A 53,940-nucleotide genomic window follows, 5' to 3' on the forward strand; every position below is an offset into this window, starting at 1 on the left:
TCCCCATCTCGTCCAGCATCGGCTTGTAAGTGCGGTTGATCGCCATCGAGGTGGCGTAGAGCGTGAAGCAGAGCTGATTGTCCAAAGGGAGTGGCACGACGCGTTCCTTGTTTGCCGACGTAGGAATTCAATACCACGAAAAATGATATCGCGATACATATTTCTATGGACAAGGCTTTAGGGTTGCGCTAGCGATATAAATGTCGCGATATTGTTTATCGTGAAAAACAATTAAAGGAGATTGAGATGGCCTCGCAGACGAAATCCGGTTCCGGCAGCGGCACGATCACCACCAAGGACGGCACGCAGATTTTCTACAAGGACTGGGGAACCGGTCAGCCCGTCGTCTTCCATCATGGCTGGCCGTTGAGCAGCGACGACTGGGACGCACAGATGCTGTTCTTCCTGGCACAAGGCTACCGCGTCATCGCCCATGACCGGCGTGGCCATGGCCGCTCGGGGCAGACGGACACCGGCAACGAGATGGACACCTACGCCGCCGATGTCGCTGAACTCGCCGCGCATCTCGGCCTCAAGAACGCTATCCATGTCGGCCATTCGACCGGAGGCGGCGAGGTGGCGCGCTATGTCGCGAAGTACGGCTCAGGTGGCCGCGTCGCCAAGGCGGTGCTGATCGGCGCGGTGCCGCCGATCATGCTCAAGACGGCGGCCAATCCCGGCGGCTTGCCGATCGAGGTCTTTGACGGTTTCCGCTCCGGCGTCGCAGCCAACCGCGCCCAGCTTTACCGGGATGTCCCGGCCGGCCCGTTCTATGGCTTCAACCGTCCGGACGCGGCAGTGTCGGAGGGCGTCATCGACAATTGGTGGCGCCAGGGCATGATGGGCGGCACCAAGGCGCATTACGATTGCATCAAGGCTTTCTCGGAAACCGACTTCACAGAGGATCTGAAGGCGATCGACGTGCCGGTGCTTGTCATGCATGGCGATGACGACCAGATCGTCCCGATCGCCGACTCAGCGCTGCTGTCGATCAAACTGCTCAAGAAGGGCGAGCTCAAGGTCTACAAGGGTTTCCCGCACGGCATGGCGACAACCCACGCCGATGTCATCAACGCCGACCTGCTGGCCTTCTTCAAGGCCTGAGTTCTCTAAGAAAAAAGGGGCACCCGCCATTTGGCGGGTGCCTTTCCGTATCCGTTCGGGGGCAGCCGAAGCTAGGCTGCTGCCAGCGCCTTCCGGGCTTCCTTCATGTTGGGCAGGAACACCGTCAGCAGGCCCAGGAACGGCAGATACGAGCAGATCTGGAAGACGAAATCGATGCCTTTCATGTCGGCGACGACGCCGAGCACGGCCGCCGCGATGCCGCCCATGCCGAAGGCGAAGCCGAAGAAGATGCCGGCGATCATGCCGACGCGGCCCGGCACCAGTTCCTGGGCGAAGACGACAATGTTGGAGAAGGCCGACGACAGGATGAGGCCGATCAGCACGGTGAGCACCATCGTCCATTCCAGATTGGCGTAGGGCAGCGCCAGCGTGAAGGGCAGCACGCCGACGATCGAGAACCAGATCATCGCCTTCTGTCCGTAGCGATCGCCGAACGGGCCGCCGAGCAGGATGCCCAGCGCCGAGGCGCCGAGGAACAGGAACAGCATCACCTGGCTCATCTGCACCGACACCCCGAACTTATGGATCGAGTAGAAGGTGTAGTAGCTTGCAAGGCTGGCGATGTAGGCGTTCTTGCTCAGCACCAGCAGCGTCAGCACGATCAATGCCCACATCACCTTGCGGCGCGGGAAGGGCGAGACGAAGCTTGCCGCCTTGCGGGTGCCTTGCGCGGCGCGCAGGCGGCTGTACCAGCCGCCGACCTGCCACAAAACGACGATGCCGATCAGCGAGCCGACGGCGAACCAGGCGATGCTGGTCTGGCCGAACGGCACGACGATGAAGGCGGCCAGCAGCGGCCCCATCGACTGGCCGAAATTGCCGCCGACCTGGAACAGCGACTGCGCCAGGCCAAACCGGCCGCCCGAAGCGAAACGCGCGATGCGCGAGGATTCGGGATGAAAGATCGCCGAGCCGATGCCGATCAACGAGGCGCCAATCAGCAGCAGATAATAATGCCCGGCATAGGCCAGCACGACCAGGCCGATCAGCGACGAGGCCATGCCGTAGGGCAGGGAATAGGGCATCGGCCGCTTGTCGGTGATCATGCCGATCACCGGCTGCAGCAAGGATGCCGTCACCTGGAAGGTGAAGGTCAGCAGGCCGATCTGCCAGAAATCGAGGCCGTAATTCTGTTTCAGAAGCGGATAAATGGCCGATAGCAGCGACTGCATGATGTCGTTGATGCAATGGCAGAAGCTCACCGCCAGGATGACGGTGAAGGCCGTCGCCTGGGCTGAGGCGTGACTGGCGGTCGCTGGTGACGCGACGCTGGCGGCTGTCGTATCGGTCAAGGCAGGCTCCGTGGTCTTTTTGGCGGGCACGCCCGCGGGCAATCTGGCGGACGCTCCCGCGGCCGCCTCAGGGACGGTTGCCTTATAAGCCGCTTGCCGCGCGATTTCTTTCGTGGTTTGGTCCAATAGTTTCGCAAGTGGGCCATACAAGATGCCGCATGGCAGGGAAATCTTCCGCGCCGGCAATGCCGATCTCGGGCAGTTGCACCAGAGCCGCTGGCAATGGCTGGAGGAGGTCGCCGGGCCGGCGGTGGCGTTGCCGACCGAATATCCCGACGGCTACCACGTGCCGCAACACCGCCACAGGCGCAGCCAGTTGCTGCACGCGCTGGTCGGCGTCGTCCTGGTGACGACGCGGCATGGGCGCTGGATGGTGCCGCCAGACCACGCGATGTGGATTCCGGCCGGCATCGAGCATTCCGTCGAGATGCTGGGCGATGTCTCGATGCGCTCGGTCTATGTCATGCCGGGCGCGATCCCGGGGCTGCCGGAGGGCTTGCGTGTCGTCGGCGTCACCGCGTTGATGCACAGCCTGATCGTGGAATCGGAGAAGCTGCCGCAAGGCGGCGAGTTGGAAGGACGCGGCGGGTTGATCATGAAGCTATTGCTGCATGAGATTCCGACCTTGCCGGAACGGCCGCTCGGCCTGCCATTCCCGTCCGATGCGAGGCTGGCGGCGCTGTGCCGCCGCTTCGTCGCCGCACCGTCGCCGCATGCGACGATCGACGAATGGGCTGACGCCGCCGGCATGAGCCGGCGCTCCTTCACGCGCGCCTTCCAGCGCCAGACCGGCCTGTCGCTGTCGACATGGCGCCAGCAGGCCTGCCTGTTCGCGGCGCTGCCGCGGCTCGCCGATGGCGAGCCGATCACCCGGGTGGCGCTCGATCTCGGCTATGACAGCGTGCCGGCCTTCATCACCATGTTCAAGCGCATGCTGGGCTCGTCGCCGCGCGGCTATATGCGCGGCGCGCGAGACAACAGCGAAGGCATGCGGCGAGCCCCGCCTCGCCTTGAGGCCCCGGCGCCATAGTAAGCAATGCCGGAGCGCATTAACGCCTAGTCCATCTGAACGCCGCTCGCCTTGACGATCGGCTCCCATTTGGCGAGTTCAGCCTTCACATGCGTTGCCAGCTCTTCCGGAGTGGAGGCTACGATCGAGGCGCTGAATTGGCCCATGCGCGCAATCACATCGGGGTCCTGCAGCGCCTTGGCTGCTGCCTTATGGAGAACCTCGATCACGTCCGCGGGGGTGCCCGCGGGCGCGAACAGGGCGTTCCAGCTGTAGGTTTCATAGCCAGGAATGGTTTCGGCAATTGCCGGGACGTCGGGGAAGGAGGGAACGCGCTCCTTGGTGGTGACGCCCAGGGCTCGCAGCGTCCCGCCCTTGATATGCCCCGATGAAGACGGCAGGTTGTCGAACATCATCGGCACCTGGTTGGCGATGACATCGTTCAGGGCCGGCCCGGCGCCCTTATAGGGTATGTGCTGCATGCTCACGCCGGCCATCGTCTTGAAAAGCTCGCCCGAGAGATGCAGCGGGGTGCCGTTACCCGATGAGGCGTAGGCGTATTTGTCCGGGTCCTTCTTCAACAGGTCGATCAGTTCCTTGACGTTCTGGGCAGGAAATTGAGGGTTCACGACCAGGACGTTCGGCACCAGCACAAGCAGCGATATCGGAGCAAAATCCTTCTCCGCATCGTAGGGCTTGGTCTTGAGGATGAGCGGGTTGAGCGCGTGTGTCGCAACCGTGCCCATCAGAATCGTGTAGCCGTCAGGATCGGCCCGGGCGACCTGGGCCGCGCCGATGCTGCCGCCGGCCCCGCCGACATTCTCGACGACAATCTGCTGCCCGAGGTTTTCGGACATCTTGTTGGCGACGAGGCGGGCGACCAGGTCCGTGGAGCCGCCCGCGGAAAAGGGAACAACCATCGTGATGGTCCGGTCCGGAAAATCGGCCGCCCAAGCCATTGGCGCCGAAAAGAGGGCCGCGACAGAAACGGCAAGCCCAAGCAAAGTCCTTCGCCGGATTGGCATATGCTACTCCTCCATTGTCTACGGGGGCAGTATGCCACGGCAGGCGCGTCAGGAGAAATTTCTGCTCGCGGGGCGGCGCAGACAAGGGGCCGACAATAGGAGGCGTCCGCTCTACCTGGCCGACGTTTCGTCGATCGCGGGGGGTTAGTCGAACAGGCTCGACACCGATTCCTCGGTCGCCGTGCGCGAGATCGCCTCGCCCATCAGGTCGGCGATCGAGATGACGCGGATATTGGGGGCGTCGAGCACGCCTTGCGTCGGCTGGATGGAATCGGTGATCACCAACTCCTGCAGCTTCGAGCCGCTGATGCGGGCGACAGCGCCGCCCGACAGCACGCCATGGGTGATATAGGCCGTGACGCTGGTGGCGCCGTTGGCCAGGAGTGCATCGGCGGCATTGCACAGCGTGCCGCCGGAATCGACGATGTCGTCGATCAGTAGGCAATCCTTGCCGGCGACCGCGCCGATGATGTTCATGACTTCCGATTCGCCCGGGCGCTCACGGCGCTTGTCGACGATGGCGAGCTGCGCGTCGAAGCGCTTGGCCAGCGCACGTGCCCGCACGACGCCGCCAATGTCGGGCGACACCACCACGACATTGCCGAGCTGCTTGTATTTCGCCTTCACGTCGCGGGCCATCACCGGCACGGAAAACAGGTTGTCGGTCGGGATGTCGAAGAAGCCCTGGATCTGGCCGGCATGCAGGTCGAGCGTCAGAACGCGGTCGACACCGGCGCGGGTGATCATGTTGGCGACCAGCTTGGCCGAGATCGGCGTGCGGCCCGACGCCCGGCGGTCCTGCCTGGCATAGCCGAAATAAGGAATCACCGCCGTGATGCGCTTGGCCGAGGAGCGCATGAAGGCGTCGATCATGATGAGCAGCTCCATCAAATGATCGTTGGTCGGGAACGAGGTCGACTGCAGGATGAAGACATCCTCGCCGCGCACGTTTTCCTGAATTTCGACGAAGATTTCCTGGTCGGCGAAGCGCCTGACAGTGGCCTTGCCCAGCGGGATGTTGAGATAGCGGGCGACCGCTTCGGCCAGCACCCTGTTGGAATTGCCCGCGAAGAGTTTCATGCACCGTTCCTGGTGGAGGATGGGAAGGCCTGACAGACTCTCCCGGACCTTTTAATCGGGCTTTTAGCGGCCCGCGCTGGTATTGCAAGCGCCGAGATCGGGAATCCGCCGGCTAAGCTGAAGAAAGGTTCGTGCCATCGCCGAGAGGCAACACTCAAGCATGCCCTGCTAGCCAGCCTTGCCACCCAGGAATGCCGCGAACTGGTCGATGGTCTGGTCGGCGATCGACTGCATGGTGGCCGGCGAGACGCCCTTCCAGCTGTCGGCGCCGGCGCCGGCGCCGGAAGGCGCCTTCATCTGGCCGTTGATGCGGTGCAGGCGGTTGCCTGAGGGGTCGTAGACGTCCCAGACATAGATGACGGTGGTGTCCTTGCCCTCCGAAATCGCCGAGAAATAACCCTTCAGCACATGGGTCGCGGTCTGGTCGGCGCTGCCGGCGAGCGTAATGCCACGCTGCCTGGCGCGCGTCTGCAGTTCCGCCGTCAGCGGGGTCGCGGCCTCGACCGAAGCGCCGACGATCGGCGCGATCTGCAGCCGGGTCTTCGACAGGATGGCAGCACTTTGCGCCGAGGTGAGCGGCGTGGTGGTGGTTGCAGCAGCGCTCGTGGTGGCGGCAGGCGCGGTGGGTGACGTCGCGGCAACGGTGGCCGTCGTGCCACCCTGGGCTCCCGGCACGGGCTGCGCCGAGGCGGCCGGCGGGGTGATGGCGGATGGTTCGAGAACGTCCTTTGCGTTGGTGCAGGCAGCCAGAGCCAATGCCACAAGCAATGACACGGTCGTCACATGCGATCGTCTCATTTGCCTTCTAACTCCTTGGCGAAGAACGCCTCCCATTATGGATTCACTGTACGATCAAGTCGAGATCATGGCGGGAAAGCGGCTTCGGCTGGGATTCGGTGGTCAGGTAGGTGCGGCCAAGCGTCATTGCCGTCTCGGTCTCGGAATCCATGATGATCATGTGGGCGAACAGCGTCATGTGTGGCGCGATCGGCTCGGGATTGCCCTGGTAGAACATAGGCATGTCCATCCAGGACGGCGTGAAGCGGGCGCCGACGGAATAGCCGCAGGCGTTCAGCCGGTGCTTGGTCAGGCCGTGCGCCTCCATGGTGCGGGCGTGGGCGTCGAAGACGTCGCCGAACGTATTGGCCGGCGTCATCGCCTTTTCCACCGAGAGAAGGGCGGCACGCGCGGCATCGAACAGCTCCTGATGGCGCTTCGACACCTTGCCGGTCAGCACGGTGCGCATCATCGGCGCGTGATAGTGATGGAAGACACCGGCCCATTCGAGCGTCAGCTGGTCGTTCTTGGTGAGCTTGCGGCGGCCGGCCTTGTAGCGGCACAGCAGCGCATCGACGCCCGAACCGATGATGAATTCGTTGGCCGGATAGTCGCCGCCGCCGGCAAAGACCGCGCCCTGCATGGCGGCCAGGATCAGCGCCTCGTCGCCGCCCTGCTTGATCAGCGGCAGTGCCGCGTCCAGCGCGTCGTCGGAGAGGTTGGCGGCCTTCTCGGCCTTGGCGATCTCGGCCGGGCTCTTGAACAGGCGCAGCCGGCCGACAATGCCGGACGCGTCGGCGATCTGGCCGAAGGTCTGCAACTGCTCGTCCAGCCGGCGGCCATTATAGGCGGTCAGGCCATGGGTGTCGTATTCGACCCCAATGCGGGCGCCAAGCAGGTCGAGGTCGTTGAGCAGATTGCGCAGGTCGACCGCCGGGTTGGCGCCGTTGCGGTCGGTCCACAGCACGATGTTGTCGATGATCGAGGTGTGGCGCGCCTGGCGAAGGTCGGCCGAGCGGGTCAAAAGCACCATCGAGCCGTCGGCCTTCACCACCAGGCATTGGAAGAAGCAGAAGCCGAAGGTGTCGTAGCCGGTCAGCCAGTACATGCTTTCCTGCGCGAATAGCAGGATGGCGTCGAGCTTCTTCTCGGCCATCTCGATCATCAGCCGGTCGCGCCGCGCGTCAAATTCCGATCGTTCAAAATGCAGCGCCATTATTCACTCTCCAAAACGATGGCCGAAACCTGCCGGCCGTAATCGGGTTCCTTGCGGTGCGTGGTGCGCCGGTAGGAGTAGAACAAATCTTCCTCGCCATAGGTGCAGCGCCCGAGGCCCTCGGCGGTCACGCCGGCCCTGATGAGCCGGTCGACCGTGTAGCGGTTGAGGTCGAACATGGCATGGCCTGATGTGGCGGAGGGCGCGAAATAGCCGATGTTCTGCGCGTCGGCCTCGACGAAGCGGGCAACGAATTCCGGCCCGACTTCATAATTGGCGGGGCCGATCGAGGGGCCGAGCACGGCGACGATGTTTTCGCGCCGGGCGCCCAGGCTTTCCATGGCGGCAACGGTGTTCTCCAGCACGCCCGTAAAGGCACCTTTCCAGCCGGCATGCGCCGCGCCGATGATGCGCGCGCCGGAATCGGCAAACAGCACCGGGCCACAGTCGGCGGTCGAGGCGCCGATGGCGATGCCCGGGCGGTCGGTGACGATGGCATCGGCCTTGGGCCGTTCGCCGGCAAAGGGTTCCCTGGCGACGATGACGTCGGGCGAATGGACCTGCCAGGCGGTCAGCAGATGGTTCGCCGGCACGCCCATCCAGGCGGCGACACGGGCGCGATTCTCGGCCACCAGGGCCTTGTCGTCATCCGACCCGGTGCCGATGTTGAGGCCCTGATAGATGCCCGTCGAGACGCCGCCCATCCGGGTGAAATAGCCATGGCGGATGCCTTGTGCCTGCGCCTTGTCCAGCAGCGGCGACCGAACGGGATCCGGTTTGGTCTGATTCAGCATGCGGGCGTTGTTGTCCGTGTGGGCGGTTTCGTCAAGAAAAAGTCCGGAAGCGAGGTGGCCGGCTGTTCTGCCGCTCTTCTACCGGACGGGAGATTGGGAGGGGCAGCGGTGAAAAGTCAATCCGCCGTCGCAAAGGGCCGGATCGGCACACCGCGCGGCAGGACGGCAAGCACCTTGAACAGTTCGCCCATGGCCTGCGGTCCGGCGAGACGCTCGACATCGCCGGTGATCTTGTCGCGGGCCGCCTGGTCGCCGTCGGCGCCAAGCCGGCCGGCGCGCTCGAGAATGCCCATGCCGAGCAGGAAATTGCCTTGCGTCGACAGATGCGCGTCGAGACCATGCGCGCGTACGGTGGCGGCAAGGGCGGCGAAATCGACATGCGAGGTGAGATCGGCCTCGCCGGGATTGGCCAGCACATCTTCGTGATCGTGTCGGCGCAAGGCCTGCAGCGTGTCGCCGACACCCGGCTGGAGATGGCCATAGTCTAGAAACAGCCCAGCGCCGCCGTTTCGGGCGATGCGCCCGGCAATGGCGGCCATCAGGGCAGTGCGAGCCGGTGCCACTTCGACGATCGCGCCTTGCGGCGCTTCAGCGGCGTCGAGGGGCAATAGGGCCGAGTCAATCGAGCCGGCGCCGGCGAAGAAGCGCAGCTCGTCCTCATCGTCGAGGCCGACCATGCGCTCGCGCCAGCCCGTGCCGGCGCGGACGAACTGGCGGACCGGCACGGCGTCGAACAATTCATTGCCGACGATGAGCAGCGGCTGATCGGGCAGGGTGTCGATGGTCTCGTGCCACCGAACCGCGAAAGGCGTCGCGCCCAGCGTCTGCTTCTGGATTTCAGTCAGGCGCGGGCTGGTCTCGATCATGGCGAAGGCGGCGCCATTGGCCAGGACCGGGTCGAGCCGCGACAGGGTGCGCAGCATGTCCTTCATCAGCGTGCCGCGACCCGGGCCGATCTCGGCGGTGGTGACCGGCATCGGCCGGCCAATCGCTGCCCAAACCTGATAAAGCCAGACGGCGACGAGTTCGCCGAACATCTGGCTGATCTCGGGCGCGGTGACGAAGTCGCCGGCGGCGCCGAAGGGCTCGCGTGTCGTGTAGTAGCCGTCCGCGGGGTCGAACAGGCACATCGCCATGTACTCGTTGACGGGAAGGGGGCCGAGTGCCTCGATCAGGTCGACGATGCGGGTCTTCAGCCGCGTCATGTCGCCTGCGGCTGCGCTTGCTTCACCGGCTTGGCTGTCGCCATCGCCCAGATGCCGGCCAGCACCATCGGCGTCGACAGGATCATGCCCATGGTCAGCCAGTTGGTGCCGAGGAGGTAGCCGAGCTGCTGGTCTGGCTGGCGGAAGAATTCGACGAAGATGCGCGACAAGCCATAGCCGCAGATGAAGGCGCCCGCGACGAAGCGGGGCGTCTTCAGCTTGAGGCGCGAATGGGTGAGGACGCGTAGCACGACAAACAGCACCAGGCCTTCGAGCAGGGCCTCGTAGAGCTGGCTAGGATGGCGAGGATCCAGGCCGGCTGGGCAAAGTGCTTGAGCTTGTTGAAGCCGTTCGTTGCAGAAGATGACGCCCCACGGCACGTCTGTTACCCGCCCCCAGAGTTCAGCATTGATGAAGTTGGCGACGCGCACCAGGCCGAGCCCAACCGGCACGCCGGCGGCCACGACATCGAACAGCGACCAGGTGCGGATGCCGCGCTTGATGGAAAACAGCGTCATGGCGAGGATGACGCCGAGCAGGCCGCCATGGAACGACATGCCGCCTTGCCAGACGGCGAAGATGTCGAGCGGATGCGCGATGTAGCGCGCCAGGTCATAGAACAGCACATAGCCGGTGCGGCCGCCGAGCACGACGCCGATGGCCGCCCAGACGATGAAATCGTCGAGGTCCTCCGGCTTCATCGGCAGGATGCCGTCGGGCCAAAGCTTCGGATTGGCGGCGAGCCGCTTGGCATACCACCAGGCAAACAGGATGCCGACGATGTAGCCGACGCCGTACCAGTGCACCGCCAGCGGCCCGATCTGGATGAGGATCGGGTTGATGTTGGGGAAGGGCAACGAGGCCAGCGGCAGCAGGAAATATTCGTTCAACGGGGAGCTCTCGGTTGCGGTCGCATTCGGGCGCGGACCATGCGGCAGGGTTTTGGCAGGGTCAAGGCAAGCCGGCCGCCGTCAGGGGTCGCGACGGATCGCCATTGCGAGCCATCGCGCCATGAGTGGTGAGTTCAACCCTTGGCGGCCACCCACTGCCGCAATGCGTCGTTGATCCTGTCCTGCCAGCCGGGGCCGTCTTCCTGGAAATGGTCGAGCACGGCCCGGTCGATGCGGATCGAGACAAGCTCGCGGACATTCGGGGCGGTCGAGGGTTCGCGAATGGGCGCTGCCGGCTTGTTGACCGGCTTGAATGCCGCTTCGGCGGCTGCGAACGGATTTGTCGGTCGGCGCGGGGGCGTTGCCATTGGGTGACCCTGATTGGAGCGTGCTGCGGCACTGCGTGATGACCGCACAGTAGGCGATTTGGCGTCCTCAAGTACAGCTTGGGGCCATTTGAAAGCTTGGCGCAGGCAAGGCATCGCCATGCGCCATAGCAACGCAGAGGCCGCACCAGCCCTCAACGTTCTTGCATTCGGCGCTCCGCGCCACTACGTCATTTCGAGCAAAGCGAGGATTTGCCATGTCGACCGGACCGAACCGCATTCTCGATGAATTCGCCAAGCTGATGACCGACGCCGCGGGTGCCGCGCAGGGCGTGCGCCGCGAGGTCGAGACCGCCTTCAAGGGCCAGGCGGAGCGCATCCTCAATTCGATGGACGTGGTGCAGCGCGAGGAATTCGAGGTCGCGCGCGAGATGGCCGCCAAGGCCCGGGACGAGAATGCCAGGCTTGCCGCCCGCATCGAAGCGCTCGAGGCGAAGCTCGCCGAACTCGCCGGCGATGCCGCACCAGCGGCGGCGGCGAAGCCCCGCGCAAAAAAATAATCGTTAAACTTTTCCACATAGTCCGATCCTGAAAATCGCTTTGCCGTGAATCGCTTAACGGCATTGCATGAATCTTTGTGACAGCGCCTTTCCACATGCGAATGACGCAGTGCGAAAAATTGGGCTGTTCACGCGACTCCCGATCAATAGACTGAATTTGTTGCATGATTCGGAGCAGGGTCATGCGGCCGGGCGGTGGGGTCCGGTCTGGGGTCTTTGCGTCGAGAAGTCCTGGCCGTCCGAGTTCTAGATCAGATTGTTCGTTGTGTGTGCCCTCCCGCGGAGCGTGTGGCGGCGCTCCTCAGAACGACAGGAAGCATTCCATGGAACTTCTCGAACTCGAATTCTCCCGCGAAATCCATCCGGTGGATGTTATCGAGCAGGTGGCCCACAACAATGACTGGTCCTTCGAACGGGCCGGCGACGATGAAATTTCGATCTCGGTCGCAGGCAGTTGGACCGACTATCACGTCTCCTTCTCCTGGATGGAGGATTTCGAGGCGCTGCACCTGGCCTGCGCCTTCGACATCAAGGTGCCGGAGACCCGCGCGCTGGAAGTGATGCGGCTGTTGTCGCTGATCAACGAACAGATGCTGTTCGGCCATTTCGACCTCTGGGAGCAGGAAGGCGCGATCATGTTCCGCCAGTCGCTGCTTTTGGCCGGTGGCGTCGAGCCGTCGAGCCAGCAGGTCGAGGTGCTTTTGTCCTCTGCGCTGGAAGCCTGTGAATGCTATTTCCAGGCGTTCCAGTTCGTCGTCTGGTCGGGAACCTCGGCCAAGGACGCGCTGGCCGGCGTGCTGTTCGAGACCTACGGCAACGCCTGAGTCGCACTGGATGAGTTCAAGCACCACGCGAAAGCCCGAAATCAGCTTCGCCGATTTCGATCGTGTCGACATCCGTGCCGGCACGATAATCGAAGCAGAGCCGTTCCCCGAGGCGCGCAAGCCGGCATTCAAGCTGAAGATCGATTTCGGGCCTGAGATCGGTATCAAGAAATCATCGGCGCAGATCACCAAATACTATACGCCCGAGACGCTGGTCGGCCGGCAGGTCTTCGCCGTGGTCAATTTTCCGCCGCGTCAGATCGGCCCGTTCATGTCGGAAGTGCTGACGCTCGGCTTTCCCGACGAGGAGGGCGCCGTGGTGCTCGGCGCCATCGAGCGCAAGGTGCCGGACGGCGGGCGGTTGTTCTAGAATTTTACCCCCGCCTGCTCAAAAGAACCTCGCCTGGCGCAGCGCTGTCAGGACGCCCGGCGGGCGCCGTCATGGCGGCACAGCCGACCGGATTGAAGCGCTAGCTGGTGGCCGAAACGCGCCGAGAATGGTTCCGACCGTTGCGGCCGAGAGTACGAGATGGAGGATGTCGAACGGCCAGGCGAGTCCGAAATGCACCAGCATAAGGGTCAGGAAGGAAGGCGACGCCGCATCCGTAGGAATGAGAATCAAGGCTCCGGCCAGGACCAGCCCATACTTGACTATGGCAACTATTGCGAAAACGATGAACATTATGACGAGGAAACGCAGATGATTGCCATCTAGCGCGCGCCAGCACCCGATTGGATCAAACGATCCTGTCCAGAGAAAATCACCGACAAAAAGATATGTCCAGACAAGTACGAAAGCACCCGCCAACAGGTTGAAGACTCCCATCGCCGACACCCAATGCGCCACGTCCTCAGGGTTGAGCGGTAGGTCACGTGTGGCCAGCAGGGCCGCAAGCAGTCTGTGCTCGCCGGCGACGGCAAAGCCGCAAACAAGCTGGATCACTGCGAGAAGCAACGCAGCCAAGAGAATCCGCTGGCCAAGCTCAAAGCGCATGCCCGGGATAGCGTAGCGTTTGACACGTTCAACGCCGCGCCGAACAACGACACGGCCGCGCTCGGGCGCGTTTGCCATGCGGTCCAGAACGAACGCAATGACCATCGCCGAGAACGGCGCCGCCACAATCGCGGAAAGCCAGGTCCTGGAGTCAAAGCCTCGCGATAGAAGCCAGCCAGGCACCTGCCCCGGATTGGCAAAGAGAATAAGAGCAAGCGCCGCCAGACAGAGCGTCGTCAGAAAGCAGGGAAACCAGGCGGCCACGAAGAGTGGCCAGGCATTCGCACGGCAATAGCCGAACACCTTCGCAACGGTCCTGCTGATGCGCAAGACGCGACGCTTCGGCGATACGGCAGGCGACTGGTCCAGCGTTGAAATCGGTGTCAATCCCGCAGCGAACTACAGATGCAGAATAATGCACCGCAAGGAACTGTCGCGCAAGCTCTCGCAAGGAGCGCGCTCACGGGAACTAAAGCTTGCCGGTGCACGATCTTCCAATGCATTCCATCAACTTCACGCGGAAGACTTGTCTAAAAGTATCGGCAAGTTGTCGAAGGTCTGGATTTCCTGAAGGAAACGCATGAGTGGGCGCCATCGAAGAGGTCACACAACTGCCGCCGTCAGGCCGCCAGCTTGCGCGTCCTGCCGAGCGCTTCCTCGACCGTGTCGAGGAACATCTCGGCGCAAGCCTTCCAGCTGTAGCGCAGGGCGCGTTCCCGCGCCTGGCCGCGGTCGACCTCGAGGGCGGCGAGCGCGGCTTCGCGCAAATCGTTGGAGACCGCGCCGCCAAAGCCGTCGCCGACAATGTCGATCGGTCCGGTCACCGGATAGGCGGCGACTGGTGTGCCGCTGGCCAGCGCTTCGATGATGACGTTGCCGAAGGTGTCGGTGCGGCTGGGGAAGACGAAGACATCGGCCGAGGCATAGATCTCCGCCAGTTCGTCATTGGGGCGATGGCCGAGGAAATGCGCGTTGGAGTAGCGGGCCTTCAGCTTGGCGAGCTCCGGTCCCTCGCCGACGATCACCTTGCTGCCGGGCAGGTCGAGGTCGAGGAACGCGGAGAGGTTCTTCTCGATGGCGACGCGGCCGACGCAGAGGAAGACCGGGCCGGGGAGGCCGAGCTCCTTGCGCTTGTCCGGGCGGAAATGGTCGGTGTCGACGCCGCGCGTCCATGGCCTCAGCTTGTTGAAGCCGCGCGCCGAAAGGTCGTCGGCGAGCGACTGGGTGGCGACCAGCGTGCCCTGGCCGGAATTGTGGAAGTCGCGCAGCCAGCGATAGGCCCAGCTTTCCGGCACTGGCAGGCGGGCGCTGAGATATTCGGGAAAGCGCGTATGATAGCTGGTGGTGAACGGCCGGCCGGCATTGCGGCAATAGCGCCGCGCCATGATGCCCAGCGGTCCTTCGGTGACGATGTGGATATGGTCGGCCTTGTAGGCGTCGATCAGGCGCGCGACATGGCCTGGCGTGGTCAGCGCCAGCCTGATGTCGGGGTAGGTCGGCAGGGGCAGCGTGCGAAAGATGTTGGGTGTCAGAAAATCCACCGCGACGTCGAAGGATTTCAGCGTTTCGGTGAGCCGCTCCAGCGTGTGGACGACGCCGTTGACTTGCGGGCGCCAGGCGTCGGTGACCATCAATATGCGCATGGCGGCCCTTTGCTGGAAAGGTCGACGGCAGCCTTGAGACGATGCCGGAACGGCGACCAGCCGGCGGGCCTCGCTTCGCTCCAGCGCACCCGGGCGGGCACGGGATCGAAATGGGGCGGCAAGGCCGAATCAAGTGATGTCGCGCGTTTCATGCGCGCTCTTCACCATGATTTCATGACGGGCGGATGAAGCCCGATGTTTGGCCAGCCTAGGCTGGAACCTTGATCACCGCGCGCAGGCCGCCGAGCGGACTGTCGTCGAGGGTGATGTCGCCGCCATGGCTGCGGGCGATGTCGCGGGCGATCGACAGGCCGAGCCCGGTGCCGCTGGAATCGAGGTTGCGGGCTTCGTCGAGCCGCACGAAGGGTTTGAACACGTCCTCGCGCCTGTCGGCCGGAATGCCGGGACCGTTGTCGTCGACGGTGACCACGAGCGAGCCACGGCCGTGATCGGCGCTGACCTCCACCGTCTTGGCATAGCGGAAGGCATTGCCGATGACGTTGGACAACAGCCGCGCGAAGGCGTTCGGCCGCACATGCACGGTCGGATCACCGGAAAGCGTCGTCGACAGCTTGCATTTGCGCAAGGCGGCCTCGTCGCTGAGCTTCTGGAAATAGGCTTCGAGATCGAAACGTCCCGGATCCTCCGAGGCTTCGCCGCGGGCAAAGGCGAGATAGCCTTCCAGCATCGACTGCATGTCGTCGATGTCCTGGTTGAGCGCCGCCTTGGTCTCGGCCTTGCCGCCGGCCAGCGCCAGCTGCAGCTTGAAGCGGGTGAGGATGGTCCTGAGATCATGGCTGACGCCGGTAAGCATGGCGGTGCGCTGGTCGATCTGGCGCTCGATGCGCTCGCGCATCTGGATGAAGGCAAAGCCGGCGCGGCGCACCTCCTCGGCGCCGCGCGGGCGAAAATCGCGCGGCATCGGCCGGCCCTTGCCGAAGCTTTCGGCGGCCTCGGCAAGCGTCAGGATCGGCCGGATCTGATTGCGCAGGAAGGGGATGGCGATCATCAGCAGCACCAGCGAGGTGCCGACCATCCAGATCAGGAAGATGTGGGTGTTGGAGGCATAGGCCTGGCTGCGGCGCACGAAGACGCGCAGCACCTTGTTCTCGAGCTGGACGCGCACCTCGACGATGTTGGAATTGCCGACCGTGTCGATCCAGAACGGCCGGTTTATCTGGCGGGTGATCTCGGCCGAGAGAACGTCGTCGAGGATCGAGAAGAACGGTTTCGGACCGGGCGGCGGCAAGGGATCCGGCGGCAGCAGATCGACCTTCAGCTGCATGCGGTCCTGGGCGATGCGGATGACGTTGGCGTAGTCGGCGTCGTGCGGGTAGGTCTCGATCAGGTCGATGATGGCGGCGATGTCGCGCACGGTCGCCTGCGACAGGCGCTGGGTCACCGTTGCCCAATGGCGCTCCATGAAGACGAAGGCGACCACCGATTGCAGAAGGATCATCGGCGCGATGACGATGATCAGCGAGCGCGCGTAAAGGCGCTTGGGCATGTAAAGCGAAATCAGGCGCCAGAACCGGTTCCAGATGCGCGGCACCGCCTTGAGCGTTCGCGTGGCGCGTGCGCTCAAGCCGTCAGGTCCCGGCCCTTCCAGTTGCGTCGTTGCCATTGGCTCTTTTCATTTCGTCCGCGGCACTAGATCAGAACGACGTTTGGTTCAATCGCCATCCTGATCTAACTCTTTGTTAAAGCATGGTCTTTTCCGAAAACCGGTTCCCGCTTTTCGGGATCATGCTCCAGAGCCGCGTCCGGCATTCTATTCCACGCTGAGCCGATACCCAATACCGCGCACGGTCTGCAGCCAGACAGGATTGGACGGATCGCGCTCGATCTTGCGGCGCAGCCGGTTGATCTGCACGTCGATGGTGCGCTCGCCGACCTCCGAATCGTCGCCGACCAGTTCGTGGCGCGGGATGGTCTCGCCGGCCCGCGCGGCAAAGATCGCCAGGATCTCCTGCTCGCGATCGGTCAGCTTCAGCGCCTCGCCGCCGCGCTTCAGTTCGCGCCTGGCGATCTGGAACGTGTAGGGACCGAAGACCAGCTGTTCGACCTTGGGCGTGGTCGCGGGGCCGCCGCGGCGCAGGATGTTGTTGATGCGCAGGATCAGCTCACGCGGATCGAAGGGTTTTGGCAGATAGTCGTCGGCGCCGGCCTCGAGCCCTAGGATGCGGCTGTCGGTTTCCGAAAGCGCGGTCAGCATCAGGATCGGCACGTTCTTTTCGGCGCGCAGCGATTTGGTGAGATCGACGCCGCTTTCGCCGGGCATCATGACATCGAGCACAAGCAGGTCGAAGTCGAGTCCGGCGAGCTTGCGCCTGGCCTCGCCGGCATTGCCGGCGACGGTGACGCGAAAGCCGTTTTCGGTCAGATACTGTTTGAGAAGATTGCGGATGCGGGTGTCGTCGTCGACCACAAGCAGATGCGGCGCGTCGTCGTCCGGTGCGGCCGCCTGATCGACCCTCTCAGTGCTCTCCATGGCTTTTTCCTGACATTTTTGCGGACCCAACGTCGATCTGAGCTCTCAGTTCCGGATTGACCATCGCTTCGAGGAAGCGTTCCACCAAGGCCCGTTCGGTGGCGCCGGAATCTTCCAATGCAGCACGGATGCGGCGTGACTGTGGCCGCGCCAGGGCGAGCGCCAGCGCGCGGCCCTTGGCGGTGGGATAGAGTTCGCGCTGGCGGCGGTCGCGCGGACCTTGCAATTGCACGACATGGTCGGTGTCGATCAGCTGCTTCAGCACGCGCGCCAGGCTCTGTTTGGTGATCTTCAACACGTCGAGCAGTTCGGCGACCGTCAGCCCCGGCCGGCGGTTGACGAAATGCAGCACCCTATGGTGGGCGCGGCCGAAGCCATAGTCGGCCAGGATCTGGTCGGGATCGGAGGTGAAGTCGCGATAGGCAAAGAAGAACAGTTCGATGATGGCGAAGTCTATGCCGTCCTCGACTGACATCGCGGTCCTGATCGGCTTTCCGGCGGCTGGGCTTCGATCCGTCATCATTTCTCCATGGGAACGGGAGATTATGTCAGTACTATTGACGTAATTTCCCCGCAATGGTAATTTTTGACAAGCTTTTGGGCGGATTGCGAACGAAAAGGCAAGGCAGGCCGGTTTTTCCGGAACTTCCTGAGTTTGCCAGAGCGCGATTATCCGCCTACGCTTCGCAACACCGGCCGGCGTCTCCAATCACACGGCGCGGCCAAAAAGAACACGCTACGACACCAAGGATATGCGGGCCGCGACCCGCGGGAGGTTACCATGGCATCCGTTCCCTTCGATCAACTGGACGGCTTCATCTGGATGAATGGCGAATTCGTTGCGTGGGGCGACGCCAAGATCCATGTTCTGACGCACGGTCTGCACTATGCCAGCGCGGTCTTCGAGGGCGAGCGCGCCTATGGCGGCGAGATCTTCAAGCTCAACGAGCACACCGAGCGCCTGCATGAATCGGCCCGCCTGCTCGGCTTCAAGATTCCCTATTCGGTCACCGAGCTCAACGACGCCTCGACCACGCTGTTGAAGAAGCAAGGGTTCCAGGACGCCTATGTCCGGCCGATCGCATGGCGCGGCAGCGAGCAGATGGGCGTTTCGGCGCAGAACAACCGCATCAACGTCGCCATCGCCATCTGGCAGTGGCCGAGCTATTTCGATCCGGCGCAGAAGGTGAAAGGCATCCGCCTCGATGTCGCGGAATGGCGCCGACCCGACCCGCGCACGGCGCCGTCGAAGTCGAAGGCCGCCGGCCTCTACATGATCTGCACCATGTCCAAGCACGCCGCCGAAGCAAAAGGCTATGCCGACGCCATGATGCTCGACTGGCGCGGCCAGGTCGCCGAGGCAACCGGTGCCAACATCTTCTTCGTCAAGGACGGCAAGATCCATACGCCCAAGCCCGACTGCTTCCTCGACGGCATCACCCGCCGCACGGTCATTGGGCTCGCCAGGGACCGTGGCCTGGACGTAATCGAACGCGCCATCCTGCCGGAAGAACTCGAAAGCTTCGAACAATGCTTCCTGACCGGAACGGCGGCGGAAGTAACGCCGGTTTCGGAGATCGGCCCTTACCGATTCGAGGTTGGCGAAATCGCCAAGAACCTTATGAATGACTATTCTGCGGCCGTTCAGCCGAAGCACGCAATCGCCGCAGAATAACAATAGTCACAGCTTTTCGCGCAAGCAGGGGCGGTTTTCGGGCCGCCCCTTTTATTTCAGCGTTTCTGCATTTGACTTTCAGTCAATTCGGCGTCTCATGATGGTGTCGGCCCGGGAGGCTGGCAGCTATGGAGGGACTAATCATATGGAAACGCTTCTTCCGATCATTGTACAGGTGATTACGGGTATCATCGGTGGTCAGGCGGTCGGTGTTGCACTCAAGAACGCGGCGATGGGCCAGCTTCCCAAAATCCTGGGTGGCGCCATTGGCGGCGTCGGCGGCGCGGCAATCCTCGGCAGCCTGCTTGGCGGCGGCGCGGTTGATCCGGCAGCGGCCGCTGCAGCGACTAGCGGTCTCGGCAGTGCGCTCAACCTCAACAACATCGTCGGCGGCGCCGGCGGCGGCGCGATCCTGACCGGCATCATCGGCGCTGTCATGGGCGCCATGAAGAAGTAAGCCTGACGGTCTCAGGTTTGTTCAAATGGGCGGCTTCGGCCGCCCATTTCTGTTTCTGCAACGACTGACTGTTCGTGTTTCGAGCGTGGACGCCCTTCATTCGCGCCGCCGGAGTGGTTCATCGTTTCAAGGAAACGCAGAACCACTCCGTCTCTTTATTTTGACGCAATTCCCAAGGGAAAGCGCTACGCGCTTTTCCCGGGAAAACCGTCTCACACTTTGCCTGGAAGTGTTCTACATCACCGCGTGAACATCGAAAGGACGATCATGGGTCAGCTCAATGCCGGCATCGTGCCGGTCACACCGTTTCAGCAGAACTGCACCATCCTGTTCGACATGGTCGACAAGCACGGCGTCGTCGTCGATCCGGGTGGCGATATCGACAAAGTGCTGGCGGTGTTGAAGGACAATGCGATCACGGCCGAGGCGATCTGGATCACGCACGGCCATATCGACCATGCCGGCGGCGCCATGGAGCTGAAGGATGCGCTCGGCCTCGAAATCATCGGCCCACATGCAGCCGACAGGCCTTTGCTCGACAATCTGGAGAAACAGGGCAGACTCTACGGCATCGCCGGGGCGCGTAACTGCGTGCCCGACCGGTTCCTCACCGAAGGCGATACCGTGTCGTTCGGCGGTCATGTGTTCGAGGTGCTGCATTGCCCCGGCCACGCGCCCGGCCATGTCGTCTACTACAACCGCGCGGCCAAGTTCGCCCATGTCGGCGATGTGCTGTTCCGCGGCTCGGTCGGCCGCACCGACCTGCCGGGCGGTGACCACGCGACGCTGATCGCCTCGATCAAGGACAAGCTCTTGCCGCTCGGCGACGATATCGGTTTCATCTGCGGCCACGGCCCCGGCGGCCGTTTTGGCGAGGAGCGGCGAACCAATCCGTTCCTTGTTTAGGATCAGCACCAGCAAAAAGCGCTGGCCTTGCGGTCAGCGCTTTTGTCCGGGGCAGGGAAGCCCTAAGCGCTTTCGCGCTTTAGGTCTTTGTCTGGTGCAAGTCGTTGTCCCAAAACCGGTGCACACTTTTGGGCGACATGCACTCAGTTGGCAGTGCAGAAATGCTGCTCGCCGTCATTGCCGGTGAAGGTGCCGGTGCGGGAGTTGAAGCTGCGGTAGCGGTCCGAGCAGTATTCGTACCAGTCACGCGTCCACGGCTCGGCATAGCGATCGGCATAGACCACCCGCGGTTCGACATAGTAGCGACGGACCGGTGCCGGGCGGATCCGCACGTCACGATCGTAGTAACCGTCATCGTAGTAGCGGTCAGCGTCAGGCGGTGGCTGGTCATTGGCCAGCGCGCCACCGATCAGCGCACCGGCGGCGAGGCCAAGCACACCGGCGGCAATGGCGTCGCCATTGCCGTGGTGGCGGTGATGGCGCCATTCATCGGCGTTGGCCGCGGGCAAGGCCACCAGCATGGTGGCCGCCATGGCGGCGGACAGCACGGCAGTCTTGAAAATTCTGTTCATCTTGGTCTCCTTCGGTCCGGACCGTGCAGTTTTGCAGGGGATGCGGTCCGGCTTTACCCAAGATTAATATGCGACCGTGGCTGAACGGAGGCTGAACGGATTTCGACGTGCCGATCCAAGAGGGGCGTCAAAAACCAGGCTCTGATCGAGCTGGGCAGCCCTGCTGGAGCCGACAGTCTGAAGCCGGCTCAGCCGACCGACAGGTTGACGGCCTTGGGTCCCTTGCCGCGCTTGTCCGGCTCGGTGTCGAATGTTACTTTCTGCCCATCTTCGAGACCGGGAAGACCCGACGCCTGCACGGCCGAAATATGGACGAAGACATCCTTCGCGCCATCGTCCGGCGTGATGAAGCCGAAGCCTTTGGCATGGTTGAAGAATTTGACGGTGCCGGTCTGCGGCATGGGAAGCTCCTTTGATCCCATAAACTCCAGTCTCGGGCCGGCAAATGCCCGAGAGGAAATTTGTCCTTTATTTTAGCGTCATCGGCAAGAGAAAGTTTTGCGGGCACTTAAAGCGCCTTAAGCCTTTGTTGTGATGCATGTCGTTGACCCGGAGCCGGATCCACTTCCGGGCTACATGCATTGATGCCGCGCCACGGACATGAAAAAAGGCACGACGAAAATCGCCGCGCCTTTTTAAAAATCTGTCTGCGTGCCCACAGGCTGGGCAGGCTTCGAACCCTCGTTCGCCCGCCGTCAGGGACGCGGGGCGCCGATGGTTCAGGCAGCGCGGAGGTTGACCGCCTTCGGGCCCTTGCCCATGCGGTCCGGCTCGACGTCGAAGGTGACCTTCTGGCCGTCGACGAGCGTGCGCAGGCCCGATGCCTCGATCGCGGAAATATGGACGAACACGTCCTTGGCGCCGCCGTCGGGCGTGATGAAACCGAAGCCTTTGGTCGCGTTGAAGAATTTAACGGTGCCGGTCTGGGCCATTGGGGAAACTCCTTCACCCGTTCAGTCTTTATTGGTCCTGCCCGCCACCTGGCGTCGAGGGCAGTTCCCGGTGGTTGCTTTCGGCAGTCATGCATTGGCGCATGGTCAAACCCCCCGCCGAAAAACGGGGCCGTCAGAGATTCACAGTATCGGGGAAAGGTCGTCCAAAACGTTCCGCTCTCCGGGTCGCAAATGCCCGAACACGGAATTTATCGCACGGAAACGTGAAGGTTGCAAGATAGCGCCGCGGGCCGCCGCACTGAGCGCATCCCGACGCAAGAATCGACCGATCTGAGCGTCGACGGGCCGCAAATAGGCCCCGTTGCCGGGCCGGTCATTGACCCACAGAGAGGGTCGCGCATGGGCCAGTGTTGCCGGCGGACGCCGGCCATGGCTGTAACCGGCGTTTCCGTCCCCGCGAACGCGGTCGCATCCGCGAGCGGGGTTGCATTTGACAGGGGAATGGCGAGGATCGTGATCGGGGATGGGATCGAGGGAGAAATCAGCATCAACTTCCTGGCGTCGGTTTTTTCGCGGCAAGGGTTTGCCGTCCTGTTCCTGTCGGCGCTTCTGGCCGCCTGCACCGTGGTCGTCGATGATGGGCCAGGACCGCGGCCGCCGCGTCCCGAACCGGAATTCTGCACCAGGCAATACGAGCCCGTCTGTGCCCGGCGCGGCGGCGACCGCCAGACCTTCGCCAATGCCTGCCTTGCCGACCGCGCCGGATACCGCATCGTGCGCGACGGCCCCTGCCGCAGCGATGGCGGCGACGGTGGCAATGGTGGTGGTGGTGGCGAAGAGCAGACGTTCTGCACCCGTGAATACGCGCCCGTCTGCGCCCGCCGCCATGGCGAGATGCGCAGCTTCCCCAATGCCTGCGAAGCCCGCGCCGCGGACTACCGGGTCGTCGGCGATGGCCCGTGCTGAGAACGTCCTACCGGTCCACGCCAGTATAGGCTTTGCCTTTCAGCAGGGCTGCCAGGTGGGCGGCATTAGACGCGGCCATCTCGATCATGCCGGCGACCTTTTCGGGGGTCTTTGGCAGATCGACATAATTGACGTCGCCCATCGCCTCGCCCACCCAATAGACGCCGCCATTGGCCGGAATGGTGAAGCCGACATCGTTGAGCGCCTGGAAGCACTCGGCATGGCAATGGTGGGCACCATCTTCGTTGCCGACGATCGCCACCAGTGCCACCTTGCCGGCGGCCGGCATGCGGCCCTTGCCGTCGGTTTCCTCGAGAAAGGCATCCATGCGTTCCATGACGCGCTTGGCGACGCTGGAGGGTTGTCCCATCCAGATCGGCAGACCGAGTATGAAGATATCGGCCGCGATAATCTTCTCACGCAGACCAGGCCAGTCGTCGCCTTTGCCCATGTCGGAGAGCACTCCGGGCTTGATATCATGATCGAGGGCGCGCACGACCTCCCCCTTCACGCCATGCGGCTTGAGCGCTGAGAGCAGGTCGGCGATGAGCCTGTCGGTGGAGGATTTTTCCTTGTCGCTGGATGCTTTCAGCGAACAGTTGATGGCAAAGGCGGTGAGGGACATTCGGCGGCTCCTGCATATGGCTGCAGGCTCAACGCCGCGAGGCGCATGCGGTTGCTCCGGAACGATAGCCAGGTTGCCTAGGATGGATAAGCCCCATCGGCCGGCCCGGCGTAGAGCTCGCTGCCGTGCTCATCGGAAATGCGCAGGCGGTCGGGGATCTGCGGCATTGCGAGCGTGTGGAAGAGCGCGGCGGCGGCCTGCAAGGCGGCGCGCAAGGTCGGCGCTTCCAGCGACACCTTGTCGAGCGTTGCCTCCTCGGCGTCGCGTGACCGGTAGAACTCGATGACGAAATTCAAGCAAGCCTCCGTGGCAGGACTTGGCATGGGCCTGTTGTCAGTTCATCGGGGATGGGGCGCATGCGAAGCACCCCAAGGCTGTCAGCCCTTGGACTTCGGCTTCAGGCCGCTCTCCGCCTGCTTGACCGCCGAACCGAACCGGGAGGCGAGCTTGGCCACGACCTTATCCTTCTTCGGCTTGCGCGCTTCGCGATTGCTTCGCTGTTGACCTTTGGACATGGACTGCTCCTTGTGCGTGTTGGCTGGCTTTTCGAGGTTCTCAGACGACCGGATTGCTGGCGACGGCCGGATTGTCGGCCGGCTCGAGATTGTCTTCCGTGGTGACCCGCTCGTGGGTCTCCAACTCGCTGCGGATACGGTATTGCGGCGAGCCGTCCTTGACCGGCAGCCTGCTCTTGATCTCGAACAGCTCCGCCGTCTTCTGGACGAGGCCGGTGCGGCTCTTCATGCGCACCGTCTGGCCGATGGCGAAAAGGTGCGAGGGCGTGTCGGTGCGCGGGCGCGTATTCTGCTGGAAACGGATCATGCTGCATTCTCCCGGTCGCGCTTCAGCGCGGTTTCGAGTTCGAGGTGGTCGATGGCGACAAGCTGGCTGGTCGTGGGGTTCTTCACCGCCCTTGCCGGCAGGTGGATGAAGGTGGCGACGCGGCGCCAGCCGATGCGTGACATGCCCTCGATCAGCTCTTCATCATGATCGATGTCGTAGTCGCCGGCCGGCAACGGTCCTTCCAGGCCTGCGAGCATGAAGGATGCCGCGAAATGGGCGATGGAATGGGTGGTGCGGTCCGGCATTGTCCTGGCCTTGGTTGGTTCACGCCTTTGGCGTCATCGACCTGAATACAAAAAAGCGGGGACGAGCCCCGCTTTTCTATCTCCCGCAATCGCTGGAAATAAGCCGCTTTCGAGAGCTGCCAGTACATCCGTGGTCAGCGTTCATCGAATTCGGCCGGATCAGATCAGTTGCAGATTGGCGGCGGACTCGCGGCCTTTGCCGTCACGCTCCAGGTCGAACTCCAGCTTCTGGCCTTCGGCGAGGCCGGGAAAGCCGGCACGCTCCAAAGCGCTGACATGGACGAAAACGTCCTTGCCGCCGTCAGCTGGTTGAATGAAGCCAAAACCCTTCTGGCCATTATAGAACTTCACGATTCCGGTGGTCATATCTGTCTTTCGCGGATTGAAAAATCGTCGCAAGGCGAATGTGCCGTGCGTCCAATGTCGACGATTTGGAATGAGATTGGCGGGTCGAGAACCTCTGACGCCGCGAGATGCCAATTCTGGCCAAAACGATCCTCTCTATATAGATCGATTTGGCTCCCTGTTCAAGGTGATTCAGAAATCAATCTCGTTCCGATTGAAAAATAGATCGCTATATACGTTCAGATATTTCTGCTATGGGTTGTACATATTTCTAAAAAATCTTGAACGCACGCTGGGGTATTTCCTCTGCGCCCATGCTTTTATTTACTATAGTAAGGAGGAAAACCCATGGTTTCCACAAGAGGCTCTAGGGGGAAGACCGTTGCGGTCAATCCGATCATCAAGCCAATCGCCATCCACGCCATTGCCGTTGGCCCGACCGGCCAGCCGATGATCGTCAAGTCGGCACGGCTGACGATCAGAAGCGATGAGGCGGCAAGGCGAACGATCTCCGATACCGATGGCACGGTGAGGCGGGCGAGGCAGGTTGCCGAGACCAACCGCCTGATCTGATCGCTCAATGCATTCCGAACGAGCTCGCAACCCCGCGAAGACTTGAACCTGTCGCGCCAATGGCCTAGATCGCAGCAGGCGGACAAACACGGCAGGTTTCCCATTAACAGAGATCAAAGACGAGCGGCGAGTGCGGGAACCAGGTCTGGTGCAGGCGGACAGCCGCCGCTGGGTCTCGACCAGTATGTGCAGCAGGCCCTGCAATTGCACCAGGCCGGGCGCCGGCAAGAGGCAGAGACCATCTACCGGCAAGTCTTGGCGCGTCAGCCCAAGCACGCGGCGGCGGCGCATTTCCTGGGGCTGCTGCTGCACCAGACCGGACGCAGCGAAGAAGGGTTGGACCTCATCGAGCGGTCGGTGAGCCTGCAGCCGACGAATGCCGATTTCCTCAACAATTTAGGCACGGTGATGCGCGATCTCGGCCGCGTCGCCGCGGCAATCGACTTCTTCCGTGGCGCGGTGGATCTGCGGCCGGAGCAGCTCGCCGCGCGCGACAATCTCGGCTCGTCGCTGAAGCAGCTCGGCCGGTTCGAGGAGGCCGAAGAAATCTATCGCGGCACGGTCGCGCGCAATCCCTTCCATGTGCGCGCCCGCATCGGGCTTGCCGAAACCCTGCAGGAAGCCGCTCGCTTGGACGAGGCGCTGGCCGTGTTTCGCGAGTCGCTGACCATCCGTCCCAAGGATGCCGAGCTTCTGCATGGGCTCGGAGTCGGGCTGATGGAAAAGGGCAAGCTCGACGAGGCGGCCGATCTGTTCCGGCAGGCGCTGGCGGTCAACTCGGGCATGGCCAAGGCCTGGCTGATGTTGTCGCAGGTCAAGCGCCAGAAGGAGCGCGATGCCGAATTGTCCGGCATGGAAGCGCAGCATGCCAAGGCGCCGCAGGACAGCCTGGCGCGCATGCAGCTGTCGTTCGGCCTCGGCAAGGCCAATGACGATCTGAAGGACTATGATAAGGCCTTCGACTATTTTGCCGAAGGCAATGCCATTCGCCGCAAGGGGATCAACTATGATCCCGTCAGGACGCGCGAGGAATTCGCGGCGATGAAGACGGTGTTCGATGCCGGCTTCTTCGAAAGGCACAGACCGAGCCCGATCACCGATGACGCGCCGATCTTCGTCGTCGGCATGCCGCGGTCGGGCACGACGCTGGTCGAGCAGATCATCGCCAGCCATCCGCAGGTCTATGGCGCGGGCGAGCTCAGCATCCTGAAGAACGCGGTCGGCAAGCAGTTCCCGGCGACCATGCCGGGTGGCTTTCCGTGGGGCGTATCGGATACGGACGATGCGGATTTCGCCGAGGCGGGCCAGGCCTATCTCGACATGCTGCATGCCCGCTATCCGCATGTCAGCCACGTCACCGACAAGATGCCGGGCAACTTCCTGCTTGTCGGCTTCATCCACATGATGATGCCGAAAGCCAGGATCATCCATTGCGCCCGCGATGCGGCTGCAACCTGCCTGTCGATCTACAAGGTGCATTTCCGCGGCGACAGCCACCGCTATGGCTACGATCTCGGCGAACTCGCCGACTTCCACAATCTCTACACCGACATCATGGCGCATTGGCACAAGGTGCTGCCCGGCGTCGTGCATGATGTGCGCTACGAGGATTTCGTCGCCGATCAGGAAGGCCAGAGCCGGGCGCTCATCGACTATCTCGGCCTGCCATGGGACGATGCCGTGCTGTCGTTCCACGAGACCGACCGCCCGGTGCGCACGGCGTCCGCCGCGCAGGTGCGCCAGCCGATGTATCAAGGCTCGGTCGACCTGTGGAAACGCTATGGCGACCGGCTGAAGCCGCTATTGGACAAGTTGGATTAGCGCGCGAGGTCCTCAGCTTCGTCATCCACGGGCGGAGCAGCTCAAGGGGTCTGCGCCGCGTCGCTTCGCGCCTTGCTCCGCCATAGGATTACGAAGCGGTGGGGCTCAGCTGCTCAAAGCTCGATGAAGGGCTGGAAGCCGCCGAAGATCATGCGCTTCATATCGAAGGGCATGGGACCCAAATCGGGTGTCAGGCGCGGGTCGGCCATCACCTTGGCCATCACCGTGTCGCGGCTTTGCCTGGATTCATAGACCGCCCAGGCGAAGACGACGATCTCGTCGTCCTTTGCCTGGACGGCACGTGGAAACGAGGTGAGTTCGCCATAGGGCACGTCGTCGCCGATGCATTCGACATAGGCCAGCGCGCCGTGTTCCATCCATATGGGGCCTGCGAGGTTGGCCAGCTTCTTGTAGTCATCGAGTTTGGCCTTTGGCACGGCAAGCACGAAACCATCGACATAGGACATGGTGAGCTCCTTGCTGAAAACCGAGCGCCGGGTCGGCGGGGATACGACCCGGCGCGGTGAGCGCGTCAGCCCTGACGGGCGACGCCTGCTCGCTACTTCACCGGCGCGTTCATCGCCCAGGCGACGCCGAACGGATCATTCAGCTGGCCCCAGCGATCGCCCCAGAACATCACCTGCAGCGGCGTGACCACTTCGCAGCCGGCATCGACGGCGCGCTGCCACCAGGTCTCGATGTCGCCATCTTCGAGATGGAGCTGCAGCGTGTAGCCCTGCGCGGCCTTATGTGGATGGCCGTGCTCGGGATAGGCGTCGCCCAGCATCAGCGTCGAGCCGTTGACGTGGAGATGGATGTGCATGGTGCGGCCTTTTTCATCCGCCGGATAGGCAAAGACCTGCTTGGCGCCAAAGGCCTTCTTGTAGAAATCAGCGGCCTTGAAGGCGCCGTCCACCTGCAGATAAGGGGTTAACCCGCCGAGCACTTCTGCCCTGGGCTGAATGGGGGTCTGGTCAGTCATGTCTTGCTCCTCTTTGCGTTCGGCTTGGCCTTACGAACCACAGGACGCGCGAGGTGACGGCAATCCTACATGGCGGCGCGAATTTTCTTTCGAGCCGGACCCGGACGGACCGGGCAACCGGCGGATTGAAGCGGCAATCGCATGAACAGGCTGATCGCGGTCATATGACCTTGGTCGAGAAGGTCGTTGCACGACGGCTGTTCCGCGCGTCGAAGAGGTCCGGAAAGCCGATGTCCTTACGCAATTCGGCTGGCAGCGAGAGCAGGATGCGTTCGCTGCGATGGCGGGCACGTGCCGCCGCGTATTGGGTTGCGATGCGACCGATGGATGAAAGGACCGACATGATGTTCTCTCCCTGGGTTGACGCCGGCATCATCGCGTCGGCATCCCAAGGACGTGGCAGGTTCAGGCGATCCGACAGAGCGCCGAACTTTTTGTTACGACTCCGAATTCGATCGAAGAAGCCTTCGTCGCTCAGGGCGGCGGCTATGCGACCTTAAGCGTTGGGATCGCTGAAACATCAACCTCGCGCTCGGCGTGCCAGGCATCGAAAGCCGCCTGCATCCGAAGCCAGATCGCGGCACCGTCGCCAAACATCTTCCCAAGGCGAGCGGCCACAGCCGGCGAAACCGGCTTCTTTTCGCGGATGATGTCATAAAGCTGTTGCCGGGAGATCCCGAGCAGATTTGCAATTTCCACCTTGGTCTTTCCGGTTGCCGGGATAATGTCCTCAAGCAGCGCTCCCGGGTGGGAGGGACAACGCTCGATCGGACGCATCGGCTCGTGCACGGTCATAAGTCGAACTTCTCCAATCTGGCCGCCTCAGTGGTATTGCTCGAAATCGACGCGGGCGGCGTCCTTACCGTCGAATTCAAATGTGATGCACCACGGGCCGTTGACATGGACCGTGTAGCGAATTGGATCGAAGCCTTTCAGCGGGTGGAAGTCGAAGCCGGGGAGGTTCATCTCCTCCGGCTTCTCCGAAGCTTCCAGGCGGTCAAGCCGGACCAGAATGCGCTTGTGCATTTTGGCGTCGATCTTACCGGTTTTTCCGGTTTGAAAGAGGTCCGACAGCTCCTTGTTCTTGAAGGACTTGATCATCGATCTATGTAAACAGGTTGCTTACACAGATCAAGATGTGTAAGCAAATAATTTACAGGCAAAACGAACCTGTCTCGCCGCTCAACCGCCGCCTTCCGCTACCTCAAGGAAAAAGCCCTCGGGGTCCTCGACCTCCGTCAGCTTTCGCTTCTCGATCAGCCAGAAACGGTTGCCGACGGCTCGGATGAAGGAGCGGTCGTGCGAGGCGAGCACGCAGCTTGCCTGGTGCTTGAGCAATTCCTCCTCCAGCGCTTCCTGGCCATCGATGTCGAGATGGTTGGTCGGCTCGTCGAGCAGATAGAAATTGGGATTGGCGAGCCTGAGCGCAAGCATCATCAGCCGTGCCTTCTGGCCGCCGGACAGCGCGCCGATCCTTTTCTCCTGCATCTCGATGACCACGCCGGCGCCGGCAAGCAACGAGCGGGCGCGTTGTTCGCCGACGTCGTAGCGGCGCGAAACCATCGCCAGCGGCGTGTCGTCGCCGCTGATGCCGGACAGCGCCTGGTCGCTGTAGCCGAGCACCGTCGACGGCGTCACCTTCACGTTCTGCACCGTGTCGGGCTCGGCGATGGCGCTGCGGATCAGGCTGACGAAGCGCGATTTGCCGACGCCATTGCGGCCGAGCAGCACGATACGGTCGCCCTGACAGATGTGACGCTTGCCGGTCTTGAACAGCAGCGTGCCATCGGGCGTTTCGACCACCGCGTCGTCGAGCGTGATCAGCACCTTGGCGTGGGTGCCGCGATTGGCCAGCCGGATCGCACCGGCCGATTTTTCGCGGTGCGCCGATACCGCCTCCTCTTCGAGTTTGTCCGCCCGTTCCCTGAGCTGCTTGGTTTTCACCGTCAAAAGGTCGCTGCCGGAATTGATGCCGATGTTGTTGAGCTTGGCGGCCTGCTTTCGCAGCTGCTGGGCGACCTTCATGTCGCGCTCGAATTTTCGCGCTGTCGAGGCGTCGACCTTGTCGAGCGCCTGTCTGGCGCGGGAGTAGGGCAGCGCAAACACCGGCGACTGTTCCGGGCGCAGGAACAGCGTCCGGTTGGTGGTGGCGTCGAGGAAGGCGCGGTCATGGCTGGCGATGACGACGGGCACTTCGCGCGGCAGCGCGTTCAGCCAGCTTTCCAGCTGGCTGATGCGGGCAAGGTCTAGATGATTGGTCGGCTCGTCGAGCAGCAGCACATCGGGATCGGTGACCCAGACGCGGGCGATCAGCGCCAGCCTCTGCCAGCCGCCGCTCAGCGCCTGCATTTCCCGCTCGCGCATCGCCTCAGGCACGTCGAGAGAATCCAGCACCACGTCGACGCGCCACATCTCGCTTTCGGCCTGCTCCGACGGCAAGGCGTCGGCCACCACCTCATGGAAGCTGCGGCTGAGAAGGGCAGGGGGAACCGACTGCTCGACATGGCCGACGCGCAAGCCGCGCGTGCGGGTGATGTCGCCAGAGGTCGGCTCCATCTCGCCGGTCAGGCATTTGAGCAAGGTCGACTTGCCGCGGCCGTTGGCGGCAACGATGCCGAGCCGGTCGCCACTGCCGATGGTGAGGTCGAGGTTTGCGAAGAGCGGCGCACTCATGGTGACGCCGAGGGATTTGAGGGTGATCAGGGCCATTGTGATTTCTCTGGTCTTGCCGGAACCAACTCCGGATGCACTTGACGGCGCGCGTGCTGGCCATCAGGCTCGGCGTTGCGGCACCACGAAGGGCAGACCAAAAAATCGAAGCGGGAAAAACCCGGACCGTCCCTGGTCAGCCCTGCAAGCTGGCTTGCAGGGCAGAAATCGGGCCACGCTGACGATGGTGATCAATAGACACGCAGCCCTCCTTTCAAGACGTTCGAGTGTGCGAAGCGATTACACCAAGGGCGGTGCGGATGGCAAGGCCGCCGCTTTCGCCCGGTGCGGGAACGGATCCAGCACCAATATGCAGCCACCGATGATTGCTACCGCGCCGAAGGCCTGGATGATGGTCAGCGACTCGCCGAGCATGACAGTGCCAACCAGCACGGCGATCGTGGTCACGGCGAATTCGACGCTGATCGCCCTGGTCGCGCCGATGCTGGCCACCAGCCGGAAGTAGACGACATAGGTCAGCGCGCTCATCACGCAAGCGAGAAGGGCGAGATAGAGGAAATCGACAGGGCGCGGCATGGCCGGCACCGGGACGGCCAGCAGCAGCGGCAGTGTCATCAGCCCGCCGAACAGAAAGGCGGCGCCGGTGAGTTCGAACGAGCCGGCCGAGCGCAGATGGCGATTGGCGTAGTTGCTGCCGAAGGCGGCGGAGAAGGAGCTGAACAGCGAGGCGGCGCAGCCGAATGCGAAGGACGGCGTGATCGGCACCGAAGGGAAGCCGACCAAGACCACGATGCCCGCAGCGCCGAGCAGCAAGCCGGCCAGCCCGCGAACGGTGATGCGCTCGAGCCCCCATAACTGGCCAAGGATCATCGAGAACAGCGGGATCGCGGCAACGAGAATGGCCGCCATCGCCGTGCCGATACGCGGCGTGGCGTAGGACAGGCCGATCAGCTGCGCCGCGACGGTCGTCGCGCCAACCATGGCGAAGTGCCGCCAGCCGGCGCTGAAATCGAGCCGTCGCCGCGTCGCCGCCGCCAGCAGGAAGAGCGTGATGCCGGCGATCAGCGAGCGCAAGGTCACCGCGCCGACCCAGCCGAATGCGTGTACCACCTTGAGCAGCACGAGGAACGACAGGCCCCAGGTGACGGCCAGGAAGGCGTAGGCTGCGATATCCTTGGGTTTCATTTCGCGCGGCTGCGTGAGGTTTAGGCGGGAGACGAGAGCCCCACGGCCGTATCGCTTCGGCCGGCGACTGACAAGGGAAGGCGCATGGTCCAGTCGGCCGGCAAAGGTGTTCGGCCATTTCCTGCTCGACCTCAACAAGGAATATGAACTAAGCGGCGGTCACCTGAGACCCCTGCCTGTGCCAATCAAAACCTGGTCAAACCGATTTTGGGCATCCCGGTAAACATAGTGTACGTCGTTCAGGTAGGGCACACCGATATCGTTGAGGTCCAGTGCGTCGACATAGGGCCATATGTCTACGACGGCATTCACCGTGGCGGTGACATTCGTCATCGGCTCAGCGAAGCAGGCTTTGAACTCTTTCTCATCAAGTCTGCGAACGACCACCATCACTTATTCTAGGTGATGGCGCTTGAAAATCGCAACCGATCGAAACGTAATGTTTACAGGCCGCTACTTCCCCGGCCTGCCCGTTTTCCCAGGCCGGCGCTTTTCGCGGCGGGCGTCGCCTGGGTCCTCGTAGGAGCCGATTCCGGCGCGCTGGCGGATGATTGGTTTGTCGTCGCGATCTGTCGCGCCTGTCCTACCGGCCCCCACGAGGGGGGAGATCGGCTGGGGCTTCGCCGGCACTTTTCCTTCGACCGGCTTTTCCGTGCGCCGCACGGTCATCTCGTCCAGAGAGTTCTTCTTGAACAGCGGCTTGACCGGCTCGCCCGGAATACCGAAGTCGGAACCGTGCGCTTCGGACGCCGACTGTTTCTTGAACAGCGAGCGTGACACCGCACCCGCGGGCGTCGGCATGTCGGTGCCGGGCCCCATATCGTCGATCGAGGGTTTGGCGAACAGCGGCTTCTTCACCGGCACGGCGCCGTCGGCGCCCATCTCGTCGAGATCAGGCTTGCGGAACAGGTTGGGCCGGGCAGCCCTGGCGGCCTCTTCGGCGGCGCGTGCTTCGTCGAGCTTGCGGAAACGTTCCTGTTCCTCAGCCGTGCGATGCTTGGCCACGCCCTCGTTGTGCTTGCCCTTTTCGCGGCCCGAGACCGGGCTTTCCATGTCGGCGTATTTGGCCAGCGGGTCGTCGGAAATCGACAGTTCCATCTCGCGCAGCCGCTTGATCTCATCGCGGATGCGGGCGGCCTTCTCGAAGTCGAGATTGGCGGCGGCGTCGCGCATCTGTTTTTCCATCGCGTCGAGATGCGCCTTGAGGTTGTTGCCCATCATGGCGCCGGCGCTGTCGGTGAACTGCGAGATGTCGGCGCGGACATGGTCCTTCTCGTAGACCGAGTCCAGAATGTCGGAGATGCGCGACTTGACCGATTCCGGCGTGATGCCGTTGGCGGCGTTCCACTCCATCTGCTTTTCGCGGCGGCGGTTGGTTTCGGCCATCGCCCGCTCCATCGAGCCGGTGACCTGGTCGGCATAGAGGATGACCTTGCCGTCGACGTTGCGGGCGGCGCGGCCGATGGTCTGGATGAGCGAGGTTTCGGAGCGCAAAAAACCTTCCTTGTCGGCATCGAGAATGGCGACGAAGCCGCATTCGGGAATATCCAGGCCTTCGCGCAAAAGGTTGATGCCGACCAGCACGTCGAAAGCGCCGAGGCGCAAGTCGCGCAGGATCTCGATGCGCTCCAGCGTGTCGATGTCGGAGTGCATGTAGCGCACGCGCACGCCCTGTTCGTGCAGATATTCGGTCAAATCCTCGGCCATGCGCTTGGTCAGCACCGTGACCAGCGTGCGGTAGCCGGCGGCCGTGGTCTCGCGGATCTCGCCGACGACATCGTCGACCTGGCTTTTCGCCGGGCGCACCTCGACCGGCGGGTCGATCAGGCCGGTCGGGCGGATGACCTGCTCGGCGAAGACGCCGCCGGACTGTTCCATTTCCCAGCCGCCCGGGGTCGCCGAAACGGCGACGGACAGCGGGCGCATGGCGTCCCATTCCTCGAAGCGCAGCGGCCGGTTGTCCATGCAGGAGGGCAGGCGGAAGCCATACTCGGCCAGCGTCGCCTTGCGCCGGAAGTCGCCGCGATACATGCCGCCGATCTGCGGCACGGTGACGTGGCTTTCGTCGATGAACACCAGTGCATTGTCCGGGATATACTCGAACAAGGTCGGCGGCGGGTCGCCCGGCTGGCGGCCGGTGAGATAACGCGAATAGTTCTCGATGCCGGCGCAGGAGCCGGTGGCTTCCAGCATTTCGAGGTCGAAGCGGGTGCGCTGCTCCAGCCGCTGCGCCTCCAGCAGGCGGCCGGCGCGCTCCAGTTCCACCAGCCGCTGCTTGAGCTCTTCCTTGATCGACTTGATCGCCTGGTTGAGCGTCGGGCGCGGCGTCACATAGTGCGAGTTGGCGTAGATCTTGACGCTTTTCAGCTCGCCGGTCTTCTGGCCGGTCAGCGGATCGAACTCGGTGATCTGCTCGATCTCGTCGCCGAACATCGAGATGCGCCAGGCGCGGTCCTCAAGGTGGGCCGGGAAGATCTCGATCGTGTCGCCGCGCACGCGGAACGAGCCGCGCACGAAATTGATGTCCTGGCGCTTGTATTGCTGGGCGACGAGGTCGGCGAGCAAAGCGCGCTGGTCGAGCCGGTCGCCGATCTGCATCTGGAAGGTCATCGCCGTATAGGTCTCGACCGAACCGATACCGTAGATGCAGGACACCGAGGCGACGATGATGACGTCGTCGCGCTCGAGCAGCGAGCGCGTCGCCGAGTGGCGCATGCGGTCGATCTGTTCGTTGATCGAGGATTCCTTCTCGATGAAGGTGTCGGTGCGCGGAACGTAGGCTTCCGGCTGGTAGTAGTCGTAATAGGAGACGAAATACTCCACCGCATTGTCGGGGAAGAATTTCTTGAACTCGGAATAGAGCTGCGCGGCCAGCGTCTTGTTGGGCGCCAGGATCAGGGCAGGGCGCTGCGTCTCCTCGATCACCTTGGCCATGGTGAAGGTTTTTCCCGAGCCGGTGACGCCGAGCAGCACCTGGGTGCGGTCGTTGTTGTCGACGCCTTCGACAAGGTCCTTGATGGCGGTCGGCTGGTCGCCGGCCGGCTCGAAGTCCGACACCATCTTGATGGCGATGCCGCCTTCCGACTTTTCCGGCCGGGCAGGGCGGTGCGGCGTCCACAGCACGCCATCCTTGTGCAGCGGATTGCCGGATTCGATCAGCGCCGAGAGCGCGGCGACCGTCGCGGTGACGCCGCTCGACGTCATCGTCTCGGCTTCTTCCAGCGAGATATCGAGGCCGGCGACCGGATTGAGGCCGGCCGCGGCGCGTTCGCGAGCGGTGGCCGCGCCGCCCATCGAGGTGCCGCGCGCCGTGCGCCCGGGCGCGGAGGAACGCTCGGGAACCTTCTTGGATGGTCTTGGCGCTTTGCCGCCGTCGCCCTTGCCAGCCTGGCGCCCTTCGCGCTCCGCCTCCTGCTCGATCTGTTCGGCCCAGTCGGCGATCGAACCGGTCAGCGGCGTGCCCGACAGTTCGGGCTGCGGCATCTCGGCAAAGCCACCTTTATGCAGCGGCTCGGAGGCGTCGAGGAAATCGGTCAGCGGGCTGCGCCGCTTCGGCGCGGCGCGATCGTCATTCGCCGTCGGCGGCGTTCTTTTATCGGGGGATTTGGCCATGCCCCGAATATGGGAGGTCTTGGCGAAAATGGAAAGAGCGCGATGCGGCTAGGCGCATGCCCCGATGCAGCTCCTGACAGCAGGCTGTCAGGAGGAGGCAGTTGCCGAGGGGCATCCGCCCGCGGTCAGGCGCCGCGGGCGTTGTCCGTCGCGACCTGGGTCGGCGATCCGTTGAGGCGCGGCACCACGACGAGGCGTGTGACCTTGCCTTTCTTGAAGGCGGCGAGGAAGCGGGAATAGTCCCTGAAGACCACGCAGCCATTGGACTCGGCGCGGCCGCCGCGCAGCATGTAGGTGTGGGCGAGCAGGCCGTTGCGGTTGTATTTGTTGCCACCGCCGACCGGAGTCAGGCGCAATGCCTCGACGCCATGGAAGCGCGATTCACGCAGCGACAGATTGTAGGTGTTGGGGGGCGTCGGGCCACGATCCTTCACATGGACATAGCGCGGCTGGTCGACCATGGCGCCGAGGCCGGAATGGGCCTCGAGCCGCTGGCCGTCCGGCATGTAGACGGTCTTGGCGCTGATGTCATAGACCGCGACGCCGTGGCCGGCTCCACTTCCGCCGCTCGGTCCGTTGAAGAGGTTCCTGAACGCCTGGCCAAGGCCGCCCGAAGGCGTGTCCGGCTTGGCATAGGCCAGCACATCGCCGCCGTCGCGGCCGGCCCGGGCCGGCCTTGCGGGCTGGGCCTGCTGGACCGGCTTTGCCTCCGGCGCCGGCTTTTGCTGCGCGATCTTGGGCTGAGCAATCTTGGGCTGCGGCGCCGGCTCATCCTGATCCACCACGGCCCTTGGCTGCCGCGGCGCGTCATATTGCGGGCGGCGGGTCGGCAGCGGCACGTCGTCGGTCAGCGCATCCGGCAGCGAGGCAGCGTCGCCGGGCTGTTGCGGCTGGGTCTCGGCAGGCGCAACCGCGACATCGGCAGAAGATTCGGTCATCGGCAGCGGAGAGGCAAATGCTTCGTCCTCGACGGGCAGCGACTGGACGAGGGCCAGCGCCAGCTGCGTGTTGTCAGGCGCCTGCGACTGGGCGAGGCCCATCGGCGCCGGCGCGGTCTGGACGACGGCGCCGGTATCGGCACGGGCAAAGCGTTCCGCCACCGGAGCCGGCATGTCGCTCGACAGGCTGGCCATCACCTGGACCGACGGAACCAGCGAGGCCTCGGTAATCTGCGGCGCGGCCGTGGAAATCACCGGGCGGGCGTCGGCCGTGGCGACGGGCTTGCCGGCGCCGGCAAAGGCGGCGGCGAGCTTGGTCGGCGACAGCGACGCCTCCATGCGGTCGAAGCGTTCCTGCGCCTTCGACTTCAAGATTGGCTGTTCCGGCCTTGCGTGGGCCGCGAGGCGCGCGGATTTCTCACCCAGCGGGCTCACACGGGCCAGCTTGAAGCAGGTGGCGCCGCATTGCACGGCATGGTCATGCAAGGCCTGGCTGCCGCCATGGGCATTGGCCAGCACGAACGGCGCCGAAGACCTCAGGAAATGCTGTTTCAGCGGATCGGCCATCGCCAGCGAGCCCGGCATGGCCAGCGTCTGAGGCAGGCCGCTCGATGTCGCCGACAGCGACGCACCGACGGAGCTGAGGCCGGCCATGGTGCCGATCAGCCAGAGGCCGACGGCGGCGCTGGCACCGGGGACCGCGACCCAGCGGACGATCCGTTTCGGATTGAAGGAAGGGGTGCGCTGCGCATCGACGAACTCGCCGCCCTCGCGCTGGTCCCGGATTATTTTGTGTTTACTCGACAACGCCATGCAACCAATCTCGCTCCAATCGGTTTTCCCCGTACGTGGCCTTGTCAGCCGCGACGACCATTCTGCGAGTGATCCCAGGGTGGTCCCCGACGCGTTTGCCGCGCCTGTCGTTGATTGCCGATTGCTTCAAAATATGGACAAAGTTGGTTAACCAATCCCTCTCAAAACCAACCGAGAGACGTGGACTTTGTGCCAAAAAAGGCTCGTCCACGATCATGCACGCGGTATTTCAGCCCTTCCGATGCAGGTTTGCTGCCTGTTTTTGGCGACCGAGTCAAGCAAAACAGCCATTGCTAATATAAGGCAAGGTCGCTCCGGCGGGCCCTGCGGCAATGCGGCGTGCCGTTACACGGCCCTGAAAAAGCCGATGGCATCGGCGAAACTGTTGCCCGCTTGCCACATTTTTTCGGCCCGCACGGTCGTCCCCCGACGCCCATTGACTCGTTTTGGGAGGCGGTGCAATCGGGTTGAAGTGCTTGGTTTTGGGGTGGCAAAGGCCACTTTTGGAGGCTTTTTCCATGAAGCGTCGAGATTTCTTGACGCTGTCGGCGGGTGCGGCGGCGTTCTCCATTCTTCCGGCCGCGGTCAGGGCCAACGTGCCCGTGCCCTACGACCGCAACGCCGAAGTGCCGATCAACGACAAGAAATCGTTCATTGACTGGATGGTGGCCAATCGCGGCGAGGATCCGAAGCTTTTGGCGCAGCGATTCGATCGCTTCCAGATCATGGTCTACAACAAGGACGTGCTGGACGACCGCAACAAGCGCGCCTTCCTTTTGACACCGCGTGAGGAATTCGTGCTGCCGCAGAATGTGGGGCGCGCCTATGACCATGCCTTCCTCGACATCGGCTATGGCGTGACGATTTCGGGTCCGCACCTCGTCGGGCGGATGACGACGTCGATCGACGTGCAATTCGGCGAGGCCGTGCTCGAGATCGGCACCGGCTCGGGCTACCAGTCGGCCTATCTCGCCAACCTCACCGACAAGGTGCACACGATCGAGATCATCAATCCGCTGGCGCAGCGCACGCGGCGCACCTATGACGGGCTGGTCGAGCGCGGCTACAGTGAGTTCGGTTCGGTCACCAGCCGCAATGCCGACGGCTATTATGGCTGGGAAAGCGTCGGCCCGTTCGACAAGATCATCGTCACCTGCGGCATCGACCACATCCCGCCGTCGCTGCTGCAGCAGCTGAAGCCCAACGGCGTGATGGTCATTCCGGTCGGCCCGCCGGGCGCGCAGCACGTGCTCAAGGTGACCAAGCAGCAGCTCGCCGACGGCACGTTCAACATCGTCCGCTCGGACATCTACAATGGCAAGGTGGTGCCATTCGTGCCGTTCACGAAGCTCGAGGGCGACCAGATCGTCGGCACGCACAACGGCTGAGCATTTGCGGCATCAAGGGACCTGAATGGCAGCCGTTGCATCGAATTCCCGCCTGAGCATCCCTTCCCTGGAGGCGCCACGGCCGGCGCACTACCTCGCGGTCGGGCTGGTCGCCGGCGCCATCATCGCCCTGCAGATCGCCGTCATGCGGGTGTTCGCGGTCGGCAGCTGGTCGCATTTCGGCTCGCTGGTGGTCAGCCTCGCCATGCTCGGCTTTTCGCTGTCCAGCGTCGTCATCTTCGCCGGCAAGGGCTGGTTCGACCGCCATTGGCAAGGGGCCGCCACTGCGGCCCTGCTGCTCATCGGCCCGCTCGCCGTCGGCTCCAACCTGGTTGCCCAGACGGTACCGTTCAACGCCATCTTCCTGGTGTCCGATCCGGCGCAGAAATGGCGGCTGCTCGCCAATTTCCTGCTCTATCTCCTGCCGTTCCTGGCCGGCGCGTTCTTCCTCGGCATCGTCTTCCTGAAAAGCCGCATGGCCTTCGGCCGCGTCTATTTCGCCGACCTCACCGGTTCGGGGCTTGCCGGCCTCGCCGTGCTGGTCTCGCTCTATCTGTTCGCGCCGGAAACCATCATCGTCGTGCCGCTGCTTTTGTGGGCCGCCGGTTCGCTGCTGTGGTTTGTTGCTTTCGGCGCCTGGAAGAGCGTCGTCGCCGGCGTCGTGGTCGCGGCGCTGTCGATATCAGGCTATCTCATGCTGCCCAGCCTGCTCGGCATACCCGACATAGCCGTATCGCAATACAAGGGCGTCGCCTATGCCCGCAATTTTCCGGACGGCAAGCGCATCTACCGCAGCGTCTCGCCCTTCGGCGATCTGCAGGTCTATGCCAGCTCCTACATGCATTTCGCGCCGGGCCTGAGCGACAATGCCGCCTTCGGCATGCCTGAAGTGCCGGCCAACACCTATGTCGGCATGTATCGCGACGGCGACGGGCCTGAAGGTATCATGCGCAACCTGGCGCCGGCCGAGCAGGTCTATTTCCGCTATCTGCCGATGCACTATCCCTATGTCATCAAGGATAAGCCCAAAACCTTCGTCGTGCAGTTCGGCGGCGGCATCTCTACGCAGGCGGCGCTCAATGCCGATTCGACCTCGGTGACCGTCGCCGAGAGCAATCCGATGACATTGCGGGCGTTCCGCGACCCTGTGCTGAAGGATGTCACCGGCGACATCCTGGCCGAGCCGCGGCTCAAGGTCATCGACTATGATGGGCGGCTGTTCCTGGCCAACACGACGGAGCGCTACGACGTTATCGACCTCAGCCTCGCCGACAGTGTCGGCCTGTCCAATCCCGGCGGCTTCGCCATCTCGGAAAAATACGCCTACACGCGCGAAGCGATGCTTAGCTACATGCACGCGCTGGCCGATGGCGGCGTGCTGTCGATCACCTTGTGGAACAAGGAAGAGCCGCCGAAATCGGTTCTGAAGCTCTATTCGACCGTCGCCGAGGCGGCGAGGACCTTCGACAGCCAGGGCGCCGCCAACGACATCTTCGCGGTCTCGAGTTACCTCTCGACCACGACCGTGCTGTTCAAGCGCGGCGGCTTTACCGAGGCCGAAATCAAGACGCTGCGCGACTACACCAAGTCGATGTCCTGGGAGGAGGTCTACTATCCAGGAATGACCTATGACGGTTCGGGCGCACAAAAGGTGCTCGACGATTATCGCGCCTCGATCTTCGGCAGCGGACAGGACGCGACACTGACGCAGCAGCCGGCCGCCGGCGCGACCGCGCCTGCCGACCCGACCGCGCCGGCAAATCCCGATTGCGACCCGACGGCGCCGGCCGATCCGACGCTCGACGCCTGTGCGGGGGCCGGCGGCGATGCCGGCCCGCAAGTGCTGCCGGCGACGGAACTGCAGCGCATGAGCTGGCACGCGCTTTTGACCGGCGGCTGGGAAAAACTTGCCGGCGACTACGTCTTCGACACCCGGGCGCTGAGCAACGACCAGCCCTATTTCGCCGCCTATGTGAAGGTCGCCGATTTGCCGCGCACGCTCGACCGGCTCGACCTGTTCCAGGACGATTGGGGCTATCTCTTGATCTGGGCGACGCTCGGCATCGCCTGCATCACGGCGGCATCACTGGTGCTGCTGCCGGTCATCTTCGGCTGGCGCATCGTGTTCTCGCGCTCGCGCGGCAAGCTCGGCACCGTCCTCTATTTCGCCTGTCTCGGCCTCGGCTACATCATGGTCGAGGTCGGGCTGATCAGCCGCTTTACGGTGGCGCTCGCCAACCCGACCGTGTCGGCCTCGGTGCTGATCTCCTCGATGCTGGTGTTTTCCGGGCTCGGCAGCCTGTTTGCCGAGCGCATCTTCGACCGCGCCAGGACGCTGCTGCCGATCGTGCTGCTGGCGGTCTGCGGGCTGCTGCTCGCCTATGGCTTCTATCTGTCGCCGGTGCTCGACCGGATCGGCGCCTATCCCTATGCGGTGCGCCTGCTGCTCTGCTTCCTTTTGGTGTCGCCGCCGGCCTTCCTGATGGGCATGCCGATGGCCACCGCCATGACCTGGCTGGCGCGGCTCGGCAAGGAGCATCTTTTCGTCTGGGCCTGGGGCATCAATGGCTGTTTCTCGGTCATCGGCTCGGCCGCCGTGCCGATCGTCGCCACCAGCTTTGGCTTAAGCGCCGTCCTGCAATGGGCGGCGATCGCCTATCTCATCGCCATCCCGGCCTTCTTCGCCGTCCTGTTGCCGTCGAAGGCGCCGTCCATCCGGCTGGTGGCGGCCTGATGCCGGACCGGCGCGCCATCGTCGCCGGATTGCTGGCCACGGCGGTGTTTCCGGTGGCGAGCCAGGGGGCGCGCTTGCGCAAGGCCATATCCACCATCGTGCCGTTCAAGGCGTCGCCCTTTCCCTACCGTGGCAAGCTGCCCGACGGCTCCGCGCCGTTTCTCGACGTCACGGCGGCGGACGGACGGCGTGGCCACACCTCGCCGCGCGGCGGCATCTATTGGGAAGACGAGACCTATTCCGACCGCTCGACGCTGCTGGCGGTGCCGAAAGGGTTCGATCCGGCCAAGCCGGCGGTCATCGTGGTGTTCTTCCACGGCAATGGCGCCACCTTGCAGCGCGATGTGGTCGGCCGCCAGCGTGTCGTCGCGCAGGTCGAGGCGTCCGGCCTCAACGCCGTTCTGGTGGCGCCGCAATTCGCCAGCAATGCGCAGGATTCCAGCGCCGGCAATTTCTGGACGCCGGGCTATTTTGCCGGGTTCATGGCCGAGGCGGCGCAAGGCCTGGCCAAACTGACCGGCGCCAAGGCGATAAAATTCGACACCATGCCGGTGGTGCTGGCGGCGTATAGCGGCGGCTACAACCCGGCCGCCTTCATTTTGAGGAACGGCGACATCGGCGGCCGCCTGCTCGGCGTCATCCTGCTCGACGCGGTCTTCGACGATGCCGACATCTTCGCCAGCTGGATCACGCAGCACCGGAAGGGTTTCTTCGTCAGCGCCTATGGCAAGTCCTCGGCCTCCGGCAATGCCGAGATCAGGCAGTTGCTGGCGGGCCAGGGCATCGACGCTAGCACCGATCCGCCGCGTCGGCTCGAAGCCGGAACCATCGCCTTGCTCGCCTCCGATGCCGCCCATGACACGTTCGTCACCCGCGCCTTCGTCGGCAATCCGCTGCAGTGGCTGCTTGGCCGGCTGCACGGGTTTCCGCGCTAAGGCTTTTGGTACTCCAGTCCAAGTCCCCGTTCATGCTTCTGACCGCCATCGTCATCGCCCAGCTGTTGGACCCGCTCAGGATCCTGCTGGTCGGGATCGCCTATTTCCTGAGCCGGCCGATCAAATGGGCGGGCGTGGCCTGGCTTGGATTGTGCGCGGCGATTGTCGTCATCGCCGCTGGATTTCCGTTCGTTGTCCTTGGCCAATCCGGCGACATCGCCTGGACGACCGCGGCGATCGGCGTGATATCGAACGCACTGATAGCCGCCGCCATGGCCGGGCTGCTGCGGCTCCAGCGATGGCTTTTCCAACTCTTTGTTTGACACAATTCCCGCGGGAAAACCGTTTCACGATTTTCCCGGAATTGCTGGCGCGGTTCCGGTGGATATTGGATACTTCTCCCGCGCCCAGCGAGGGTAGGGACCCAGGTTCTGATAGGCCGCTCAGTTGAACCACAGCGCGAACGTCAAAAACCCGCCGCTGCCGAATTCGCGCTGGATCTGGTCGAAATCCTCGCTGGTCAGGATCCTGCCGCTTTCGAGATAAGGCGCGATTCCAGGGCCGGTGATCGACAGCACCAGGTCGAAGGGCTTCGGCTCGTCGAAGAAGCGCTTCATGTTGATGCCCTTGCCGGCGATGCGGAAATGCGGCAGCAGCGCGCGGCCCTCGAGCAGGTCCTCGGCCATGGTCAAGGTGGCGAGCCAGGCCTGAACCTGCTCCTCGCCGACGTCGAGGCCGGTCAGCGGGTTCTCGCCCTTCTGCTGTGGCCCAGGCAGCCATTCGCGGTCATTGTCAGTCTCGGCGCGGATCGCCTTCCAGTCCTCGCGCGACAGCCGGATCATTTCGAGCAATTCCCGGCGGGCTGCCTTGCGGCGCTCCGGTTCGACCACCGGCCAGTTGATCATGTGCACCATCGAGATGAAATCGGCGATGCGCCATTCCGAGGCGAACATGCTCGAGCCCATCTCGCTGGGGGGCGGCACGAGAATATCCTGCAAGGGCAGCTTGGCGCGCGGGAACAGCATGTGGAAGGAGCCATCGAAAGTGGTTCTGAAATCATGCGCCAGCCAGAAATCGGCCTGCGCCGTCAGGAACTCGGCATAGCCCTGCAGCCAATAGCCGTCGGCGCGGTCGAAGCGGAAGGTCAGCGCCGGTGCGGTATCGCCCTGCGAAAGGCCACCGTGCGACAGCGCGGCCATGATGGCCGCCATGCTTTCGTCCGGCGCGATCGTGCCGTCCTCGTTGAGGTCGATGCCGACATGGGTGAGGTCGATGACCATGCCGATATCGGCATCGGCCGGCACCGAGCCCAGGGTCGCGGCGGATTTTGCCAACCTGTCGCGGAAGGCCGCCAATATGGCGCGGAACTCTTCGTAGGTCAGCGGCTCGGGATTGGGATTGGAGGGCACCGGCAGCTGCATCAGCGGCAGCATGAAGGATTGCGGGCTTTCGAAGCCGTGGCGGTGCAGGCCGCTGGCGAGCAGTTCAAGTGCGGTGAAGAACTCACCGGCGCCGGCGGCATAGGCCGATGCCGGATCTTTCGGTGCGGCCGCCTCCAGCGTCGACAGGGCGCTGTCGCGCGCGGCCACGGTCTTAGCCTCGAAAAGCGCGGTTGCCCCTTCGGGCACGGCGGCGTGCGCCGAAGACAGCGGCACAAGCAGAATGAATGCGGATGCCATCAGGCTTGCTATTCGTGTCATCTTTCCCTCCCAAGCATTTGCCGCCGACGACCATACACAGATTTGCGGCTATTTGCGGTGTCGCGCCCGTCAGTGCCGATGTGCTGTCCACATCGTTGATTGACGACGGCTTCAACCCGCCCACGGGACAGTCTAAACAAGGCAAACGATTGGGCATTGCGTGTCGAACTATCCGCTTTCCTACAAACTGTCCTGGCTGCCGCGTTTCCTTAAGCCGTCGCTTGGCGGCGACGGCAATGGGTTTGCGCCGATGGCGGGGATGTTGATGGAGCCGCCGCCAAGGCGGACGGTGCGGCTTGCCTTCATCGGCGACATCTCGGCCGTGGCCAACGGCAGCACGCCGGATTTCGATCCGGCGATCAAGGCGCTGCTTGGCTCCGCCGATCTGGTGATCGGCAATTGCGAAAGCCCTGTCGTGGACAGGCCGAGCGCGGTGCTGGGCACAAGGCTCGGCACGCACCATGCGATGAGCGAGCGGTTTCTGGCAGAGGCGCTCGCCGCGGCCGGTCTTGCGCGCGAAAAGCTGGTGCTGTCGCTGGCCAACAACCATGCGCTCGACCAGGGCGTCGCCGGTTTCGACGAGACGGTGGCGGCGCTGAAGCGGCTCGGTATCGGCAGCATAGGCCTTGCCGCCGATGGCCCGGTGCAGCCGATCAAAGTCGGGCTGCTGAATGTCGGCTTCGCGGCCTTCACGCTGTGGCGCAATGCAGATGAGAGCCTGTTTGCAGGGCGTGTGTCGATGGGCAGTGATCCGGCCGGCTGGCGGCGCGGGTTCGATCTTCTTTGCGCCGTGCCGCATTGGGACTGGGAGTTCCGGCACTTTCCGCGCGCCGGGACGCGTGCATTGGCCAGGCGCCTGGCCGGGCAGGGCGTCGGCCTGATCGCCGGCCATCACGCGCATGTGGTGCAACCGGTGGAGCTGATCGGCGAGACCGTCGTCGCCTATGGGCTCGGCGATTTCCTCGGCACCGCCCTGGCGCGACAGCCATGGCCGGGGCGCATTGGTGGGATTTTCGTTGTGGATGTCAGTGCGGATGTCGAGACGCGCGGTGCGATTGCGGCCTACCGGATGCATCCGTTCGTGCGGCTGCGGGGCAGCGGCCATGAGCGGCTCGTGCCGGTGGAAGGGTTGGAGGGCGCGATGAGGGAAAGGGTCGAGAGGCGGTTGGGCGCGATCTTTCCTTCTCCCCTTGTGGGAGAAGGTGGATCGGCGCGTTAGCGCCGAGACGGTTGAGGGGTGGGTGACGAAGCGCCGTCGGCGTCAAGCTGGAACACCCCTCATCCGACCGAGCTTCGCTCGGCCACCTTCTCCCACAAGGGGAGAAGGGATCACCGCTTCATCCGTCTGGCGCCGCTCCTGCAAAACCAGCTATCATGATCGTAGTCAGGCTTGCGGGGGGTGGTGGTGGAAGCAGCGGATTTCATGCCTGATGAGACTGTCATCGCCGGCATCCGGAAGAACATCGAGGCCTATGAGGCGGCGCGGGCCTCGGCGGTGCGGCAGGTGCGCTGGCGGGTGCCGCTGTTCGTCGGGCTGGTGCTGGTGGCCGTGGCGGCGATCGCCTGGCTGTTCAACAAGGTCGCCGACCCCAACGAGCAATGGTTCTCGACGCCGCATGTGTTCCTCTATTGCATCGGCTTTGCCGCTTCGATCCTGCTGTATTTCCAGGCCATGAAGCCGGCGACGCGGCTGCAGCAATCGTTCCGCGACACGCTGCTGCCGATCATCTTCGGCTTCATCCGCGACATCAGTTATCAGCATGGCGGCAGGCCGAACTCGTTCGACCGGCTGCCGCGCGAGGCGGTCGGGCCCTTCAACCGGCAAGCCTTCGACGATGTCGTGTCCGGCCGCTACGAAGGGTTTCCGTTCGAGCTCTACGAGGCCGAATTGCGCGAAGGTACCGGCAAGGGCTCATCGATGGCGTTCAAGGGCGTCATCGTCGCTTTCGAGGCCGTCGAGCCGTTCCCGGGGATCCTGGTGGCGACGCGGCGGACCAATGCGGTCGTCGGCTTTTTCCGCGGCCTGTTCGGCTCCAAGCTGCAGGAGCTGTCATCGGGCGAACCATTGCTCGACGCGGCCTACGAATTCCGCACCGACAATGTCGAGGCGGCGCGGCCGCTGGTGACCGGCCGGCTGGCGCAGGCGCTGAAATGGCTCGGCGAAACCTGGCCGGACGATCCGGCCCGCGTCGCCCTCAACGGCGGCGATGGGTTCCTGCTGTTGCCGCAGGCAAAGAATTTCTTCGAGCTGCCGGAGATTTCGGCGCCGCTCGACTACACCAGGCATGTCGCGCCGATGATCTCCGACATGGGCGCCATGCTGGCGACGGCCGCATTGGTGCGCAAGATCGGCGCGAAGGACGAGATGGGTTGATCGCCGTCAGCAGTCGAAGCCATATTGTTCGCGCATGGCGTCTGCTTCTTCTTTGGACATTTTCTTGAACATCACGCAGACGGTGAAGCTGCCAACTTGACGTCCACCGCTTCTGTATCCCCAGTCGGAAATGTCGTCCCTGGTGAATTCTATGGCCTGGCCGAGGACGACATTGTGCACCCCCTCCGGCTGGTTTGCCAGGATGCCGACAAATCCGGCCCCGATGCGGCTGAACGGGATGACCCAGAAATGTTCGGTGACGTGTCCATCCCGCACCTTAACCTTCAGTTTGAACGTGTCTGTCCCAGGGGGAGGAGCCTCGGACAAGGCCAGGAATTCATCCAGTCTGCTGCGCGCCTTCGCGGTAGCCAGAGCCATATTGGGATCGTCGGGAGTAACGATGACGGTTTTGTCGCCCGGATCCAGGCCTTGTGCGCCGGCCAATCCCGGCGCAAACGCCAGCATCAGGGATATCATGGTCCGGACTGCAAGTTTCATCGTGTCCCCCGTCGCGACGGTTGAAATCATCGCGCATTCATTTCGGATTTGCAACCACAGCGCGAGTTTCATCCGCCTTTTTGAGATCGCGGTTGAGCTGATCCATGCAACAAAACTTGTATCAACCGAAGATCAGCAGGCTGTTTCGTGATGCAATCCGGGGCGGATTATGGCGGCTGCGTGATGGCCGCGAGGCGCCCGCTGCAATGGCCTAAACGATTCTTTTCGTGGACGAACGGCGCGCGTCGAAGCAAACGATAAGGCAGGAAACTGCGTCAGCCGCAAGCAATGTGTCAGAATTAAGCCTATGATTTCCTTTGCGAAAAGTCACTCAACGTGATTTGCGGCCAGCAGGCTTTCAGGCCCAGTGTCGGCTCGTTCGGTGCTGTCGTTGCGCAAGGCGGCAGCCCGGAAAAGTGAAACAGCACGGAGTGCTATCGATGAAGAAGACCCTCGCAACCACCGCCGCTCTGCTCGCCTTCCTCGGTACGGCCTATGCCGCGTCCGTTCAGGGCACCATCCAGGCGGTCGATCCGACGACCAAGTCGATTACACTCGACGACGGCAAGATCTATCAGCTGTCGCCGGAAGCGAAGATCGGCAAACTCAAGGTCGGCGCCAAGGTGGCGGTAACCGTCGATGACAAGACCGGCATGGTGACGTCGGTCAAGAAGGCTTCGTAGCCGCGAGCGTCATGCGTCGGCAGACCTGCTGACCGTACTTTTCAGACCCTGCTCCAATGTTGGCCGGTTCCTTCGGGGATCGGCCATTTTCATGCTCCTGTTCACTCATGCCAGGCCACTGAGGTGGCGGAACGCTGCCCCGGTAGCGGCCCCTATGGTTTTCGCCGAAGAGCCGCGCTATCCCTTGGCCAACGGGGGATCTGCATGGCTGACGAACAGAAGGGGTTTCGCCTATCGCGCCGGCTGGTGCTCGGTGCGGCTGTCGTCGGCGGCGCGGTGCTGTGGGGCGGAACCACAATGGCGCGGCTGGCGCGCGGGCCTTCAGGGCCGAAGAATGCCGGACGCATCGCCGACATCGATGGCATTGCCCTGCCGCTGAAACCGATTGCCAGTCCGCCAGCCTTTGAGCCTTCGCTACCCTGGTCGGCCAAGGGCGGCGACATGAACGATGCCAGCGGCCTGTCGCGGACGCCGGTCTATGGCGTGGTCGAGGTCAGCGAGGAGGACCATATCGCCAGGGCGTTGGCCTTCGCCCGCGCCAACGGGTTGAAAGTGTCGCTGGCCGCCATCCGCCATTCGATGGGCGGCCATGCCTTCGACGACAATGCGCTGGTGCTCGACCTCAAGAAATTCAACAAGGTCAGCGTCGACGCGGCGGCCAGGACCATGACGCTGAAGCCGGGCGCGCGCTGGCACGACATCCAGAACATGCTGCATCCGCGCTTCGCGGTGAAGGCGATGCAGTCGACCGACATTTTTTCGGTCGGCGGCTCGCTGTCGGTCAACGCGCATGGCATGGACCATCAGGCCGGTTCGGTTGCCGGCTCGATCCGCTCGATGCGGGTGATGCTGGCCGATGGGTCGGTGACCACCTGCTCTGCCACGCAGAACAGCGACCTGTTCCGCCATGTCGTCGGCGGCTACGGCCTGTTCGGCGTGGTGGTGGAGGCAACGCTCGATATCGTCGACAACGCCGTCTACCGCACCTCGCGCGAAATCATCAAATCGGACGATTTCCCAAAGTTCTTCGCCGAGGTGCTGGAGCCGAACAAGGATATCGGCCTGTTCTACGGCCATCTGTCGACGGCGCCGGGCAATTTCCTCGAGGACATGATCGTCTATCGCTACGACAAGGTGGCCGAAGAGCCGCCGGCCGACCAGCCCGATATCGGCGAGCCGGGCTCGGTCGGACTGAAGCGGGTGATCATCAACCTGGCGAAATGGGGCAGCCTGTTCCAGGAGCTGAAGTGGTTCACCGAGAAGACGCTGGAGCCGAAATTCGAGAGCTGCACGGTGGCGCGCACGGCAGCCATGGCGCAAGGCGAGGCGTGCCTCGTCACCCGCAACAACCCGATGCATGATTCGGTGCCGTATCTGTTCAACGATCTGACCGACGAAACCGACATACTGCACGAATATTTTATTCCACGGGCTGCGTATAATCCGTTCATCACCGAAGCGCGCGAGATCCTGCGCCATCAGTCCCTGCCGGTGCTCAACGCCTCGGTGCGCATCGTCCACAAGGAGGATGTGGCGCTGACCTACGCGCCGGAGCCGGCCTATTCGCTGGTGCTCTACATCAACCAGCCGACCGATGCCGACGGCAATGCGAGGATGCGGGCGCTGACGCGGGCGCTGATCGACGTGACGATCAAGCATGGCGGGCGCTTCTTCCTGCCCTACCAGCTGCATTACACGGCCAAGGAATTGCAGGCCTGCTATCCCGAGCTGCCGGCCTTCCTGGCGGCGAAACGGCACTATGACCCTACGGAACTGTTTTCCTCGACCTTCTACCGTGGCATCAAGGCGCTGAGCGGGGTTGCATAAGCAGGAGAATAGTCGATGCGCATGGTATCAGCGGCAGCCCTCACTCTCATCGCGCTGTGCGCTGGACCGGCCGGAGCCGAGGACCTCAAGGCGTTCAAGCTGACCATCGACGGCGTGGCGGTCGATATCGACCCCGGCGAGAGCAGGACCATCACGCTGCCCGGCGGTAAGCAGAGCAAGGTGACGCTCGAGCGCAACGACTTCGCCACCTTTTCGGGCGACAGTTTCTCCTTCGTCCATCCGAGCGGCATTTCGGTGACCAAGACCGATCTCGGCGAGAACATCACGCAATATCTGATGGCTTCGGCGCTTGGCACGATCGTCGTCGTGCAGGAATATGGCAAGATGAACCCGGTGTCGCTCAACCAACTGATGCTGCAGGAGATGACCAGGGAATCGGTGCAGGCCGGCGCGGCGCTGACGCAGCAGCCGACAACGCGCAAGCTCGCCGACGGCAAGGAGTTGACCGGCATCCGCGCCGAGGTGAAGACGCGCACCGACACCGCGTATTTCGAGATCGTCGGCTACGGCCTCGCCGATCAGGGGCTGTTGTTCGTCACGCGCGTCGGCAGCGAGGACCTGGCCACCGAACAGCCGCTGATCGATAAATTCTGGGAGAGCCTGAAGGTCAAGATGTAAATCTCTCCCTTATGCATGTCGTTGTCGCAAAACCGCTGCGCACTTTTGGGCGACATGCATTGACTACAGCCCCGTCGGCACCAGGCCGGCCAGCCAGTTCACGGAGCGTTTTGCGGCATCAGCCGTCGCGGAAGCCGCACGGCCAAGATCGGTCTTGACCACGGCATAGCCGTTCTTCGTGCGATAGAGCACGCCGGTTCCGCCATCGACCATCTGTTCGTAGGCGACGGGCCGGGCAGCGTCCGCGTCGACGGTCGTCGTCGGCGAGCCGACGGGCACGCTCGGCCGATGGCTCAGTTCCGGCGGCAGCGGGCTTTCCGTCCGCACGACCCTGCTGGCGGGCTTGAGTTCGGGGCGCGATGCGGTGGCGGCCAGTTGCGAGGAGGATGATGAACCCTTGGTGCGGCAGATGCCGGACACCAGCGGATAGTCGAAATTGCGCTGGTGCAGGATCTGGCTCTTCATCGCGGCCTCGCACTCGGCGATGGTCGACCACTTGGCCGGCGTCTCGCCGATATATTCGCACAATTTGGCGTCACAGTCGCAGCCGACAATGGTCATGGCGACAAGGGCGGTCTTGATCACGGTCTTGTCCCTTCGAGAGGTGCATGTCGCCCGTCAGGCAACATGCACCGTTCCATCGCGCGCGAACAAGGCGGGATTTGGCCCCGATTGTGAAATGAGCATGGCGGCAGTCTGATCCTTGCCGGGCGTGGCCGAAAGGCCTCAATAATCGTAGACGTGTTCAAGCTTGGCGCCTGCTTTCATCAGCGACGGCAGCACCAGATGCAGCTTGCGCACGGCCACGACCATGCCGGTGCGGCGCGTCGAAGGATCCGCCGGCAGCGGATAGCTGAACAGGATGCGCATGCCTTCGGGAACAGCGATCGAGTCGGTCGACAGCATGGTGACCATGATCTCGTCATTGCCGCCGATCTCGACGAAGGAGACGCCCTTGTCGATCAGCCGCGGGATCATGTCGGTGAAGACCTGATAGCGCCTGGTGACGAAGACGGTGCCGTCGGCACCGTAGTCGCGCTCCAGCAATGTGTCCGGCTCGTTGCGGGTGGCTTCGCCGACCGGGCCCTTGGCCCAGACATGGACATCGAGGAAGGCCGGGTCGGAGGTCGCGGCAAGTGCCTTTTTGATCAGGTCGGCATAGCCCTGCTTGATGGTGTCGGCGAGGCCGAAGGCAAGCTTGCGTTCGCTGGTGCGGACGGAGCTGTCGCCTGGCGCCGGCTGCACGGCAAACAGGCCGGCGCGCTTTTCGGCATAGGCGAACTGGTACCACGGCACCTGGTCGAGGAAGGCGGCGTAGTCCGCCGCCACCTTGGCCTGGTAGATGTCGGCGGCGGTGCGCTTGGCCGATGTCGCCTCGGTGACGCGGCCGACCGTGTTCTCATAGGCCCATTGCAATATATGCTCAATTGAGTGGCTGGTGCCGATGATGACCAGCATCTGGTGGTTGGCATAGTTGAACTTGTAGGGGGAACTGGCGCGGATCACCGTCACATAATCCTGCCAGAAGCGGCCGACATAGGACCAGTAGGGAAAGCCGCTCGGCTGGTCCTTGGCGACGAAGCCGGCATATTCGCGCGCGGCGTAGACGATCGCCCATTCGGGGTAGGTGAGGAAGGTCGATTCCTCCGGCCGTTGGTAGCCGGGAATTTCGGCGCGGACCTTGTCGGCCAGCGCCTTGGGCGGCGCGCCATCGGTAATGCCTGGCAACGGCGTCTTGTCGGGCGCCGGCGTCGTCAGGAAACCGTAGCTCAGCCCGACGACCGGGATGAGGATGATGATGACGATCAGCCAGATGATCGTCTTGATGATGCGCTTCAGCCATCGGAACAGCAACATGGCCGGTCAGGCCGTGGCGAAGTGGTCGTGTATGCGCTTCGACAGCCAGAAGCCGACATAGACGGCGAAGCCGCCAATGACGATGTGCGGCAGGTTGGCGAAGAAGCGGGCGGGGAACTCGATGTCGTTGAGGGAGCGGAAACCGTTGATGAAGATGCCGGCATCGAGGCAGCCGGAGCCGGTGATCAGCCCGAGCACGCCGTCGAACAGATAGACCGAGCCGAACAGCTTGAAATAGAACACCGCCTGGCGGTGCGAGATGAAGGCGGCGGCCAGCGCCCAGACGCCGGAGAAGGCGTGCAGCAGGTCGTCGTACCATTGCAATGAGAACAAGCCGAACAGATTGCCATTGGCATCGTTGAACGCCGGTATGTAGCCGATGGCGACGACGGCGAAGAACAGGAAAGCATAGGCAACGGCCAGCTTCTGGATCAGCGTCATGAAGTATCCCCCTTCAATCGACGTCGAACGTTAGCTGATTTTGCCGCCGGTTGCAGCCCCAAGCGGAAACACCGTAAAAATTGTGCGGGATGGAAAAACGACAGTCGGCGCTGGGATTTCTCCCAGCGCCTCCCTGTCAGATCAGGACACGGTCGCGGCAGCAACTTCCGTAAAGTCGTCGCGCCATGCCGGCCTTGATTTTGACGGTCCTGCCAGCCACCACCCCAAGGCAGTGTCCGTTCCAGACCACGCTGGTCTTGGCCCTTGCGGGCTTTGCCCTGCGTGCCATCGAAGGTTCTTGCCGTCCTTCATGGCAGCATCGGTCCGCCGTCGGCGTTGGCACGCTTTCCGCGGCCCCGTAGGTCTCGGCTACCGTCCCTCGAAACAGGCAAGCCTGCTCTCGCTTCGGGCCGTACGGGCCTCAGGAAATCCGCCTTTCACTTCCGCCTTTCGGCTTGGCGATCGGTAGCCGCCTGAGATGGGTTCAACATACGCCGGGTAAGTGTCCCGGGGAATGGCCCTGGGCCTGTGGATAGCGGGATTATCGGGGACCGTTTGGCGAGAGCTCGGGAACTTCGGTGCCCACTGCCTTAGACAGCCTGCCCCTCTTTTCGTCGTCGCAATCGACAGCGCCCCTTGCTCCGCCGGCGGGCGCGGGCTTCAATGCCGGCAAACGATCGGGCATGGATGTCCGGCGCCGGGGAGGGTGCGTCTTGAAAGTCGGGGTGGTTCTCAATCCGATAGCCGGTGGCGGCCGGCTGAAACGGCATTGGCCTGAAGTCTCCGCCTCGCTGAAAGAGCACTTTGGCGATTTCGAGCTGCGCGAGACGCAGGCCGAGGGCGACGCCGAACGGTTGGCCATCGACCTCGCCGCCACCGGCTTCGACCTGGTTATCGCCGCCGGTGGCGACGGCACCGCCAGCGAAGTGGCCGACGGGCTGCTGCAGGCATTCGAGGAGAGCGGCAAGACGACCGAGCTTGGCCTGCTGCCATGCGGCACCGGCATCGATTTCGCGCGCGGGCTTGGCCTGCCGAAGGCGGTGGACGCGACCTTGAAGCGGATCGCCGGGGCAGAGGGCCGCAAGATCGATGCCGGCCGCATCTGCTACATCGACGACCATGGCGCGCTCGCCAGCCGCCATTTCATCAATATCGCCAGCCTCGGCCTGTCAGGCGCCACCGACCGCGCCGTCAATGCCGACAAGCGCAAGGGCAAGACGTCGGCCAAGGTGCTGTTCCTGTGGCGCACCGTGGTCGAGTTCATCCGCTACCGCTTCCAGCGTGTGCGGATCACCGTCGACGACGGCGCGCCGGTCGAGGCGCGCATGGCGCTGGTGGCGGTGGCCAACGGCAAATTCTTCGGCGGCGGCATGATGATCGCGCCGGACGCCGAGCTGACCGACGGGCAATTCGATATCGTCATCCTGCGCGCGGCTGGCAAGCTGAAGCTGATCTGGGACATCCGCCTGCTCTATGGCGGCCGGCACCGCAA

Annotated in this window: 61 protein-coding genes (2 of these 61 cut by a window edge); 22 read left to right on the forward strand and 39 right to left on the reverse strand. The window is 63.3% G+C overall.

What is annotated here, in order from left to right:
- Positions 1-97 carry the start of a MarR family transcriptional regulator gene (locus CK226_RS19665; protein ID WP_095792793.1) on the reverse strand. It extends 332 nt beyond the left edge of the window, so only the first 97 of its 429 coding nucleotides appear in the window; its start codon is at positions 95-97; its stop codon lies beyond the left edge, outside the window.
- A gap of 149 nt (positions 98-246) precedes the next feature.
- Between CK226_RS19665 and CK226_RS19670 the strand changes: the two genes are divergently transcribed.
- Positions 247-1,104: an alpha/beta hydrolase gene (locus CK226_RS19670; RefSeq protein WP_095792794.1), complete on the forward strand. Its 858-nt coding sequence runs from the start codon at positions 247-249 to the stop codon at positions 1,102-1,104.
- 71 nt (positions 1,105-1,175) lie between these two features.
- On the opposite strand, the gene CK226_RS19675 is transcribed toward CK226_RS19670, so the two are convergent.
- Positions 1,176-2,417, reverse strand: a complete 1,242-nt coding sequence (locus tag CK226_RS19675; RefSeq protein ID WP_179295989.1) for an MFS transporter — start codon at positions 2,415-2,417, stop codon at positions 1,176-1,178.
- Positions 2,418-2,568: 151 nt separating this feature from the next.
- Here CK226_RS19675 and CK226_RS19680 point away from each other — a divergent pair, with 151 nt between their 5' ends.
- Positions 2,569-3,447 (forward strand): helix-turn-helix transcriptional regulator, encoded by an 879-nt coding sequence (locus CK226_RS19680; protein WP_095773536.1) that lies wholly within the window; start codon positions 2,569-2,571, stop codon positions 3,445-3,447.
- A gap of 26 nt (positions 3,448-3,473) precedes the next feature.
- On the opposite strand, the gene CK226_RS19685 is transcribed toward CK226_RS19680, so the two are convergent.
- From CK226_RS19685 to CK226_RS19720, 8 genes are all read right to left on the reverse strand, one after another.
- A complete protein-coding gene (locus CK226_RS19685; protein ID WP_095773537.1) occupies positions 3,474-4,451 on the reverse strand; it encodes a tripartite tricarboxylate transporter substrate binding protein in 978 nt (325 codons plus the stop codon).
- A 144-nt stretch (positions 4,452-4,595) separates the two neighbouring features.
- On the reverse strand, positions 4,596-5,531 hold the full coding sequence (locus CK226_RS19690) for a ribose-phosphate pyrophosphokinase (RefSeq protein ID WP_010911102.1): 936 nt from the start codon (positions 5,529-5,531) through the stop codon (positions 4,596-4,598).
- Between the two features lie 168 nt (positions 5,532-5,699).
- On the reverse strand, positions 5,700-6,329 hold the full coding sequence (locus CK226_RS19695) for a hypothetical protein (RefSeq protein ID WP_095792795.1): 630 nt from the start codon (positions 6,327-6,329) through the stop codon (positions 5,700-5,702).
- Positions 6,330-6,372: 43 nt separating this feature from the next.
- The gene (locus CK226_RS19700) at positions 6,373-7,524 is read right to left on the reverse strand and encodes a Xaa-Pro peptidase family protein (RefSeq protein WP_095792796.1); all 1,152 of its coding nucleotides are present in this window, start codon (positions 7,522-7,524) and stop codon (positions 6,373-6,375) included.
- Positions 7,524-8,318, reverse strand: coding sequence for a peptidoglycan editing factor PgeF (gene pgeF / locus CK226_RS19705; protein WP_095773540.1), 795 nt, complete (start codon positions 8,316-8,318; stop codon positions 7,524-7,526). Before pgeF ends, CK226_RS19700 begins: the two co-directional genes overlap by 1 nt.
- A 116-nt stretch (positions 8,319-8,434) precedes the next feature.
- Positions 8,435-9,523 carry a class I SAM-dependent methyltransferase gene (locus tag CK226_RS19710; RefSeq protein ID WP_095773541.1) on the reverse strand — a complete coding sequence of 363 codons (1,089 nt, stop codon included), beginning with the start codon at positions 9,521-9,523 and terminating at the stop codon, positions 8,435-8,437.
- Positions 9,520-10,413, reverse strand: a complete 894-nt coding sequence (gene lgt, locus CK226_RS19715) for a prolipoprotein diacylglyceryl transferase (RefSeq protein ID WP_095789066.1) — start codon at positions 10,411-10,413, stop codon at positions 9,520-9,522. The genes CK226_RS19710 and lgt overlap by 4 nt, the downstream gene beginning before the upstream one ends.
- A 134-nt stretch (positions 10,414-10,547) precedes the next feature.
- Positions 10,548-10,781 (reverse strand): BrnA antitoxin family protein, encoded by a 234-nt coding sequence (locus CK226_RS19720; protein ID WP_095792797.1) that lies wholly within the window; start codon positions 10,779-10,781, stop codon positions 10,548-10,550.
- 215 nt (positions 10,782-10,996) lie between these two features.
- Here CK226_RS19720 and CK226_RS19725 point away from each other — a divergent pair, with 215 nt between their 5' ends.
- From CK226_RS19725 to CK226_RS19735, 3 genes are all read left to right on the forward strand, one after another.
- Entirely contained in the window at positions 10,997-11,299 is a 303-nt protein-coding gene (locus CK226_RS19725; protein ID WP_095792798.1) for an accessory factor UbiK family protein, read from the forward strand.
- Positions 11,300-11,622: 323 nt separating this feature from the next.
- Positions 11,623-12,123 carry a YbjN domain-containing protein gene (locus CK226_RS19730; protein WP_013893499.1) on the forward strand — a complete coding sequence of 167 codons (501 nt, stop codon included), beginning with the start codon at positions 11,623-11,625 and terminating at the stop codon, positions 12,121-12,123.
- 10 nt (positions 12,124-12,133) lie between these two features.
- Positions 12,134-12,493 carry a tRNA-binding protein gene (locus CK226_RS19735; RefSeq protein ID WP_095773543.1) on the forward strand — a complete coding sequence of 120 codons (360 nt, stop codon included), beginning with the start codon at positions 12,134-12,136 and terminating at the stop codon, positions 12,491-12,493.
- A 69-nt stretch (positions 12,494-12,562) separates the two neighbouring features.
- Here the strand turns inward: CK226_RS19735 and CK226_RS19740 are convergent, their stop codons facing one another.
- A complete protein-coding gene (locus tag CK226_RS19740) occupies positions 12,563-13,447 on the reverse strand; it encodes a hypothetical protein (protein ID WP_245437787.1) in 885 nt (294 codons plus the stop codon).
- On the opposite strand from CK226_RS19740, the gene CK226_RS34950 reads away from it, so the two are divergent.
- The gene (locus CK226_RS34950) at positions 13,440-13,688 is read left to right on the forward strand and encodes a hypothetical protein (RefSeq protein ID WP_179301082.1); all 249 of its coding nucleotides are present in this window, start codon (positions 13,440-13,442) and stop codon (positions 13,686-13,688) included. The genes CK226_RS19740 and CK226_RS34950 overlap by 8 nt on opposite strands.
- A 49-nt stretch (positions 13,689-13,737) precedes the next feature.
- Here the strand turns inward: CK226_RS34950 and CK226_RS19745 are convergent, their stop codons facing one another.
- From CK226_RS19745 to CK226_RS19760, 4 genes are all read right to left on the reverse strand, one after another.
- On the reverse strand, positions 13,738-14,760 hold the full coding sequence (locus tag CK226_RS19745) for a glycosyltransferase family 1 protein (protein ID WP_095792800.1): 1,023 nt from the start codon (positions 14,758-14,760) through the stop codon (positions 13,738-13,740).
- A 208-nt stretch (positions 14,761-14,968) separates the two neighbouring features.
- On the reverse strand, positions 14,969-16,384 hold the full coding sequence (locus tag CK226_RS19750) for an ATP-binding protein (RefSeq protein ID WP_095773546.1): 1,416 nt from the start codon (positions 16,382-16,384) through the stop codon (positions 14,969-14,971).
- A gap of 147 nt (positions 16,385-16,531) precedes the next feature.
- The gene (locus CK226_RS19755) at positions 16,532-17,251 is read right to left on the reverse strand and encodes a response regulator transcription factor (RefSeq protein ID WP_019860633.1); all 720 of its coding nucleotides are present in this window, start codon (positions 17,249-17,251) and stop codon (positions 16,532-16,534) included.
- Positions 17,238-17,771 (reverse strand): MarR family transcriptional regulator, encoded by a 534-nt coding sequence (locus tag CK226_RS19760; protein WP_032933687.1) that lies wholly within the window; start codon positions 17,769-17,771, stop codon positions 17,238-17,240. Before CK226_RS19760 ends, CK226_RS19755 begins: the two co-directional genes overlap by 14 nt.
- Before the next feature lie 261 nt (positions 17,772-18,032).
- On the opposite strand from CK226_RS19760, the gene CK226_RS19765 reads away from it, so the two are divergent.
- The 3 genes from CK226_RS19765 to CK226_RS19775 all read left to right on the forward strand — a co-directional run bounded on the left by CK226_RS19765 (position 18,033) and on the right by CK226_RS19775 (position 20,289).
- Positions 18,033-18,926 carry a branched-chain amino acid aminotransferase gene (locus tag CK226_RS19765; protein WP_095792801.1) on the forward strand — a complete coding sequence of 298 codons (894 nt, stop codon included), beginning with the start codon at positions 18,033-18,035 and terminating at the stop codon, positions 18,924-18,926.
- A 145-nt stretch (positions 18,927-19,071) separates the two neighbouring features.
- Positions 19,072-19,383, forward strand: a complete 312-nt coding sequence (locus CK226_RS19770; protein ID WP_032931410.1) for a hypothetical protein — start codon at positions 19,072-19,074, stop codon at positions 19,381-19,383.
- A 267-nt stretch (positions 19,384-19,650) separates the two neighbouring features.
- Positions 19,651-20,289, forward strand: a complete 639-nt coding sequence (locus tag CK226_RS19775) for an MBL fold metallo-hydrolase (protein ID WP_095789204.1) — start codon at positions 19,651-19,653, stop codon at positions 20,287-20,289.
- Between the two features lie 143 nt (positions 20,290-20,432).
- Here CK226_RS19775 and CK226_RS19780 read toward each other — a convergent pair whose 3' ends face one another.
- From CK226_RS19780 to CK226_RS19790, 3 genes are all read right to left on the reverse strand, one after another.
- Positions 20,433-20,861, reverse strand: a complete 429-nt coding sequence (locus CK226_RS19780; protein WP_010911084.1) for a BA14K family protein — start codon at positions 20,859-20,861, stop codon at positions 20,433-20,435.
- 188 nt (positions 20,862-21,049) lie between these two features.
- Positions 21,050-21,262 (reverse strand): cold-shock protein, encoded by a 213-nt coding sequence (locus CK226_RS19785; RefSeq protein WP_008877668.1) that lies wholly within the window; start codon positions 21,260-21,262, stop codon positions 21,050-21,052.
- 318 nt (positions 21,263-21,580) lie between these two features.
- Positions 21,581-21,793, reverse strand: coding sequence for a cold-shock protein (locus CK226_RS19790; RefSeq protein WP_006202520.1), 213 nt, complete (start codon positions 21,791-21,793; stop codon positions 21,581-21,583).
- A gap of 462 nt (positions 21,794-22,255) precedes the next feature.
- On the opposite strand from CK226_RS19790, the gene CK226_RS19795 reads away from it, so the two are divergent.
- Positions 22,256-22,720: a Kazal-type serine protease inhibitor gene (locus tag CK226_RS19795; RefSeq protein ID WP_179301086.1), complete on the forward strand. Its 465-nt coding sequence runs from the start codon at positions 22,256-22,258 to the stop codon at positions 22,718-22,720.
- Positions 22,721-22,727: 7 nt separating this feature from the next.
- Here CK226_RS19795 and CK226_RS19800 read toward each other — a convergent pair whose 3' ends face one another.
- From CK226_RS19800 to CK226_RS19820, 6 genes are all read right to left on the reverse strand, one after another.
- Entirely contained in the window at positions 22,728-23,345 is a 618-nt protein-coding gene (locus tag CK226_RS19800; RefSeq protein WP_095792802.1) for an NAD(P)H-dependent oxidoreductase, read from the reverse strand.
- Between the two features lie 77 nt (positions 23,346-23,422).
- Complete coding sequence (locus tag CK226_RS19805) at positions 23,423-23,641, reverse strand: hypothetical protein (RefSeq protein WP_019860622.1); 219 nt, start codon at positions 23,639-23,641, stop codon at positions 23,423-23,425.
- 81 nt (positions 23,642-23,722) lie between these two features.
- The gene (locus CK226_RS34955; protein WP_179301087.1) at positions 23,723-23,860 is read right to left on the reverse strand and encodes a hypothetical protein; all 138 of its coding nucleotides are present in this window, start codon (positions 23,858-23,860) and stop codon (positions 23,723-23,725) included.
- A 40-nt stretch (positions 23,861-23,900) separates the two neighbouring features.
- Positions 23,901-24,167, reverse strand: a complete 267-nt coding sequence (locus CK226_RS19810; protein ID WP_095792803.1) for a hypothetical protein — start codon at positions 24,165-24,167, stop codon at positions 23,901-23,903.
- A complete protein-coding gene (locus tag CK226_RS19815) occupies positions 24,164-24,433 on the reverse strand; it encodes a hypothetical protein (protein ID WP_095792804.1) in 270 nt (89 codons plus the stop codon). The genes CK226_RS19810 and CK226_RS19815 overlap by 4 nt, the downstream gene beginning before the upstream one ends.
- A gap of 159 nt (positions 24,434-24,592) precedes the next feature.
- Positions 24,593-24,799: a cold-shock protein gene (locus CK226_RS19820; RefSeq protein WP_095792805.1), complete on the reverse strand. Its 207-nt coding sequence runs from the start codon at positions 24,797-24,799 to the stop codon at positions 24,593-24,595.
- 327 nt (positions 24,800-25,126) lie between these two features.
- On the opposite strand from CK226_RS19820, the gene CK226_RS19825 reads away from it, so the two are divergent.
- Positions 25,127-25,351 (forward strand): hypothetical protein, encoded by a 225-nt coding sequence (locus CK226_RS19825; protein ID WP_019860617.1) that lies wholly within the window; start codon positions 25,127-25,129, stop codon positions 25,349-25,351.
- Positions 25,352-25,537: 186 nt separating this feature from the next.
- A complete protein-coding gene (locus CK226_RS19830; RefSeq protein WP_095792806.1) occupies positions 25,538-27,172 on the forward strand; it encodes a tetratricopeptide repeat-containing sulfotransferase family protein in 1,635 nt (544 codons plus the stop codon).
- Between the two features lie 113 nt (positions 27,173-27,285).
- Here CK226_RS19830 and CK226_RS19835 read toward each other — a convergent pair whose 3' ends face one another.
- From CK226_RS19835 to CK226_RS19885, 10 genes are all read right to left on the reverse strand, one after another.
- Positions 27,286-27,639, reverse strand: a complete 354-nt coding sequence (locus tag CK226_RS19835) for a DUF1428 domain-containing protein (RefSeq protein ID WP_095792807.1) — start codon at positions 27,637-27,639, stop codon at positions 27,286-27,288.
- Positions 27,640-27,731: 92 nt separating this feature from the next.
- Positions 27,732-28,154 carry a glyoxalase/bleomycin resistance/extradiol dioxygenase family protein gene (locus CK226_RS19840; RefSeq protein ID WP_095773553.1) on the reverse strand — a complete coding sequence of 141 codons (423 nt, stop codon included), beginning with the start codon at positions 28,152-28,154 and terminating at the stop codon, positions 27,732-27,734.
- Positions 28,155-28,314: 160 nt separating this feature from the next.
- Positions 28,315-28,497 (reverse strand): hypothetical protein, encoded by a 183-nt coding sequence (locus CK226_RS19845; protein ID WP_095792976.1) that lies wholly within the window; start codon positions 28,495-28,497, stop codon positions 28,315-28,317.
- Positions 28,498-28,640: 143 nt separating this feature from the next.
- Positions 28,641-28,949, reverse strand: coding sequence for a HigA family addiction module antitoxin (locus tag CK226_RS19850; RefSeq protein WP_095792808.1), 309 nt, complete (start codon positions 28,947-28,949; stop codon positions 28,641-28,643).
- A gap of 27 nt (positions 28,950-28,976) precedes the next feature.
- On the reverse strand, positions 28,977-29,255 hold the full coding sequence (locus CK226_RS19855; RefSeq protein WP_095792809.1) for a type II toxin-antitoxin system RelE/ParE family toxin: 279 nt from the start codon (positions 29,253-29,255) through the stop codon (positions 28,977-28,979).
- Between the two features lie 81 nt (positions 29,256-29,336).
- The gene (locus tag CK226_RS19860) at positions 29,337-30,863 is read right to left on the reverse strand and encodes an ABC-F family ATP-binding cassette domain-containing protein (protein WP_095792810.1); all 1,527 of its coding nucleotides are present in this window, start codon (positions 30,861-30,863) and stop codon (positions 29,337-29,339) included.
- A gap of 240 nt (positions 30,864-31,103) precedes the next feature.
- Positions 31,104-32,009: a DMT family transporter gene (locus CK226_RS19865; RefSeq protein ID WP_095792811.1), complete on the reverse strand. Its 906-nt coding sequence runs from the start codon at positions 32,007-32,009 to the stop codon at positions 31,104-31,106.
- Between the two features lie 159 nt (positions 32,010-32,168).
- Positions 32,169-32,399 (reverse strand): hypothetical protein, encoded by a 231-nt coding sequence (locus CK226_RS19875; RefSeq protein ID WP_179301088.1) that lies wholly within the window; start codon positions 32,397-32,399, stop codon positions 32,169-32,171.
- 63 nt (positions 32,400-32,462) lie between these two features.
- Complete coding sequence (uvrB, locus tag CK226_RS19880) at positions 32,463-35,621, reverse strand: excinuclease ABC subunit UvrB (RefSeq protein WP_095792813.1); 3,159 nt, start codon at positions 35,619-35,621, stop codon at positions 32,463-32,465.
- Positions 35,622-35,746: 125 nt separating this feature from the next.
- On the reverse strand, positions 35,747-37,372 hold the full coding sequence (locus CK226_RS19885) for a tlde1 domain-containing protein (RefSeq protein WP_095792814.1): 1,626 nt from the start codon (positions 37,370-37,372) through the stop codon (positions 35,747-35,749).
- Between the two features lie 518 nt (positions 37,373-37,890).
- Here CK226_RS19885 and CK226_RS19895 point away from each other — a divergent pair.
- From CK226_RS19895 to CK226_RS19910, 4 genes are read left to right on the forward strand one after another with little or no spacing between them, the layout of a single operon-like run.
- A complete protein-coding gene (locus CK226_RS19895) occupies positions 37,891-38,760 on the forward strand; it encodes a protein-L-isoaspartate O-methyltransferase (RefSeq protein ID WP_095792815.1) in 870 nt (289 codons plus the stop codon).
- A 25-nt stretch (positions 38,761-38,785) separates the two neighbouring features.
- Entirely contained in the window at positions 38,786-41,494 is a 2,709-nt protein-coding gene (locus CK226_RS19900) for a hypothetical protein (protein WP_095792816.1), read from the forward strand.
- Positions 41,494-42,429 carry a hypothetical protein gene (locus tag CK226_RS19905; protein ID WP_095792977.1) on the forward strand — a complete coding sequence of 312 codons (936 nt, stop codon included), beginning with the start codon at positions 41,494-41,496 and terminating at the stop codon, positions 42,427-42,429. Before CK226_RS19900 ends, CK226_RS19905 begins: the two co-directional genes overlap by 1 nt.
- 32 nt (positions 42,430-42,461) lie before the next feature.
- Entirely contained in the window at positions 42,462-42,752 is a 291-nt protein-coding gene (locus CK226_RS19910) for a hypothetical protein (protein ID WP_095792817.1), read from the forward strand.
- A 120-nt stretch (positions 42,753-42,872) separates the two neighbouring features.
- On the opposite strand, the gene CK226_RS19915 is transcribed toward CK226_RS19910, so the two are convergent.
- Positions 42,873-44,129, reverse strand: coding sequence for a hypothetical protein (locus CK226_RS19915; RefSeq protein ID WP_095792818.1), 1,257 nt, complete (start codon positions 44,127-44,129; stop codon positions 42,873-42,875).
- A 160-nt stretch (positions 44,130-44,289) separates the two neighbouring features.
- Here CK226_RS19915 and CK226_RS19920 point away from each other — a divergent pair, with 160 nt between their 5' ends.
- A complete protein-coding gene (locus CK226_RS19920; protein ID WP_095792819.1) occupies positions 44,290-45,348 on the forward strand; it encodes a CapA family protein in 1,059 nt (352 codons plus the stop codon).
- Positions 45,349-45,552: 204 nt separating this feature from the next.
- Positions 45,553-46,503 carry a DUF3137 domain-containing protein gene (locus CK226_RS19925; protein WP_179301089.1) on the forward strand — a complete coding sequence of 317 codons (951 nt, stop codon included), beginning with the start codon at positions 45,553-45,555 and terminating at the stop codon, positions 46,501-46,503.
- A gap of 6 nt (positions 46,504-46,509) precedes the next feature.
- On the opposite strand, the gene CK226_RS19930 is transcribed toward CK226_RS19925, so the two are convergent.
- Entirely contained in the window at positions 46,510-47,001 is a 492-nt protein-coding gene (locus CK226_RS19930) for a DUF2314 domain-containing protein (protein WP_095792979.1), read from the reverse strand.
- 440 nt (positions 47,002-47,441) lie between these two features.
- Between CK226_RS19930 and CK226_RS19935 the strand changes: the two genes are divergently transcribed.
- The 3 genes from CK226_RS19935 (at position 47,442) to CK226_RS19945 (ending at position 50,150) form a co-directional block, all read left to right on the forward strand.
- Complete coding sequence (locus CK226_RS19935) at positions 47,442-47,684, forward strand: DUF1344 domain-containing protein (RefSeq protein ID WP_095792980.1); 243 nt, start codon at positions 47,442-47,444, stop codon at positions 47,682-47,684.
- 204 nt (positions 47,685-47,888) lie between these two features.
- The gene (locus CK226_RS19940; protein WP_095792820.1) at positions 47,889-49,511 is read left to right on the forward strand and encodes an FAD-binding oxidoreductase; all 1,623 of its coding nucleotides are present in this window, start codon (positions 47,889-47,891) and stop codon (positions 49,509-49,511) included.
- Between the two features lie 15 nt (positions 49,512-49,526).
- Positions 49,527-50,150 (forward strand): hypothetical protein, encoded by a 624-nt coding sequence (locus CK226_RS19945; protein WP_095792821.1) that lies wholly within the window; start codon positions 49,527-49,529, stop codon positions 50,148-50,150.
- Positions 50,151-50,213: 63 nt separating this feature from the next.
- On the opposite strand, the gene CK226_RS19950 is transcribed toward CK226_RS19945, so the two are convergent.
- The 3 genes from CK226_RS19950 to CK226_RS19960 all read right to left on the reverse strand — a co-directional run bounded on the left by CK226_RS19950 (position 50,214) and on the right by CK226_RS19960 (position 52,448).
- Entirely contained in the window at positions 50,214-50,735 is a 522-nt protein-coding gene (locus tag CK226_RS19950) for a hypothetical protein (RefSeq protein ID WP_095773568.1), read from the reverse strand.
- A 141-nt stretch (positions 50,736-50,876) separates the two neighbouring features.
- Positions 50,877-52,007: a hypothetical protein gene (locus CK226_RS19955; RefSeq protein WP_095792822.1), complete on the reverse strand. Its 1,131-nt coding sequence runs from the start codon at positions 52,005-52,007 to the stop codon at positions 50,877-50,879.
- Between the two features lie 6 nt (positions 52,008-52,013).
- Entirely contained in the window at positions 52,014-52,448 is a 435-nt protein-coding gene (locus CK226_RS19960; protein WP_095792823.1) for a hypothetical protein, read from the reverse strand.
- A 713-nt stretch (positions 52,449-53,161) separates the two neighbouring features.
- On the opposite strand from CK226_RS19960, the gene CK226_RS19965 reads away from it, so the two are divergent.
- Positions 53,162-53,940: the 5' portion of a diacylglycerol kinase family protein gene (locus CK226_RS19965; RefSeq protein WP_095792824.1), read on the forward strand. Its footprint extends 160 nt past the window's final position; the window shows 779 of its 939 coding nt (coding positions 1-779); it begins with the start codon at positions 53,162-53,164; its stop codon lies off the right edge, out of view.

Origin of the sequence: Mesorhizobium sp. WSM4311 (assembly GCF_002295115.1) — a bacterium.
Lineage (GTDB): Bacteria > Pseudomonadota > Alphaproteobacteria > Rhizobiales > Rhizobiaceae > Mesorhizobium.

What these genes read in the sequence shown, in the direction of transcription:
- CK226_RS19670 (WP_095792794.1), top strand. Translation starts at nt 247, where the DNA reads ATGGCCTCGCAGACGAAATCCGGTTCCGGCAGCGGCACGATCACCACC.
- CK226_RS19680 (WP_095773536.1), top strand. Translation starts at nt 2,569, where the DNA reads ATGCCGCATGGCAGGGAAATCTTCCGCGCCGGCAATGCCGATCTCGGG.
- CK226_RS19685 (WP_095773537.1), bottom strand. Translation starts at nt 4,451, where the DNA reads ATGCCAATCCGGCGAAGGACTTTGCTTGGGCTTGCCGTTTCTGTCGCG.
- CK226_RS19690 (WP_010911102.1), bottom strand. Translation starts at nt 5,531, where the DNA reads ATGAAACTCTTCGCGGGCAATTCCAACAGGGTGCTGGCCGAAGCGGTC.
- CK226_RS19695 (WP_095792795.1), bottom strand. Translation starts at nt 6,329, where the DNA reads ATGAGACGATCGCATGTGACGACCGTGTCATTGCTTGTGGCATTGGCT.
- CK226_RS19700 (WP_095792796.1), bottom strand. Translation starts at nt 7,524, where the DNA reads ATGGCGCTGCATTTTGAACGATCGGAATTTGACGCGCGGCGCGACCGG.
- pgeF (WP_095773540.1), bottom strand. Translation starts at nt 8,318, where the DNA reads ATGCTGAATCAGACCAAACCGGATCCCGTTCGGTCGCCGCTGCTGGAC.
- CK226_RS19710 (WP_095773541.1), bottom strand. Translation starts at nt 9,523, where the DNA reads ATGACGCGGCTGAAGACCCGCATCGTCGACCTGATCGAGGCACTCGGC.
- CK226_RS19720 (WP_095792797.1), bottom strand. Translation starts at nt 10,781, where the DNA reads ATGGCAACGCCCCCGCGCCGACCGACAAATCCGTTCGCAGCCGCCGAA.
- CK226_RS19725 (WP_095792798.1), top strand. Translation starts at nt 10,997, where the DNA reads ATGTCGACCGGACCGAACCGCATTCTCGATGAATTCGCCAAGCTGATG.
- CK226_RS19730 (WP_013893499.1), top strand. Translation starts at nt 11,623, where the DNA reads ATGGAACTTCTCGAACTCGAATTCTCCCGCGAAATCCATCCGGTGGAT.
- CK226_RS19735 (WP_095773543.1), top strand. Translation starts at nt 12,134, where the DNA reads ATGAGTTCAAGCACCACGCGAAAGCCCGAAATCAGCTTCGCCGATTTC.
- CK226_RS34950 (WP_179301082.1), top strand. Translation starts at nt 13,440, where the DNA reads ATGCGCAAGACGCGACGCTTCGGCGATACGGCAGGCGACTGGTCCAGC.
- CK226_RS19745 (WP_095792800.1), bottom strand. Translation starts at nt 14,760, where the DNA reads ATGCGCATATTGATGGTCACCGACGCCTGGCGCCCGCAAGTCAACGGC.
- CK226_RS19750 (WP_095773546.1), bottom strand. Translation starts at nt 16,384, where the DNA reads ATGGCAACGACGCAACTGGAAGGGCCGGGACCTGACGGCTTGAGCGCA.
- CK226_RS19755 (WP_019860633.1), bottom strand. Translation starts at nt 17,251, where the DNA reads ATGGAGAGCACTGAGAGGGTCGATCAGGCGGCCGCACCGGACGACGAC.
- CK226_RS19760 (WP_032933687.1), bottom strand. Translation starts at nt 17,771, where the DNA reads ATGACGGATCGAAGCCCAGCCGCCGGAAAGCCGATCAGGACCGCGATG.
- CK226_RS19765 (WP_095792801.1), top strand. Translation starts at nt 18,033, where the DNA reads ATGGCATCCGTTCCCTTCGATCAACTGGACGGCTTCATCTGGATGAAT.
- CK226_RS19770 (WP_032931410.1), top strand. Translation starts at nt 19,072, where the DNA reads ATGGAAACGCTTCTTCCGATCATTGTACAGGTGATTACGGGTATCATC.
- CK226_RS19775 (WP_095789204.1), top strand. Translation starts at nt 19,651, where the DNA reads ATGGGTCAGCTCAATGCCGGCATCGTGCCGGTCACACCGTTTCAGCAG.
- CK226_RS19780 (WP_010911084.1), bottom strand. Translation starts at nt 20,861, where the DNA reads ATGAACAGAATTTTCAAGACTGCCGTGCTGTCCGCCGCCATGGCGGCC.
- CK226_RS19785 (WP_008877668.1), bottom strand. Translation starts at nt 21,262, where the DNA reads ATGCCGCAGACCGGCACCGTCAAATTCTTCAACCATGCCAAAGGCTTC.
- CK226_RS19790 (WP_006202520.1), bottom strand. Translation starts at nt 21,793, where the DNA reads ATGGCCCAGACCGGCACCGTTAAATTCTTCAACGCGACCAAAGGCTTC.
- CK226_RS19795 (WP_179301086.1), top strand. Translation starts at nt 22,256, where the DNA reads ATGGCGAGGATCGTGATCGGGGATGGGATCGAGGGAGAAATCAGCATC.
- CK226_RS19800 (WP_095792802.1), bottom strand. Translation starts at nt 23,345, where the DNA reads ATGTCCCTCACCGCCTTTGCCATCAACTGTTCGCTGAAAGCATCCAGC.
- CK226_RS34955 (WP_179301087.1), bottom strand. Translation starts at nt 23,860, where the DNA reads ATGTCCAAAGGTCAACAGCGAAGCAATCGCGAAGCGCGCAAGCCGAAG.
- CK226_RS19810 (WP_095792803.1), bottom strand. Translation starts at nt 24,167, where the DNA reads ATGATCCGTTTCCAGCAGAATACGCGCCCGCGCACCGACACGCCCTCG.
- CK226_RS19815 (WP_095792804.1), bottom strand. Translation starts at nt 24,433, where the DNA reads ATGCCGGACCGCACCACCCATTCCATCGCCCATTTCGCGGCATCCTTC.
- CK226_RS19820 (WP_095792805.1), bottom strand. Translation starts at nt 24,799, where the DNA reads ATGACCACCGGAATCGTGAAGTTCTATAATGGCCAGAAGGGTTTTGGC.
- CK226_RS19825 (WP_019860617.1), top strand. Translation starts at nt 25,127, where the DNA reads ATGGTTTCCACAAGAGGCTCTAGGGGGAAGACCGTTGCGGTCAATCCG.
- CK226_RS19835 (WP_095792807.1), bottom strand. Translation starts at nt 27,639, where the DNA reads ATGTCCTATGTCGATGGTTTCGTGCTTGCCGTGCCAAAGGCCAAACTC.
- CK226_RS19840 (WP_095773553.1), bottom strand. Translation starts at nt 28,154, where the DNA reads ATGACTGACCAGACCCCCATTCAGCCCAGGGCAGAAGTGCTCGGCGGG.
- CK226_RS19845 (WP_095792976.1), bottom strand. Translation starts at nt 28,497, where the DNA reads ATGTCGGTCCTTTCATCCATCGGTCGCATCGCAACCCAATACGCGGCG.
- CK226_RS19850 (WP_095792808.1), bottom strand. Translation starts at nt 28,949, where the DNA reads ATGACCGTGCACGAGCCGATGCGTCCGATCGAGCGTTGTCCCTCCCAC.
- CK226_RS19855 (WP_095792809.1), bottom strand. Translation starts at nt 29,255, where the DNA reads ATGATCAAGTCCTTCAAGAACAAGGAGCTGTCGGACCTCTTTCAAACC.
- CK226_RS19860 (WP_095792810.1), bottom strand. Translation starts at nt 30,863, where the DNA reads ATGGCCCTGATCACCCTCAAATCCCTCGGCGTCACCATGAGTGCGCCG.
- CK226_RS19865 (WP_095792811.1), bottom strand. Translation starts at nt 32,009, where the DNA reads ATGAAACCCAAGGATATCGCAGCCTACGCCTTCCTGGCCGTCACCTGG.
- CK226_RS19875 (WP_179301088.1), bottom strand. Translation starts at nt 32,399, where the DNA reads ATGGTGGTCGTTCGCAGACTTGATGAGAAAGAGTTCAAAGCCTGCTTC.
- uvrB (WP_095792813.1), bottom strand. Translation starts at nt 35,621, where the DNA reads ATGGCCAAATCCCCCGATAAAAGAACGCCGCCGACGGCGAATGACGAT.
- CK226_RS19885 (WP_095792814.1), bottom strand. Translation starts at nt 37,372, where the DNA reads ATGGCGTTGTCGAGTAAACACAAAATAATCCGGGACCAGCGCGAGGGC.
- CK226_RS19895 (WP_095792815.1), top strand. Translation starts at nt 37,891, where the DNA reads ATGAAGCGTCGAGATTTCTTGACGCTGTCGGCGGGTGCGGCGGCGTTC.
- CK226_RS19900 (WP_095792816.1), top strand. Translation starts at nt 38,786, where the DNA reads ATGGCAGCCGTTGCATCGAATTCCCGCCTGAGCATCCCTTCCCTGGAG.
- CK226_RS19905 (WP_095792977.1), top strand. Translation starts at nt 41,494, where the DNA reads ATGCCGGACCGGCGCGCCATCGTCGCCGGATTGCTGGCCACGGCGGTG.
- CK226_RS19910 (WP_095792817.1), top strand. Translation starts at nt 42,462, where the DNA reads ATGCTTCTGACCGCCATCGTCATCGCCCAGCTGTTGGACCCGCTCAGG.
- CK226_RS19915 (WP_095792818.1), bottom strand. Translation starts at nt 44,129, where the DNA reads ATGACACGAATAGCAAGCCTGATGGCATCCGCATTCATTCTGCTTGTG.
- CK226_RS19925 (WP_179301089.1), top strand. Translation starts at nt 45,553, where the DNA reads ATGCCTGATGAGACTGTCATCGCCGGCATCCGGAAGAACATCGAGGCC.
- CK226_RS19930 (WP_095792979.1), bottom strand. Translation starts at nt 47,001, where the DNA reads ATGAAACTTGCAGTCCGGACCATGATATCCCTGATGCTGGCGTTTGCG.
- CK226_RS19935 (WP_095792980.1), top strand. Translation starts at nt 47,442, where the DNA reads ATGAAGAAGACCCTCGCAACCACCGCCGCTCTGCTCGCCTTCCTCGGT.
- CK226_RS19940 (WP_095792820.1), top strand. Translation starts at nt 47,889, where the DNA reads ATGGCTGACGAACAGAAGGGGTTTCGCCTATCGCGCCGGCTGGTGCTC.
- CK226_RS19945 (WP_095792821.1), top strand. Translation starts at nt 49,527, where the DNA reads ATGCGCATGGTATCAGCGGCAGCCCTCACTCTCATCGCGCTGTGCGCT.
- CK226_RS19955 (WP_095792822.1), bottom strand. Translation starts at nt 52,007, where the DNA reads ATGTTGCTGTTCCGATGGCTGAAGCGCATCATCAAGACGATCATCTGG.
- CK226_RS19960 (WP_095792823.1), bottom strand. Translation starts at nt 52,448, where the DNA reads ATGACGCTGATCCAGAAGCTGGCCGTTGCCTATGCTTTCCTGTTCTTC.